Genomic DNA, 57,671 nt, shown 5'->3' on the forward strand with positions numbered 1-57,671 from the left:
TAAAAATATCTATTTTCTTAAAAATAAATTAGCAACAGTTTATACAAAGCCTGAACCTACATTGAGGAAAGTGTTTAACCAACGTGTGAGATGGGCAAGTAAGACAGGAAATTACGAATCTATTTATAGTAAACAACTAGGGCTTTTTGTTTTTTTGATGAATTTGTCTTTGATATTACTTCTTTTTGGTTATTTTTTTCTAGATTTCAGCGTAAAACTCATGATTATGGTATTCTCAATTAAATTTTTAATTGATTATATTTTATTTAGAATATCCGCGCAATATTTTGAGAAACCATTAAAATATCTAACCCTTTCTGTTTTTCTTTATGCTTTTTTTAGTTCTTTTGTTGCTATTTATTCATTATTTGGGCAATACCATTGGAAAGGAAGAAAGTTTATGAAATAAAATTATTTTAATTTAATTGGAATAAAAAATTCAGTTTTTACTTTCATCCCTCTTTTAATAGCTGGTTCAATTACAGGAAAATGAACTAATTTGGAACGCAAAATACTATCGGTATATTCAGGATCTATTGCACTAGAAGGGAGTATTGTTGAAAAATCTACTGTTGAATTGGGATGGATTACAACTTTTATCTTTAAAGAATCTAATCTAGGTAGTAATCTTTTAACTGTATCAGTTGCTATTTTTTCATAAATATTCTTGGTTAATACTTGAAAAAAACATTCTTTTTTCAATTCTTTATCGGTTATGGATTCACATTCTGTTGTAGAAGGGTATTCATCTACTGTGTTCCAATTTATTTTGCTCAATTCTTTCTTTAAAAGATCTTCTTTGTTGAGTTCTTTTTTTTCAAAATATTGACAACTTATTATAGATAATGAGGTAATCAGTAATAATAGATTATTTTTTATATGGTTCATTGTGTCAATTTTTTTTAGTTTTACATTTACAGGCAAAAATAACAAAATATTTGATGGATTCAGTATTGCTAATTATTGGTTTTCTTTGTGTTTTAATAGGAGTTATAGGTAGTGTTTTGCCTGCTTTACCAGGTCCTGGTTTGAGTTGGATTGGGTTGCTTTTTTTGTATTTTACAAAGACTGTGCCTACTAATTATTGGGTTTTAGGGAGTACTTTTCTAATTACTCTTTTTATCATAATTCTTGATTATCTGATTCCTTCATTAGGAACAAAACGTTTAGGAGGATCTAAATATGGTGTGTGGGGAGCTAATATTGGATTAATTGTAGGTCTTTTTATTCCTCCTTTTGGCTTTGTAATTGGTCCTTTTATTGGAGCTTGTTTAGGTGAGTTATATTTTGATTCTCAAAATTTTTCAAGAGCATTTAAAGCGGCATTAGGAGCTTTTATTGGTTTTATTGCCTCTACTCTGATCAAATTAACCGTTTGTATAGCTTATTTAGGTTGGTATATGTATGTTTTTTGGACTTATAGAAATCAATGGGTATAAAAAGTCTAATAATAATTCTTTGTTTTTATGTTGAATTTTAGTTTAAATGATTCGTTAATTTATTGTAAAGATAGTTTGTTATTTCAAAAAACTCATTATCTAATAGACTGAGAAAATATAATATATATTCAATTATTTTCCATTAAAAGCAGTCATTGTGTTGCCTAAACCAGCTAAAGCAAAAGACTCAATTGCTGCGGAAGATTGTTCTAAACGTTCAGTTAATTTTTCTTTTTCTATTTCATCCCATTCGCCTAATACATAATCTACTTGTTTGCCTTTTTTAAAATCATCACTTATACCAAATCGAAATCTAGGATACTCAGTTGAATTAAGTAATAATTGTATGTTTTTTAATCCATTATGACCTCCGTCACTTCCTTTAGGTTTTATGCGTAAAGTTCCAAAAGGTAAGTTTAAGTCATCGGTAATGACAAGAATATTTTCTTTTTCAATTTTCTCCTTATCCATCCAGTATTGAACGGCCTTGCCACTTAAATTCATATATGTGTTAGGTTTTAGCAGAAATAAAATTCTTCCTTTTAGTTTTATTTCAGCTACTGTTCCTAGTTTAGCGATAGTAAATTCTACATTATGCTTTTTAGCTAAGAAATCAACTACTTTAAAACCTATATTGTGGCGTGTATTAATATATTCAGCACCTATATTGCCTAAACCTACTATTAAAAACTTTTTCATTTGATAATACTAAATATATACAAAAGAGTATTGAGAATAAAAAAGTGCCCACAATGGTGAGCACTTTTGAAAATATTTTGAGGAAATTATTTTTTCTTTCCTTTTGCTCCTTTTTCTGCTTTTGCAGCTTCTTGAGCAGCTTTCATTGCAGCACGTGAAATTCTTACTTGACATACTACAGTGTTATCTGGATGTAAGAATTTGTAAGTAGCTGTGTGTAATTTAGTAATATATAATTTATTACCCATTTCTAATTCAGAAATATCTGTTTCGATAAAATCTGGTAAGTTAGCTGGTAAAGCTTTAACTTTTAGTTTACGTTGGTTAAGACGTAATACACCACCAGCCATAACTCCTTTAGAATTACCAACAACTTTTACAGGGATTTCCATAGTAACTTCTTTGTTTTCAAATAATTGGTAGAAGTCAATATGTAAAATTTTGTCTGTTACTGGGTGAACCTGTATGTCTTGTAATACAGCGTTGAAAGTTTTACCATTCTCTAATTCAATCACAACAGTGTGTGCATTAGGAGTGTAAACCAAGTTTTTGAACGCTTTTTCTTCAGCAGCGAAGTGTACTGGTTGATCTCCTCCGTATAATACGCAAGGAATCATTCCAGCATTACGTAAGGCTTTAGTAGATACTTTACCCACGCTTTCTCTTTCAGATCCTTTAATTGTAATTGATTTCATTTAAAAATATATAAAAATTAATAATATAATTTACATAATAAATTTGCTACTTATAGAATTGTTAGAATGTACCATACGCATTACATCTGCAAATAATTCGGTACAGCTTACAACTTTTATTTTAGCTGATGTTCTTTTTAGTGGTATTGAATCGGTAACAATCAACTCCGTTAGACTTGAATTTTCTATTCTCTCAGTTGCATCTCCAGATAAAATAGCATGAGTACAAATTGCACGTACACTTAAAGCACCTTTTTCTAGCATAAGATCAGCGGCTTTAGCTAATGTGCCCCCTGTGTCTATCATATCATCAACAAGAATAACATTTCGTCCTTTTACTTCTCCAATTAATTCCATTGATTCAATGACATTTGCTGCTTTCCTTTGTTTATAGCATATTACCACATCCGAACTTAGGAATTTAGAATAAGCATAAGCCCTTTTTGACCCCCCCATGTCAGGAGATGCTATTGTTAAGTTTTTCAATCCTAATGATTGGACATAAGGTAGAAAAATGGTAGAAGCAAATAAATGATCTACTGGTTTTTCAAAGAAACCTTGAATTTGATCAGCATGTAAATCCATTGTCATGATTCGAGTAGCTCCTGCGCTTTCAAGTAATTTTGCTACTAATTTTGCGCCTATAGGAACTCTTGGTTTGTCTTTTCTATCTTGTCGAGCCCAACCAAAGTAAGGAATTACGGCTGTTATGTGTCTTGCTGAAGCTCTTTTCGCAGCGTCAATCATAAGTAGGAGTTCCATTAAATTGTCAGAACTCGGAAATGTTGAACACACAATGAACACTCGTAATCCTCTTATTGATTCCTCAAAAGAAGGTTGAAATTCACCATCACTATAATGTGAGAACGTTACTTTTCCTAGCTTCACACCGTATTTATCGGCAATTTTTTCGGCTAGGTATACACTTTTCGAACAAGCAAATATTTTTGCTTCTGGCTCTAAATGTGGCATTAGGTTGTTTTTTTATATCAATCAAACCAATTTCTGAGTTTTATAAAATCTAAAAATTAATTTAGTTGATTGTAGTTAGTTATGTGTTGTATTGCATTCAATGCGCTGCAAATTTAAAAATTAAAATCAACTTGAAAACATATTTTTTGATATTTTTTTATGATTATTCATTTTTTTGTTTACATTTGCACTCACAATTCAGCAATGCCCGGATGGCGGAATTGGTAGACGCGCACGACTCAAACTCGTGTTCTTCGGAGTGTGGGTTCGATTCCCACTCCGGGTACTTTTAAAATCCTTAGCAATCTATGAAATAGAAAGTTAAGGATTTTCTGTTTCTTAACTTGTACGATTTTTGTATTGTAAAAGGATGAAGTCCAAAACCTGTGGATTTGATAAATTAGGCATATAAATTTGCAAGTCTAAAAAGAAAGAATTCTATATTTCTTACGCCTCTAAACAAAACACATTAATACATATTTTGTTTAGTAAACCATACAACTAACATATAACTTCCTGTGACATGAATTATCGTCTAAATTTATATTTTCTTTTATTCCTGTAAATGATTTACTATTATGTTTTATAGAACCATTCACTTTTAATTTTTCCCAGTTTTGCAGCTCAAAATATTTTATCATTTTATTTACTATTAGCCCCCCCTTCCGTTATATAAAAACAATGCAGACAAGTAACCATTTGCTCACTCTCATTACTTTTTTTATTAATCTTCCATCTTATAACAATTTTAATATCAAGTGCTCTAATATCTGCAACACTGGCAATGTTTTGTTTATCTTTTATTAATTCGTTCAAAACTAACACCTCCGTATGAATTCCTGGTCTCTGAGCATTTGTAAGTTTGCTTAAACTAATTTTCTCGCTATATAGCTTTTCATACAATTTACCATCACTATAATTCGAGCAATCTTTCCTTATAAAATCCATATATTCTATATGTTTTGTAAAAAAGGATGCAAAGTTTTTGTGAAATTATTATATTTATGTTATATTTTTCCAGGGACTTATTGTAATATCATTTCTTATTGTATTTTGTTATTATATTTCCATTGGGCAGATTACAAGATGAAACTTTCATAGCATCAAGAGAACCATCATTTTCATTTGTTACAATATTTAAAGAATCTTGATTATGAATTCCCTCATAATCAATAGATTCAACGATATTGTACTAAAAAAGTATGTAAAGAAAAAAATGTGATCTTAGTATTACAGAAAAAATACACAAATAAACTTTACACACAACCAAATTTCAGAATTATTATTGGAAATAGCAAATAGTCATAACGGTTCCAATATTTTATTACAAATGACTTTAGAAGTCTTTATGAAGTCAGAAAGAAGTCTTCATAAAGAAGAAAAACCAGATGATTTAGTCAATGGCTATCCATTTAGAAAAGCAAAGGGTAATGATAAAAAACTTGTTTTAAAAGTACCTAGAACAAGAAGTAGTACATTTTATCCAGCTCTATTAAGTATCTTAAGAGGTAGGGTTGACCACAGAACAGATTAGCGATATTTATGAAGAACTTTATGCTAAAGATTATAGTAAACAACAAATAAGCTATTTAATGAAAGATAGCCCAGAAGAAAAGAGTCTTCGTTGAACCTAATACCATTTAAACTTTGAAATTTACCCATAATACTATTTTTTAACCTTAAGATTGTCCAAAAAGTTCACAATCTTTTCGACCAAAGCGAGAAATCACATAATATTTATTATGAGACTCCTTCTTACGTAGGAGTTACAAACTGGATGTTGATTTAGTTACTATCCTATAAAAGCAATAAAATTAATGTTGGTTCTCAATGCGCTTCGCGCTCTAACTAGCGATGATTTCAATTATATACTTAACCCTTTGTTCTAGTTGTTTTAAAAATAAAAAAACAGATCGAGAATTTTACTTTTTAATCCAGTATATTTTAAGTTTAAATGGTATTAGTAATCATAAAGCAACAGAATTAAAGATTATGATAATTGATAATGCAGCATTTCGTTCCACAAAAGATGTAATAATTCCTGAGAACATATTTCTGTTACCAATTCCTTCATATTCTCCAGAACCCAAGCCTACTGAAAGAATCTGACAATGAATGAAAGATAAAATTTCAATGAAAATTTATGATACTCTAGCCGACTTAAAGACAAAATTGGAAGAATCTATTAAGTGGATAACAGACTGTGATTTTTATATAAGTTTACGGTGTTTTTAAATTTCGGATTTTACAAAAACACAATTGTCATTAAATTTTCACTAAATAACCAGAAAAAACTATTAATTTTACGCAATAAAAATACTAAAAAATAAAAACCATATCCTATAAAACAATGTATATAAGATGTTGCTTTATGAGTCTATTTTAGATGTTGAAAAATAAATTAATCTTACCGCTTTGCCACTTCTATGTGCCTATTAAATTAGGTTTTTAGTGTTCTGATAAAATATCAACAAGATAGTGTGTAATAATTTAAATATTTTCAGATACGAAATATAGCAATATACATTGTGTGGGTTAAAAAAGAATAAATTAGTGTATAATAACAAAAAAATATAATATGACGTAAAAAATAAAATTTAAATAATTACTTCACAATTTATTTTTCTAAGTGAATTGTTTTACTAAAAAATGGGTCATAATTTTGAGATTATAGTCTTACGATCTTTAAAAGATAGAACGTTTCGATTACATTAATTTTTTAGTTTATTACGGGTATTGTAGGTTGTATTTAACCTTATCAAGAAGGTAAAAGTCTTATTGAAATCAATATAGCTTTTGGTTATATCTTTTTAGTCTTAATAATAATAAGTTTATTTTAGAACATTAAAGAGATAATATTTTAAGTAATATAATATGTGAAAAACATATTTTTAAAACCTTATTCTAAAATTTAAAATTTAATATATGGTCGAAAAAATACCAAAAACATTTAGACATAAATTTAGAAGCTTAATTTTTCTAATTTGTCTTACCACATTATTCTTTTTACCTGTTCAAAAGTCATATTCGCAATGTGGAACTGGTTTTCAGCAAGGAGGCTTTTTGATGAATGTAAGCAATAAGATTTATTCTGTTAATATTAGAACAGGTAAGTCTACTTTTATAACTACTAGTCCTTTTGTAAGTGGAGTAGGATTGGCAGGTCTGAATTCTTTTGCTACTGATGCGGCAAATAGAGTAATGTATTATACCGATACTAATAATAATGTATCTAATGCTGCTTTGTATGCTTACAATATAGCTACTAATACGCATGTTGTAGTATCTCCAAATGTCACAGCCCAAGGGATAACATTAGGAACAGCAGGTGTAGGTTCTGGAGGAGCCGCTTTTGATGGAGGGTTTTTATATTTGGCGATAGAACAATCCCTTACAGGGACGACTAATCCTGATACAGTAATTTATAGATGTACGATGTCAGCTGATGGTTTGACATTAGTTAATGCTATACCTGTAATCCAGATTGACGAAGCGGATTCTATGGGAGATTTTGCTGTTATAGGAAATCTAATAGTTAGAACTTCTGGTGGTCAAATTTTTGAGTATACAATACCAGCAACTTACAACTTTGGTACCAATACAGCAGCTTCTACTACAGTATCAGGAAGTAATACTTATATATCTCAAATAGCGCAGGATCATCTGAATAATTTATGGCTAGTTGGAGATAGAGTTAGACAATATGATCCAGCTACTCATACTATCTCAGGAACAGAAGTAAATACTACATCTGATGGGATTTCTGATATAGAATCTCCATTTGATGCAGGTGGATGTGTTGCTGCAGATGCTGTTATAGGAGGTAGGGTTTACAGAGATAATAATAATAATGGTATTTTTGATGGTGTAGACTTAGGAATAGCTGGAGTAACAATTGATATTTATGATGATATAAATAAGAATGGAGTTGTTGATGGAACAGATCTTTTACTAACAACTGTTACTACTGGAGTAGGAGGTTTTTATACTGTAAACAATTTATTACCAGGTGATTATAATATAAGGATAGCTGATACAGGAAATATTATCGGAGGAAGTGCTATTTCAACTACAGGGGGTAGTACACAATCAGAAGAATTATCCATATCAGAATCAAATTTAACACATGATTTTGGATATTTTACCCCTAATTCAAATTTAGGGATAACAAAAACAGTAAGTAATGCTACACCAAATGTAGGTAGTAATGTAACTTTTACACTAACAGTGACTAATGCAGGACCAAGTACTGCAACGGGAGTTACCGTAAATGATTTACTTCCATCGGGATATACTTTTGTTGGTAGTTTACCTTCTGTAGGAACGTATAATTCAGGTACGGGAGTTTGGACTATTGGTACATTAGCAAATGGAGCTATAGAAACATTAAATATTGTAGCAACGGTTAAAGCTACGGGGAGTTATGCAAATACAGCTACTGTGACAGGAACTGAAGTAGACCCTTCATTAGGTGATAACACCTCAACGAGTATACCTATTCCTAAAAATGTAATAGATGCAGTAAATGATCCATTGGTTACAGTTGTAAGTCTAAATACACCGGTTGTTGTTCCAGTAAACGTAACAGCTAATGATAAGATAAATGGAGTAGCAGTAACCCCAGTTAATACCAATGTAACTCCTGTTACAAATGGTTCATTAAGTGTAGATGCAAATGGAAACATAACAGTAGCGGCAAACACTCCATCAGGAGTTTATAATGTTACATATCAATTATGTGAAGCAGATTTAGTTACGGGCTTAAATATAACTCCAGCAAACTGCGATACTGCAACTGCCATAGTAGAAGTTAAAAACGACTTAATAGCTAAGAATGATAATTTAGGTACGATTGCTACCTCAGCCACAGCAACTACAGTAGCAGGAAGCGTTTTAGCCAATAATGGAAACGGAGCCGATACATTAAATGGCGTTGCAGTAACCACAGCCAACACAGATGTAACCCCTGTTACAACAGGTCCTATCCGTATTGATGCAGATGGTAATGTAACGATCCAGCCAGGTACAGCAAGTGGTACATACACAATTCCTTATACAATTTGTGAAACAGGAGCAACCCCAGTAAACTGTAAAACAGCCAATATAACTGTAGAAGTTAAAAACGAATTAATAGCTAAGGATGATAATTTAGGAACCGTAGCCACTTCTGCCACAGCAACTACAGTAGCAGGAAGCGTTTTAGCCAATAATGGAAACGGAGCCGATACGTTAAATGGCGTTGCAGTAACCACAGCCAACACAGATGTAACCCCTGTTACAACAGGTCCTATCCGTATTGATGCAGATGGTAATGTAACGATCCAGCCAGGTACAGCAAGTGGTACATACACAATTCCTTATACAATTTGTGAAACAGGAGCAACTCCAGTAAACTGTAAAACAGCCAATATAACTGTAGAAGTTAAAAACGAATTAATAGCTAAGGATGATAATTTAGGAACCGTAGCCACTTCTGCCACAGCAACTACAGTAGCAGGAAGCGTTTTAGCCAATAATGGAAACGGAGCCGATACATTAAATGGCGTTGCAGTAACCACAGCCAACACAGATGTAACCCCTGTTACAACAGGTCCTATCCGTATTGATGCAGATGGTAATGTAACGATCCAGCCAGGTACAGCAAGTGGTACATACACAATTCCTTATACAATTTGTGAAACAGGAGCAACCCCAGTAAACTGTAAAACAGCCAATATAACTGTAGAAGTTAAAAACGAATTAATAGCTAAGGATGATAATTTAGGAACCGTAGCCACTTCTGCCACAGCAACTACAGTAGCAGGAAGCGTTTTAGCCAATAATGGAAACGGAGCCGATACGTTAAATGGCGTTGCAGTAACCACAGCCAACACAGATGTAACCCCTGTTACAACAGGTCCTATCCGTATTGATGCAGATGGTAATGTAACGATCCAGCCAGGTACAGCAAGTGGTACATACACAATTCCTTATACAATTTGTGAAACAGGAGCAACCCCAGTAAACTGTAAAACAGCCAATATAACTGTAGAAGTTAAAAACGAATTAATAGCTAAGGATGATAATTTAGGAACCGTAGCCACTTCTGCCACAGCAACTACAGTAGCAGGAAGCGTTTTAGCCAATAATGGAAACGGAGCCGATACGTTAAATGGCGTTGCAGTAACCACAGCCAACACAGATGTAACCCCTGTTACAACAGGTCCTATCCGTATTGATGCAGATGGTAATGTAACGATCCAGCCAGGTACAGCAAGTGGTACATACACAATTCCTTATACAATTTGTGAAACAGGAGCAACCCCAGTAAACTGTAAAACAGCCAATATAACTGTAGAAGTTAAAAACGAATTAATAGCTAAGGATGATAATTTAGGAACCGTAGCCACTTCTGCCACAGCAACTACAGTAGCAGGAAGCGTTTTAGCCAATAATGGAAACGGAGCCGATACATTAAATGGCGTTGTAGTAACCACAGCCAACACAGATGTAACCCCTGTTACAACAGGTCCTATCCGTATTGATGCAGATGGTAATGTAACGATCCAGCCAGGTACAGCAAGTGGTACATACACAATTCCTTATACAATTTGTGAAACAGGAGCAACTCCAGTAAACTGTAAAACAGCCAATATAACTGTAGAAGTTAAAAATACTATTGACGCTATAGACGATGCCAAAGTAACCGTTACCTCAGGAAGTAATACACCCAATGTAACGTTAAACGATAAGTTAAACGGATCAAACGTTACCATAGGTACAGCAGCAGGTCAAGTAAGCCTAACAGGAGTAAACGTTCCAGCAGGCTTAACATTAAATGCCGATGGTACCATTACAATAGGCGCTACCACACCAAGTGGCACATACCAAGTAGAGTATCAAATCTGTGAAAACGGAGCAACTCCAGTAAACTGTGATAAAGCAATTGCTATAGTAGAAGTTAAAAATACTATTGACGCTATAGACGATGCCAAAGTAACCGTTACCTCAGGAAGTAATACACCCAATGTAACGTTAAACGATAAGTTAAACGGATCAAACGTTACCATAGGTACAGCAGCAGGTCAAGTAAGCCTAACAGGAGTAAACGTTCCAGCAGGCTTAACATTAAATGCCGATGGTACCATTACAATAGGCGCTACCACACCAAGTGGCACATACCAAGTAGAGTATCAAATCTGTGAAAACGGAGCTAACCCAGTAAACTGCGATAAAGCAATTGCTATAGTAGAAGTTAAAAATACTATTGACGCTATAGACGATGCCAAAGTAACCGTTACCTCAGGAAGTAATACACCCAATGTAACGTTAAACGATAAGTTAAACGGATCAAACGTTGACATAGGTACAGCAGCAGGTCAAGTAAGCCTAACAGGAGTAAACGTTCCAGCAGGCTTAACATTAAATGCCGATGGTACCATTAAAATAGGCGCTACCACACCAAGTGGCACATACCAAGTAGAGTATCAAATCTGTGAAAACGGAGCTAACCCAGTAAACTGCGATAAAGCAATTGCTATAGTAGAAGTTAAAAATACTATTGACGCTATAGACGATGCCAAAGTAACCGTTACCTCAGGAAGTAATACACCCAATGTAACGTTAAACGATAAGTTAAACGGATCAAACGTTGACATAGGTACAGCAGCAGGTCAAGTAAGCCTAACAGGAGTAAACGTTCCAGCAGGCTTAACATTAAATGCCGATGGTACCATTAAAATAGGCGCTACCACACCAAGTGGCACATACCAAGTAGAGTATCAAATCTGTGAAAACGGAGCTAACCCAGCAAACTGCGATAAAGCAATTGCTATAGTAGAAGTTAAAAATACTATTGACGCTATAGACGATGCCAAAGTAACCGTTACCTCAGGAAGTAATACACCCAATATAACGCTAAACGATAAGTTAAACGGATCAAACGTTACCATAGGTACAGCAGCAGGTCAAGTAAGCCTAACAGGAGTAAACGTTCCAGCAGGCTTAACATTAAATGCCGATGGTACCATTACAATAGGCGCTACCACACCAAGTGGCACATACCAAGTAGAGTATCAAATCTGTGAAAACGGAGCTAACCCAGCAAACTGCGATAAAGCAATTGCTATAGTAGAAGTTAAAAATACTATTGACGCTATAGACGATGCAAAAGTAACCGTTACCTCAGGAAGTAATACACCCAATGTAACGTTAAACGATAAGTTAAACGGATCAAACGTTACCATAGGTACAGCAGCAGGTCAAGTAAGCCTAACAGGAGTAAACGTTCCAGCAGGCTTAACATTAAATGCCGATGGTACCATTACAATAGGCGCTACCACACCAAGTGGCACATACCAAGTAGAGTATGAAATCTGTGAAAACGGAGCTAATCCAATAAACTGTGATAAAGCAATTGCTATAGTAGAAGTTAAAAATACTATTGACGCTATAGACGATGCCAAAGTAACCGTTACCTCAGGAAGTAATACACCCAATATAACGCTAAACGATAAGTTAAACGGATCAAACGTTACCATAGGTACAGCAGCAGGTCAAGTAAGCCTAACAGGAGTAAACGTTCCAGCAGGCTTAACATTAAATGCCGATGGTACCATTACAATAGGCGCTACCACACCAAGTGGCACATACCAAGTAGAGTATGAAATCTGTGAAAACGGAGCAACTCCAGTAAACTGTGATAAAGCAATTGCTGTAGTAGAAGTTAAAAATACTATTGACGCTATAGACGATGCCAAAGTAACCGTTACCTCAGGAGGTAATACACCCAATATAACGCTAAACGATAAGTTAAACGGATCAAACGTTACCATAGGTACAGCAGCAGGTCAAGTAAGCCTAACAGGAGTAAACGTTCCAGCAGGCTTAACATTAAATGCCGATGGTACCATTACAATAGGCGCTACCACACCAAGTGGCACATACCAAGTAGATTATCAAATCTGTGAAAACGGAGCAACTCCAGTAAACTGTGACATCGCAATTGCTATAGTAGAAGTTAAAAATATTATTGACGCTATAGACGATGCCAAAGTAACCGTTACCTCAGGAGGTAATACACCCAATATAACGCTAAACGATAAGTTAAACGGATCAAACGTTGACATAGGTCCAATATTAGGTCAAGTAAGCCTAACAGGAGTAAACGTTCCAGCAGGCTTAACATTAAATACCGATGGTACCATTACAATAGGCGCTACCACACCAAGTGGCACATACCAAGTAGAGTATGAAATCTGTGAAAACGGAGCTAATCCAATAAACTGTGACATCGCAATTGCTATAGTAGAAGTTAAAAATATTATTGACGCTATAGACGATGCCAAAGTAACCGTTACCTCAGGAAGTAATACACCCAATGTAACGTTAAACGATAAGTTAAACGGATCAAACGTTACCATAGGTACAGCAGCAGGTCAAGTAAGCCTAACAGGAGTAAACGTTCCAGCAGGCTTAACATTAAATGCCGATGGTACCATTACAATAGGCGCTACCACACCAAGTGGTATATACCAAGTAGAGTATCAAATATGTGAGAACGGAGCTAACCCAGCAAACTGTGACATCGCAAATGCTATAGTAGAAGTTAAAAACCCGATAGTATTGGGAGGACCAGATAAAGAATTAATAGTGTCAGGAACTACAGGAACAATTTCAATTTATAATAATGACACATTTAATGGAAAACCATTATCATCTACCATAGGAACAGGAGTAGGTCAAGTAACAGTCACAATAACAGGATTACCACAAGGAATAACACTTAATTCTAATGGAACAATTACAGTAGATAATACGGTTGACAATAATACATATACCTTTACTTATACTGTTTGTGAAAATGGTGCTTTAATTCCAAATTGTGTTACACAAACAGTTGTTATAGATGTTTCAGCTAAAGTTGACGCAAATAATGATGAATTTGTAACAACTAATGGAGGATCAGGTTTAGTAGCAGGAAATGTTTTAATTAATGACAGCATAAACAACTTAAGTCAAGGTTCTGCAACAATTAATAATGTAGTGCTAAGTCAAATTACTTTAGCACAGCCAGTAATTACCGTGCCATCAAAATCTCCAGTGCCATATTTAGATGCTGCTACAGGAAGAGTAATTGTACCAGCAGGTACACCAGCTGGAACCTATACTTTTGATTACAAAGCATGTTTACTAATTAAACCAGGTATTTGTGATACCGCTACAGTAACTGTAAGAGTAGAACCATCAAACAAAGAGGAATTTGTTATTTACAACCACATGACTCCTAATGGAGATGGGAATAACGATGTATTCTTTATAGACGGAATAGATAAATTTCCTAATAACTCAGTAGAAGTTTACAACCGATGGGGAGTATTAGTATATGAGGCAAAAGGATATAATAATAATGATCGATCATTCCGAGGCATATCATCAGGACGAGTTACGATCAAACAATTAGAAGAATTGCCAGAAGGAACATACTATTATATGTTTAAGTACGAAGATACTAAAGGTATGCCCCAAGAAAAAGCAGGTTATTTATATATCAATAGATAAAGAATTAATATACCTCCGTCTTTAGGGCGGAGGATATTTAAAAAAGAATATGATATGAAAAACAAAATTATATATTTACTACTTTTAATGAGTGGAATTAGTTTTGCTCAACAAGAAGCACAGTATACACAATATATGTATAACACTGCCAATGTAAATCCCGGTTACACAGGTACCCGCGGTTGTTTTAGTGCTTTAGTAATGCACCGCTCCCAATGGGTAGGATTAGAAGGAGCCCCAAAGACAAATACAGTTGCAATGAGTACCCCCTTAGGTCTTAACAATAGGATGGGATTAGGAGTAAGCGTTATAAACGATAAAATAGGTCCTTCAGATGAAAATGCAATATCAGTAGACCTAAGTTATAATATTAACACTACAGAAAACTCTAAATTGTCTTTTGGAATAAAAGGAACAGCTAATTTTTTTAGTGTTGATTTTAATAAGACAAAGATTCATAATGTATCAGATGGTTTGATAAGACAAAATGTAGACAATCGTTTTTTCCCAAATATAGGAGCAGGAGCATTTTGGTATTCAGATAAGACCTATGTAGGACTATCCATCCCTTTTATATTAGAACAAAAATACTATGATAACGATGTTCAATACGTAGCCAGTGAACGTATGCACCCTCATTTAATAGCAGGACACGTATTTCGCCTAAGTAGTGAAGTACAATTTAAACCCACAACGATGATTAAATATGTAAATGGAGCCCCATTACAAGTCGATTTATCAGGGAATTTTTGGTTTAATGAAAAATTTTCATTGGGAGCCGCCTATCGTTGGAGTGCAGCATGGAGCGCTATGGCAGGATTTCAAATTAACGATTCTTGGTTAGTAGGATATGCCTACGATCGAGATGTTACCAGATTAGGAAATTTTAACTCTGGTTCACACGAAATATTTTTACGTTATGAATTGTTTAAACGTGTAGAAAAAGTGGTAGCCCCACGTTTCTTCTAAAACTATTATTATGAAAAGAATAATTTTATTTACTGTATTAGGATTGTCTTTGAATGGAATATATGCACAAGAGAAAAAAATCATAAAAGCAAGTAATCACTATAATGGTTTAGCATACGTCGATGCAATTGGCACCTATTTAAAAGTAGCTCAAAAAGGATATAAATCAAAAGAGTTATTTCAACGCTTAGGAGATTCCTATTACTACAATGCTAAATTTACAGAAGCCCATAAATGGTATACTGAATTATTTGCTTTAGGTGAAACAGTAGAACCTGAATATTACTATCGTTATGCACAAACCCTCAAATCGGTAGAAAATTACAAAAAAGCCGATGAATATATGGATAAATTTTATCAATTAACATCCAAAGATACAAGAGCCAGTATTTATAATAATCAAAAAGATTATAAAAATATTATCGCAAAAAATTCTGGACGTTTTGAAATAAAACCAGTAAGCATTAATGGCAGTTCTTCCGATTATGGTACAGCATTCTATGGAAACAAAGTACTTTTTGCATCCACTAGAGATACCATTGGAGTTTTCAAAACAAAAGCAAAATGGACAGGAAAATCATTTACCAACCTGTATGCTGCTGATAAAAATGAAACAGGAGACGATCTTATTAATACAGCTCGTTTTGCAAAAGAAATCAATTCCAAATATCACGAAGACTCTCCCGTTTTCACCAAAGATCTAAAAACAGTTTACTTTACCCGTAATAATTTCAATGAAGGAAAAGTAGGAAAAGACGATAAAAAAGTCATCAATTTAAAGATCTATCGAGCTAATTTAAATACAAAAGGAGAATGGATTAATATAACAGAACTACCATTTAATAGTGATCAATACAGTGTAGCACATCCCGCCTTATCCCCTGACGAAAAAACCTTATATTTTGCCTCTAATATGCCCGGAACATACGGGCAATCCGACTTATTCAAGGTAGCTATTTTAGGAGAAAACAGTTATGGAACCCCTATTAACCTAGGAAATACAATCAATACAGAAGCCAGAGAAACCTTTCCTTTTATAAGCGATAAAGGAGTATTATATTATGCAACCGATGGACAACAAGGACTAGGAGGATTAGATATTTACGCAACACAATTAGATGATAAAGGAATGGTTACTAATTTAGTAACCAATGTTGGATCCCCAATAAATGGTCCCATGGACGATTTTGCTTTTATCATAGACGAAAAAGGAAAAGGCTTCTTTTCCTCAAACCGTTCAGAAGGCAAAGGTTTAGATGACATCTATAGTTTTATAGAAAAATCCCCATTAAATTTAGAAATCCAACACCAACTAACAGGCATTGTTACAAACTCCGAAACAGGAGAAGCAATTCCAGAAGCAACCGTAACATTATATGATGAAAAATTTAAAGAAATAGAAAAAGTTCTAGCAGACAACAAAGGATTTTATGATTTTAAGAAAATTCCTGCGGGTAAAAAATATTATGTACGAGCAGAAAAAGAAGATTATGAAACCAAAGAAAAACCAGTAGAAATTCCAAATAAAACAGGAAAAACAAATTTACCTATAGATACTGCCAAAAAAGTAAAAGAAATAAAAGAAGGATCCGATTTAGCCAAAATATTTGAAATTAAAATTATTTATTTTGATCTAGATAAATCATTTATTCGTCCTGATGCAGCAGTAGAATTAGCTAAAATTTTAGAAGTGATGAAACAATACCCCACCATGAAAGTAGACGTTCGATCACATACTGACTGTCGTCAAACCGCAGCTTATAATGCAAAACTTTCAGATCGTAGAGCAAAAGAAACAGTGGCTTGGCTCATCAAAAAAGGTATTGCAAAAGATCGTTTAACAGGTCGTGGTTATGGAGAATCACAATTAATGAATAATTGCGGTTGTGAACCAACTAATCAATCTTCTTGTACAGAAGAACAACATCAAGAAAATAGAAGAAGTGAATTTATCATTGTAAAAATGTAATAAAAAAAGGTGTCTTAAAAAAATATTTTCAATCAAGAGGAGTCTAAAACAAAAAATTAGAAGAATCACCTAGATTATCTCCTACCTGAAGTGATAAATTATATTTTTAGGACACCACTTTTTTTCTTTGACGTTCTATTATTTTAAAAATTTATTATAAGATTAATAATCAAAATACCAATTAAATATATCGGAGCGTAGACCTAAAGAAAACCAAGTTGTGTTTTCATTAAAAGCTTGATTCGTATTTAGTGTTGGTTTAAACGAGCGGTACACTAAATTAGCAAACAACTTTAAATTGGTATTTGGATTTAATAAATACCCAGCATTTAGATCCGCAATTATTATTTTAGTTTTATTACCTTGTCCTATAACTACTCCATTATCTGCCGAGCGATCTAAATCATAATCCTTATATATATTGGAGCCATAATTTTTTTTATCTGTTACTAAATCAAGATCAAAACCTCGTAAACCGAAATTAAATTTAGCTTCAGCAAATAATCGCCCTTTTGTATAACGAGCAATGGCTACTATTTCGTTTAGATTTGATCCCCAATTATGTCCCATACTTTGATTATTATGTCCATAATTCGTAATTACTTCACTATGAGAATACACATAAGGGCGTACAATATTTAGTTCTGCTTGTAAATATAAATTTTTAACGCCAAAAGCATTATAATATTTTCCTCCCAATTGATAGGCTATTTTATTACGCCAACTGTTTTTTCCTCCAAAAATATCGCTCACGGCAAATTCATCAATGAATAATTGTCCATAAGTATTAAAACGGTTAGTCCATTTATATTTGGCTGTTAAGCCTATTGCTGCATTACCACTTTTAGAGGAAGAGGTAAATTCTACTGAACGATAAAAAATAATTGGATTGACAAAATTTAAATCAAAACCTCTATTATTTGTATTAGACCAAACAACTGATTCAAAAAATCCAATATTCAAACGTTTAGAAGCATTCCAACTTAAATAATGGTTAGCCATATATTTAGTGGCATAAGTTTTTTCTGCTGTTACTTCTGGACGCACATCTTTTAACCACATATAAGTATTGGTATACTTAATTTTCCAAAAACTAGTATTTATTTTAACAAATGGATACGGACTAGCGGCATCGCCTTCTAACAAGGAGCGATATCCATCTCCAATAAAATTACGACTGTATCCTAATTGAATATTCAAATGATCGGAAGAGGTGTAGGATATAATAGCATCAGCAGATGGAAAGTCAAACTGATTTCCTCTAAAATCTTTAGCTATTCCTATACCTGGAATTATGGCTGGATTACCGCCTGATGGTTTTTGGGAAATAGCTAAGCGATTATAATAGTCTGCAAAGAAGCCTTGACTTTCGAAAATAGAAGAAGTAAAAGTTAAATTTTCTCCTAAAGCTCCTTGTATTTGTATAGCTCTTGTGTTATTATAGGTGTAACCAGCTTTCTCTGGTGATGTTTTGCCTATGCGCAAATCCCATATAGGATTTAAGGTAAACCAATAGCCTTTTCCTTGAATAGCTACTAAATTTTCATTAAAAATTTTACGTCCCCACCAGTTTTTTTTATTGATTAGGATACTTTGATTCTTTTTTTCAAAATCATAATAACGATCAACTTCTTTATAGGTTAGCGGCTTGGATGCTGTATGACTATTCGTTCCCACTTGATTCATATAGTTATCAAAATTAGCGTAATAACTATGTGAAAATGGGATATTTAAATTACTTTTAAACTGTGGATTATTAAACTTTTGATATTCTTTTTCTACATTATCAAGTTCTGTTAAATTTTCTTTAGCTACATCAGAAATAATATTTTTGTTTTCTGCTTTTTCAAATGGTTTCCCTTTTAAAAAAGGGTAAACCATTGTAAATGTGTATCTAGCATAAGTTGGGATTCCATTATAGGTGGCTGGAGTTATAACAGGCAAAGAATTAAAAACTCTTTTGGTTTCTGCAATTAATTCGGGATATAAAGCATCAACATAAATTATTTTAAAATGTCCTTCTTCATCTACTTCAAAGAGTGTAATTACTTTTCCTGAAGAATTATTAGATGTTAATTGTAAAGGCATTTTAAAATTATTGTATATAAAATCTTCTAATTGAAAATGAAAACATTTTTCTAATTCTGATTCAGATTTTTGAATACATTGAGGAAAAACGGGAAACTTTTCGTGTTTAGTTTCTTGAGCTAAACTAGAAGTTATTACTAACAAAAGAGTAAATAAAATTCTCATTCGTAAATATGATTAATAAACACCTGTGGTAGATAATCCTTCAACTATTGTTTTAGCGGCGGAAGTACCTATTCTTTTAACACCTAATTTAATCATGTTATTTGCCTCTTCTATATTACGAACTCCTCCAGCGGCTTTTACAGGAAGTGGAGATGAATTTTCTAACATCAGTTTTATGGTGTGAATTGTTGCTCCATTTGGTTTTCCATCAGTTGTTGGATAAAAGCCAGTTGAAGATTTTACAAAAACTTTAGAATATTCTGATTCATTAAAATTTGCAACAATGGTATTACGAATTAGACTAGAAATTTGAATAATATGATCATCTGTTAAAGCAGCTACTTCAATAATAAATTTCACAACTTTATTATTTGAAAGTCCTAATTGGGTACACTGGATAATTTCTTCTTTTATTAATTCTATTTCTCCTTTTTTAAAGGCTTCATAATTTATTACATAATCTAACTCGTCTACTCCGTTTTGAATTGCTTGTATGGCTTCTTTAATTTTTGATTCTACTGAATCTGTTCCAAAAGGAAAATCAATAACGGTACCAACAAGAACTTCTGAATTTTGTTGATCAATCATTTTTCTAGCTATACTTACATATTCAGGACGAATCATTGCTAATTTAAAGCGTTCTTTTATAGCTTCTTCAATAGTTTCAATTACTTTTTTTGTGTTTTCTTCATTAGTAAGTCCTGCTTGTTCTGCCTTTTTTAAATAGGTAGAATCTAGATATTCTCTAACGTTCATATTTTTTATTTTTTTGATAAAAATAAAAAATCTTAATTAAGCACGAACTGCTTTTAATCATTTTATTTTTTAAAAAAACGATAAGAAAGAATAGCCGAGCTTATGGCACCCAAACTATTTGCAATGATATCTTGAATTTCAGCCGAACGATTAATTGTTAAAAAAGCTTGACCTATTTCAACCAAAATGCTAATTAATATGGCAATAATTGTTAAAACAATTACCTTTTTTAAATTCAAGTCTTCGCTTACTATTATATATCTAATCCATAAAAAAACAAAGACAAAGTAGAATACAAAATGCACTACTTTGTCTTCATTTGGAAAAGTATATTTAGGATTTAGTGTTGGTGCCTTAAAGCTTAAAAAAAGAATTAAGAAAGTCCAACATAAAGCCAACCAAATAGATTTTTTTTTAGGCTCCAATAAGATTTTTATAATCTTCACTTGATAATAATCCTTCTATTTCAGATGTATCTGAAATTTTTACTTTAATCATCCAAGCAGCTCCATAAGGATCCGAGTTTACTAATTCAGGATTAGACTCTAATTCTTCATTGAATTCGATAATTTCACCAGATAATGGTAAAAATAAATCTGAAACTGTTTTTACTGCTTCTACTGTTCCAAAAACTTCGTCTTTAGTTAGTGTTTGATCTAAAGTGTCAACCTCTACATATACAATATCACCAAGCTCTTTTTGAGCAAAATCTGTGATTCCTACTGTGGCAATATCACCATCAACACTCACCCATTCGTGATCTTTAGTGTACTTTAAATTAGTTGGTATGTTCATTGTTTTTTATTATTTATGATACAAAAGTATAATTATTAAAATAATATCAAAATCATATTTCTAAAAATTAATTCCCAAGTGTATAACGCAAAGTAAAACCTGCCCTAATGTTTGTAATAGGAAATGAAGTAGAAATAACTGCTCTATTAAAGTTATAATCAAAATAGAACAATGTGGTTAAGTTAGATGAAAATTTATAATCTCCAGAAAACTTTGCTGTTACAATATTTTGTCCTCCTCCTAATTGATTATTGTTATAATCTATATTTCTGACTATTGTTTTATTATTTCTAAAAGAAATATCTCCTCGCAGATTAATATCACTCTTAACAACGCCTGTATTGTTATCTGCTAATCGTGAACGAATTGTTACATCTTTAATACGGTATCCTATACCTAATATATATTCTTGTCCTTTTAACTCTGTAAGTAAATTATTATCAAAGCTTAGAGAGAGTGTACGATCTTTTTTCATTTCTGCTATAAACTTCAGTGAGTTTTTCATTTGAATATCTAATCGTAATAAAGGACTAAATTGTTCTGTTAAGTTTACATTTCCAATAAGAGTTGAACTATAATAATTACCTGATACATCAACTCCGTTTGGATTTTTATCGTACTCAAAATTCGAACGATAGGAATTTAAGGTGTAGGCTGATTTATAAGCATGTTGTATACTAAAACTTCTAAAACGTTCTTTAAAAAATTTATAACGCATCAGTCCTGTATATTTTACATTCCAATTGGGCAAAGGTAGTAATCTATTAAATTTTAAAGGGACATTTGATGAACTTCTAAAATCTGAGGTATATGCTGCTAAGAAAGCAGGCAATAATACTTGTTGACTATTTTTGCTATATCCTTTAGGAAAGCCATCTGAATCTACTTGGGATGGATCATATAAAGGATCATAAGAGGCACGCTCTTGGGCTAAACGTTGAGCAATTTCTTTTCTACCATTTCTGAATGCCTCAAAAGCATTAGAGCCATTTTCATCACTTGTTGCAAAAGCTGTCCCTATCATTAGTGTACTTATCGAAAAATTACCTGTTTGATAAGGAGATAACGAATTATAGTTTCCGTCAGTTACTGTAAATTGTTCACTATAATTATTAGATATGGTACGATCTGCTACTAAATCTATGGTTAGATCAGTAAATGGTTCTAGTTTTGCATTGGCTTGTAACTGTTTAGTATTTGCTTTCGTAAAATTTTGATTAAACTTATCATAATTTGTCAGCCAGCCATTCTTAGCGGCTTCAAAACGAACCTCATCTTGCATCCCAAAAACAAAACCTAGCGAAGGTCTTGATGAACCTAAAAACCCTATAGATGGCAAATATCCAGGCAATAGGGTACCATTAGTTTCTGAATAATTTACCTGTATATTTTTCAGTGCGGTAGCAACACCTATTAGACCATCTAGAAATACATTTTGTTTTTCTACTTTTTCTTTTGGTTTTGCAACAATTTTTTCTCCAGGTTTAGGAGCCATTACGGGAGCAACAGGTTTAACCGCTTTTTTACTTCTTTCTGAGAATTTAACTAATCCAATGTACTTATAAAAATTAGTCATTGAAAAACTAGTATTCAATTTGTGTGTATTAGCATTTTGTATTGTATTACCTAAATCGTAAACTAAATTTGGGTTAGCTAATTTGTCTGGATAAAAATTCCTCATAGCATCAGAACCTCTATTCCAAGAATAATTTCCTGTATAGGTATAGTCTGATTTTATAAAAGAGAGAACGGGGATTTTTTCTATAGGCAAAGTATAGTTAGCCGTAATTTGTTGATTGTGTTGATTGGGTTCTCCTACATTCCAAAAATCGTCCCAAACGGTATATTCTGTTTTTTGAGAATCGTCATTTTTATTAAGTAAATTAGTTCTCACAATATTACCTGTAGTGGCTGTATAGTTAACTTTAAATGAACGTGTTAAATTGAAATTAAAACCATAATTATAGTTAAATAGATAATTTCTTCGATATAATGGTTCAACTCCAGCTACTATACTTTGATCTACTTGACGGAATTGTTGTCTATTGAATTGACGAAGAATGGATGAACTAAAATTAATATTAGATGGTAATAAGTTAAAATTCAAATCACTCAACAGTTTCCAATAGGTACTTTTTTTCATAAAAGAAGTTTTTTTGAAAGGTTCAATAGTTTTAGCTTTAAATGCGTAGGCGTAATCAGCTGTTGTACGTACTTGTTGGTCTAAAACATTTTGAACTTCAAAATCACGATGTTTCATTTCATTGTATGAGTAAGAAAGTGTGAGATTTTCAACATCGTAAATATGTGGTTTTTGTTCTGGTGATCGTTCTTTTTTAACTCCGATAAAGTTAATACTTCTTCTTTTGGTAAAATTTTCAGATCTTTTTCTTATAGCATCTTTTTCTTCCTCAGTTTGAGCTACTGCTAATACATCTTTTAATTTTAAATCTTGATAAAGAGGATCGTATTCTGGTGTAATTGTTTGTTCTCCTATGGCATAATTAAAAGGTAAATTAACACCCCATTTTTTAGGTAATAATTTTCCTAGGCTAACATTTGTTACTAAGTCGTACTGCCACATATCTTCACGGCTTCTTTCATTGGGTTTTTGTTCAATAGAGCCAAAACCAATGGTTCCCATGCGTCCAGTAGCGGAAAGTGTTAAAAAATCGGCCATATTTGTATCTAAGCTTGCAACTGCAGCCATACCTCCCGATTCATCCATTTCAGCTAAACGTAATTCATTAAACCAAACCTCCCCTCTGACTTTTGAAGTTGTTATTCCTCCTTTAGGATTTTTAAGTCCTACCATTAGAGTGCGTACATAACCAATGTTTGGATTTCCTTTTACTCTAATTTTCATACCAGCAGTTGCACCACTATCATATACTGTAGCTTCTCTAACATAAGATTTATCATCAGCATCTATAAACTGAGGATCTGCTTTAAAACTTTCTAACTTTAATTTTCCTAATGAAGAAAGCCCTAGGTTAATTTCATTTTCAAGAGGCCAAACGTTTTCTGATATTGCTTGTCCAAAAGGAGTTACTTTTAATGGAACTTCAATTTCATAAAAATTATTAGTAAAATCATTTCCAAAACGTATAAAAGCGCTTAATTCTTTATCTTTTAAATCATCTGATTTGAGTAACGATTCTGAATGTAAAAACATTTTCAAACGTTTATATTGTCGCATGTCTACACTCACATTTTTAAATACAGCTTTTGCTTCACCATCTACTAAACCTTTTGTATCATCATTTGCAGAACCTACTCTTAAAACCAATGATTGCTCATTTTGATTCACTACCGTATTATTGTTATTAACTTGCTCTCTTCTTACATTAGGAGGCAAAACATAAGGGATTGGACTTCTTTGCGCATTTTCTTCTATATTGACACTTTGAACTTCAAAATTAGTATTAGGATCTGTAGCATTGGTTAACTGTCCTACATAGCGTCTCCATTCTCCTCTAACAAGGTCTAATGCTCCAAAACGTAAAGTGATTTGATTATTGAATCCATTAACTAACATACGCATAAAACGGATTGAACGAGTATCTGAAATACCTCCCATAGCTATCCCTTCTGTAATTGGTATTTTATATTGTATCCAACGTACACTTGTTTTTTGTCCTCCACCCAGATCACGATCGTTATCTACGCGTTCGCTCACTACATATCTATCTCCAGGTTTTACATTTGGCTTTACATCTATTTCAAATTTATAATACCCTTCTACTGTATTCATTGTATTATCTCTATTGATATCCTCCACATCTGGAATGGTAGAATTACCTCTATTACTATCTGTAACATCAACGGGTGAATTCATTTCTGTTCCATTATATTTTTTATATCTATTAACAATTCCTCCTGAGGTATTTAAATAATATTGATAGTTATCTGCTGCGGGATCATCTTGATTAGCAAAATCTGGGAATTTTATTCGTTCTTCTGCATCACTTAAACCGTTAAGACCAACATCTTGTAGAATCCTATTATTATTATTTGAATCAAAAGTATATATAAGAGACTGGTTAGCAGGTGTTTTACCCCATTGTGAGGACAATGTTTTTTGCTCAGAGCCTAATCCTGGCAATCCATTTTCATACATTTTTTTACCATCTTTTAAAACATCTTCAGATACTTCTCCTAGATGGATTGTAATTTTCCCTGTATTACTAGGAGATACTCCATTTATATCTTTGTAATAAGGATCTAACAACCAAAATTGTATATATTCAACATTAGCTTGTTCGAAATTAGTAGTAGTAATAGGTCGCATAATGCCTGCAAAAGATTTTGCAGGATCAGGCATTTCATTATTTAGTGCTGCTGGGTTAAAGTTATAAGGTCCTCTTTCTTTAGGATAATATGTTAAATCTAATGTATTTACAACTCTAGAATCTCCCACTGCAATACTGGTTTGGGGGTATAGCTCATCAATATAAACTCGTCTTGTATTGTATGCTAAAACATCGTTATCACTAATTCCTAAAGGTCTTTGGTTGGTATAAAATATAGGATCAATAGTGTACCAAGATAATTTAGCTCTATTAAATCCATAACTCAAATTACTAGGATTTAATTTATCTTGAAATTCATCTGGAACACTGGCTAAACTCCATGACTGAGGTGAGCGCATATCAATCGTTGATTGAGATCCTTCAAAATCATCTACATAAACTGTAGACTCTCCATTAAAACGGTCTATTTTAGAAGCTCCTGGCATTAGATATGCAAATTCTCCTCTAAAAGAAAGATTAGAAGGCGCATCTGTATCAATATTAGGTAATTTATTAACTAGCCTTGTAAAAAAGGGCACTTCTGTTGAAAAGTTACCATTTAGACCAAACATTGTATTATTAACAGATTCTTGTCCGTAATTCGTTTTTTGTGTAAAAGGACGTTCAGACATATTTATTAAAGTTCCGTTAATTTGAAATTTATCGGAAATTTTATGTTCAATATTAAAACCCATATACCGTCTAGTTTGCTGACCAAACATAGAATTATTTTCAACCGAAACTTGAATAGGCGTACCCGATGCTTGTAATGAGGGGTCTAAGATTTGCACACGCCCTGCTTGATAATTAACAGTATAATCTACTCCTTCTTGTAAGACTCTTCCTCCTGCTCTCACTACAACGGATCCTCTTGATACGTTCACAGCACCTAATGAAATTCCATCGCCTCCTGTAGACTTAAACTTACCCTTTAATTGAAATTTGTTTTTCTCACTATTTTGTAAAGCTGCTGCTTGTGTCTTTTTATATAAACTTGTGTAGACGTATTTTTTTTGGTTTAAGTTGTAAGAATTTTCATCGTTGTATTTTTCAGTACTATTTGAGCTAAGTTTTTCAAATAAAGATTTTCCGAAAGGTTCTATTTTTGTAAATATAATACGGGCATTTTGGGTATCTATTGTTAAACCTGGTAAAAAATCAAAAAATCCATCGCCTCCATTAGGATCATTATAAAAATCTAATTTATCTAGATCAAATACTTTTAACAGGGGTAAATTAGACACATCTCCTCTTAAAGGTAAAGGGGCTCCTAATGTTATGTAATTTATAGGTGAAGGATCTGTATATAGTATATTGAATTTAAAGTCTGTTTTTTCTAGTTGATAAGCACCCGGAATTTGATAAATATTTTTCATCATTAAATTCCAAATAGGTTTATCTACATTATTTAAGTTGGGTTTTAACAATTTTAAAATCAAAGCTTTCGTAACAGGTATATCATTTGTATTTATTGTGGAAGAGGTAACGCCATCATTACCAAATTCTCCAACTTGATATACTTTATCTCCTTCTGTATACTGATAGGCAACGGCCAACACTTCATCATTTGTTAAGCGTTGATTTAATGAAATATATCCAAGTTGTGGATGGTATGTATATTCACTTGAGTTTAATTTGCGTGCATTTTCTAATTTAGAATAATCTACTCCTTCTCTGGTATTTACCCCATTAAAACCTGTTGATACGTTTGAAACGTCTCGTATAGATTCATTTAAAAAGCTTCCTGTAGTTCCTATTGTTTTTGGATTGAATGCATTATTTGCATTATCTACTGGTGTATCGGCTGAAACTTTAAAAAAATTAGCAGGAATTGGATTTAAACCTACTATTTCATTTTCTAAGAGTTTAGTACTTTCAGCTTCTCCTAAGTCAGAAAGAGCTACTATATTTCGAAGATTGTTCCCTTCTGTTCCAGTATTAATTCTATTTTGCCTATTAGTAACCCAAACTTCTAAACGGGTAATTTGTATTCTTGAATTAATTACTGGATAGGTTTCTAGTGCTCGATCGTAATTATTTCTAAAAAATTGTGATAAAAAAAAGTGTCGATCAGCATCATAGTCTAGAGCAAACATATCAAAATCTTGGATTAACCCTCCTCCTTGGGCGGTTACCGTTCGTGTTTGTGATTTTTGTTCGGAAAACACTCCTGTAAAAGTAGTTCTTCCAAACTTTAATTCTGTCTTAAATCCAAATAGGTTTTGAGCACCTCTAATTAAGCTATTGCTTAATGGCATACTAACATTTCCTACCTCTATTTTTTGAAGAATATCGTCTTCTGTAGGGGTATATTCTAATTTTATTAAATTTTGAAAAGCAAAGGTTGATTCTGTATCATAATTGACATTTACACGAAGACGAGTCCCTACTTGCCCCATTAAACTCATGCTAATACGCTGATCAAAATCAAAATTAAAATTACTTCTATTTCTAGGAGAAAAGGCTGGATTATCTTGTTTAGAATAACGCATCCCTAAGTCAATCTCTACACTTCCTGTTGGTTTTATGTCTATTGTATTACTTCCAAAAATAGATTCAAAAAGTCCTGAGCGAATATAATATCGAGGCAACAGGTCTTTTTTCTTTTCTTCAGAATTTTTCTTTTGTCCTGCTATTGCATCTCCTTTTTCTTTGAAGTACTTGCGTATGGCTTCTTTTTTTATTAGTTTTTGATATTCATCAGGAGTTAATACAATTGGATAATCTATTGTAAATCCTTCAAAAGATTTAGTATAAATATACTGATCCGTTACAGGATCGTATGTATAAGCTTCTAAAATAGTTTGAGGATCTGGCAATTCCATTTTTCCTTTTTGATATCCTTTTAAAGTATCTTTTACTTCCTGAGAATAGGCGGTATTTAAAACAAAGAAAAACAGTATATAAAAACTGTTTTTAAATAATAGATTGAATAGGGATAAAAAATTATTTTTCAATGTTTATAAATTTTTTAAAGCTTGTTTTATAATATTTTCTACAGTAGCTTCCGGTGTAATAGCAATTATTTTCTCTACTACTTTTTCAGCAGATTTTCTAACAAAACCAAGCACTTCTAAAGCAGATAACGCTTCATCTTTATTTGTATTGTTTGGAATTAATGAAACTTCATCTATTTCATAGATTTTTAACACTTTATCTTTAAGTTCGATTATTGCCCTTTGAGCAGTTTTAACACCTATTCCTTTAATAGATTGGATAGTAGCTACATTTTCAGAGGCCAAAGCATTAATAATTTGTTTGGGTTCTAATGAAGAAAGCATAGTACGTGCCGTATTAGCTCCGATACCAGATACAGAAATGAGTAATTTAAAAATTTCTCTTTCTGATTTTTCCATAAATCCATACAGAGAATGACTATCTTCTTTTACTTGTAAATAAGTATATAATTTAACGAAATCATTTGATGGTAACAACCCGAATGTATGTAAAGATATATGAACTAAGTACCCTACCCCGTTGCAATCAATTACAACGTCGGTAGGGTTTTTTTCTACTAATTTTCCTTGTATGTGTGCAATCATGCTCTTTTTATTATTCTTTCAAATATACTAATTTTATTGAGTGAAAGCATTTCTATTAAGTGTATCAATAAATCTAAAAGGTTATTTTTGAGTTCTATGTCTTTTTTCTTTTTCTTGAGCATCTATAACAGCTATCGTTGCCATATTTACCATTTCTTCAACACTAGCTCCTAATTGAAAAATATGTACAGGTTTGTCTAAGCCTAACATGATAGGCCCAATTGACTCTACTTTGTATAATTCTTTCAACATTTTATAGGTAATATTAGCTGATTCTAGATTGGGAAAAACAAGAGTATTTACTTTTTGTCCTGCTAATTTAGAAAAAGGGAATTTACTTTTTAACATTTCAGGATTTAATGCAAAGTCTGTTTGAATTTCTCCATCTACAATTAAATCAGGGTGATGAGTATGTAAATAAGCTACTGCTTCTCGTACTTTTGAAGCACTTTCGTCTTTTGAAGATCCAAAATTAGAGAATGACACCATAGCCATTACAGGTTCCATTCCGAATAATTTGATTGTTCGAGCTGTCATGAGTGCAATTTTAGCTAAGTCTTCAGCGGTTGGGTTGGGATTAATAGCAGTGTCCGCTAAAAACATGGGGCCTCTAGCTGTCATCATTAAATTCGTAGTAGCAATTCTACTTACCCCTACTCCTTTTCCTATTAGCTCCATTATGGGTTTTACTACAGAAGGGTAACTTCTTGAATATCCTGTAACTAGCGCATCTGCTTCTCCTTCGTTAATCATCATAGCAGCAAAATAGTTACGTTCACGCATCCATTTTTGAGCATCTAAAAGTGTAATTCCTCTTCTTCGACGGGTTTCCCAATATTTTTGAGCAAATCTGTTTTTACGCTCTTCTTCTTCTTTGGTTTTAGGATCAATAATTTCAACTTCTGCATCAAAACCTAATTCTTCTTTTAACTCTAGGATAATTTCTTTGTTTCCTAATAAAATAGGCATCCCTATTCCTTCTTCAAATACAATTTGTGCAGCCTTTAATACATCTAGATGGTCTGCTTCTGCAAAAACTACTTTTTTAGGGTTTGTTTTAGCACGGTTAGCCAACATACGTACCATTTTATTATCAGATCCTAGTCTATCTAATAATTCATTACGGTATTTGTCCCAATCCGTTATGGGTTGTTGAGCTACCCCACTTTCTATTGCTGCTTTTGCTACAGCTGGAGCTACTTCTGCTATTAATCGAGGATCAAATGGTTTTGGAATAATATAGTCGCGACCAAAAACTAATTTCGTTTCTCCGTAAGCAACATTTACTTGTTCAGGAACAGGTTGTTTAGCTAAGCATGCCAATGCTTTTACGGCAGCCATTTTCATAGTTTCATTTATTTTGGTCGCTCTAACGTCAAGTGCTCCTCTAAAAATATAGGGAAATCCTAGAACGTTATTTACTTGATTGGGATAATCCGAGCGTCCTGTTGCCATAATGATATCTTCGCGTGTACTGACAGCCAAATTATAATCTATTTCAGGTACTGGATTAGCCATAGCAAAAACGATTGGATTTTTAGCCATGGTTAATAACATTTCGGGTTTTAACACATTTCCTGCTGATAGTCCTAAAAACATATCTGCACCTACAATGATTTCTCCTAATGTTTGAGTAGGAATATCTTTAGCGTATTTTCTTTGAAGATCAGAAATATCTTTTCTGCTTGATACTAACAAACCATTTACATCAAACATAAAGATATTTTCAACCTTTACTCCTAACGCTACATATAAGTTAGCACAAGCTAATGCTGCTGACCCAGCACCTGACACTACTAATTTAATTTTATCAATGTCTTTTTCTGCTAGTTCTAAGGCGTTTAATAATGCTGCTGATGAGATGATGGCGGTTCCGTGTTGATCATCGTGCATTACTGGAATATTGAGTTCTTCTACTAAACGTCTTTCTATTTCAAATGATTCAGGGGCTTTTATATCTTCTAGATTAATCCCTCCAAATGTCGGGGCTATGGCTTTTACTGTATCTACAAATTTATCAATATCAGTAGCATCTACTTCAATATCAAAAACATCTATATCAGAAAAGATTTTAAACAACAAGGCTTTTCCTTCCATAACTGGTTTAGACGCTTCTGGTCCTATATCTCCAAGTCCTAAAACGGCAGTACCATTGGAAATTACAGCTACTAAATTGCCTTTTGCTGTATATTTATATACTTTATCTATATCTTTAGAAATTTCAATACAAGGTTCCGCTACACCTGGGGAGTACGCTAAAGACAAATCGCGTTGGGTAGCATATTTTTTAGTAGGAACAACTTTAATTTTACCAGGCTGTGGTTTTGCATGATACAATAGAGCTTCTCTTCTTTTTTTATCGTCTGACATATTCTTTTGTCTTTTAATGAACTGGCAAAGATAAGTGTTGAAGCAAAAGAATGAAATTTTTTAAGGAAATTAATCTTCTAAAAATAGAATATTCCTTTTTAACCCTTCTAATTTAGTTCGTTTAACAGCTGAATTTTTAAAGATTTTTTTAAACACATCTTCTGTAATTTCTTTCCAATCTTCTTTTGTAAATTTTATTAGATCAGGATGAGGGCTAAAAGAATCTATCGTATTAGGTTTTGCAAAACGATTCCATGGACACACGTCCTGACACACATCACAACCAAACATCCAATCGTTAAATTTACCTTTCATTTCTTGTGGTATTTGATCTTTTAATTCAATTGTAAAATAGGAGATACATTTGCTACCATCTACTACATAAGGTTGTATTATAGCTTGTGTAGGACAGGCATCTATACAAGCTGTACATTTCCCACAATGATCTGTTGTAGGCAAGTCGTATTCTAAATCTAAATCCAGAATAATCTCGGCAATAAAATAAAAAGAGCCTACTTGTTTTGTAATTAAGTTACTATTTTTCCCTATCCATCCTAAACCACTTTTAGCAGCCCATGCTTTGTCTAAAACAGGAGCTGAATCTACAAAGACGCGTCCATCTACCTCTCCTATTTCTGTTTGAATAAAGTGAAGTAAATCTTTTAATTTATCTTTTATTATAAAATGATAATCTTGACCATAAGCATACTTAGAGATTTTATATGAATCTTGATTTTGAGTTTGAGATGGATAATAATTAAGTATTAAAGAAATGACACTTTTTGCTCCTTCTACTAATAATCTAGGATCTAATCGTTTATCAAAATGATTATTCATATATCCCATCTGACCATTCATTTCTTTTTTTAACCAATTTTCTAAACGAGGTGCTTCTGTTTCTAGAAAATCAGCTTTAGAAATACCACAGGAAAGAAATCCGAGTCGTAAAGACTCGGATTTTATCAATTGGGTATATTTTTCTTTATTGTTAATCAAATTAATATTTTTAAAGGAATTATTTAAAACAACTCTCCTTGAGATCCTGTACGAGTACGACCAAGATGTTTGTAAGCCTTTTCCGTTACTTCACGCCCTCTAGGTGTTCTAACTATAAATCCCTCTTGAATTAAAAATGGTTCATATACTTCTTCTATTGTTTCACCACTATCTGACACAGCAGTTGCCAGTGTGCTTATTCCTACTGGTCCACCTTTAAACTTATCAATAATAGTAGTTAAAATTTTATTATCCATTTCATCTAAACCATGTGCATCTACATTTAAAGCTTGCAGAGCATATTTAGCTATTTCTATATCTATGGTACCATTTCCTTTAATTTGAGCAAAATCGCGAACCCTTCTTAATAAAGCATTTGCAATACGAGGTGTTCCTCTACTACGTCCAGCTACTTCAATAGCTGCTTCCATAGAAATAGGAGTTCCCAGAATGGAAGCACTACGTTGGACTATAGTAGTTAATAATTCTGTATTATAATATTGTAATCTTGATTGAATACCAAAACGGGCTCGCATAGGAGACGTTAGCAATCCTGAACGAGTGGTAGCTCCCACTAAGGTAAAAGGATTTAATCCTATTTGTACAGATCGTGCATTAGGACCACTTTCGATCATAATATCTATTTTATAATCTTCCATAGCAGAATATAAATATTCTTCTACCACGGGACTTAACCGATGTATTTCATCTATAAATAGAATATCACGTTCTTCTAAATTAGTCAACAAGCCTGCCAGATCGCCTGGTTTATCTAAAACAGGTCCAGAGGTAATCTTAATTCCAACACCTAGTTCACTAGCTAGTATATTCGCCAAAGTTGTTTTTCCTAAACCAGGTGGCCCATGAAAAAGAGTATGATCTAGCGCATCTCCTCTTAGATTGGCTGCTTTAACAAATATTTTTAAATTTTCTAATACCTGATCCTGCCCAGTAAAATCATCAAAACTTAACGGACGTAAGGCACGTTCAACATCCATCTCTTGTGATGTAAAACGTTCTTTATTAGGATTCAAATTTTCATTCATCTTGCAAAGATAAAAGTTTGTTTCATGAATTACGCACTAGCTTCTCAATAAATAAAAAAACATATATTAGCAAATCAAACCAAAAACTATGGAAAAACAAACACAAGAATTTAAAAAAGAATTAGGCTTACTAGACGGAACACTACTAGTAGTAGGTTCTATGATTGGTTCGGGCATATTTATTGTTAGTGCTGATATTACTCGTAATATTGGCAGTGCTGGATGGTTAATAACTATATGGGTTATTTCAGCTCTTATAACTATGACAGCTGCGGTAAGTTATGGTGAACTTAGTGCCATGTTTCCACAAGCAGGAGGACAATATATTTATTTAAAAGAGGCTTACAACAAGTTGATTGCTTTTTTATATGGATGGAGTTTTTTTGCGGTTATACAAACAGGAACTATAGCAGCTGTAGGTGTTGCCTTTTCTAAATTCACAGCTTATCTTGTACCAGCATTTAGCGAAAATAATTTTATTATTAAACACCCTAATTTCACGCTAAGCGCTGCACAAATTGTTTCTATCATTACCATTATAATTCTTACTTATATCAATAGCAAAGGGGTTAAAAATGGAAAAATAATTCAAAAAATATTTACTATTACAAAAATTGCATCGTTATTTGGGCTCATCATATTTGGATTCATATTGGCTTCTAAAAGTGATATTTGGAATAATAATTGGAATACTAGTTGGACAGCTCAATCGTTTAATAAAGAAACTAACACCTGGACAATTGTGAGCGGATATACTTTACTATCTGCTATTGCGGCTTCTATGGTAGGTTCTTTATTTTCAAGTGATGCTTGGAATGGTGTAACTTTTATTTCTGGTGAGATAAAAAATCCTGAACGAAATGTAGGATTAAGCCTTTTCTTAGGAACTTTAATTGTAAGTATAATTTACATATTGGCAAATGTAATGTATTTAGCTGTTGTACCATTAAACGCTATTGCTTTTGCTCCTTCAGATCGAGTGGCTGTGGTTGCATCAGAGCATATTTTTGGCACAACAGGGACTTTTATTATTGCAATTATGATCATGATTTCTACTTTTGGTTGTAATAACGGATTAATCATGGCAGGATCAAGAGTGTATTATACTATGGCAAAAGATGGTTTATTTTTTAAAAAGGCAGCTGAATTAAATAGCGCAGCTGTTCCTGGCTGGGGACTGTGGATTCAATGTATTTGGGCATCTCTCTTATGTTTAACAGGTAAATACGGTGATTTATTAGATTTTGTAATGATTATAGTTATTATTTTTTATATTTTAACGATTCTAGGAATTTTTATCTTAAGAAAGAAAAAGCCTGAATTAAAAAGACCTTATAAAGCTTTTGGTTACCCTATTTTACCTGCACTTTATATTATTGTTTCTTTGGCTATTTGTACCATGCTTTTAATAGATAAAACAAGTACTTGTGGATGGGGAGTATTAATTATGTTAGTAGGAATTCCTATTTATTATATAACAAAAGGAGAAGGGAAATAATATTATTAGCTATAAAACAAAGATCTCTACAAGAAATTAAACTATTGGTATACAACAACAAAAAACCTCGATAAATCGAGGTTTTTTGTTGTATATATATTTTATATTATTTTAATTTCTTTTTAACTTCTACGGTAGTAAATCCTTCAATTACATCGTATTCTTGAATATCGTTATAACCTTTGATTTGCATACCACAATCGTATCCTTTAGAAACTTCTTTTACATCATCTTTAAAACGTTTTAAGGCTAATAATTCGCCTGTATAAATTACAACGCCTTCACGAATTAAACGGATTTTATTAGATCTAATGATTTTACCATCCGTAACCATACATCCTGCAATGGTACCTACTTTTGAAATTTTAAACAATTCACGTATTTCGGCGGTACCTGTAATTTCTTCTTTAAACTCAGGAGATAACATACCTTCCATTGCATCACGTAAATCATCAATTGCAGCGTAGATAATAGAGTAATGACGAATATCAATTTCTTCTTTTTCTGCTAATGATTTGGCATTTCCTTGAGGACGCACATTAAATCCTATAATAATTGCATCAGAAGCAGAAGCTAACATTACATCTGATTCGGTAATAGCACCCACTCCTTTATGAATGATATTGATTTGAATTTCTTCTGTTGATAATTTAGAGAATGAATCTGATAAGGCTTCTACTGAACCGTCTACATCTCCTTTTAAGATAATATTAAGTTCTTTAAATTGACCTAATGCAATACGACGTCCAATTTCATCTAATGTAATATGACGTTGTGTACGTACAGATTGTTCACGTAATAACTGAGTACGCTTAGCTGCAATTTGTTTTGCTTCTCTTTCGTCTTCAAATACATTAAACTTATCTCCTGCTGTAGGAGCTCCATCTAGTCCTAAGATAGATACGGGCGTAGAAGGTCCTGCTTCTTTTACACTATGTCCACGCTCATCTTGCATTGCACGAATTTTACCATGATGTTTACCTGCTAATACGTAATCACCAATTTTCAAGGTTCCAGCTTGTACTAAAATTGTAGATACATAACCACGTCCTTTATCTAAGAAGGCTTCTACCACAGTACCTACTGCTGGTTTATCTGGATTTGCTTTTAATTCTAAGATTTCAGCTTCGAGCAATACTTTTTCGAGTAATTCTTTTACACCGATACCCATTTTAGCAGAAATGTCATGTGACTGATATTTACCTCCCCATTCTTCTACGAGGAAGTTCATTGCAGCTAATTTTTCTTTAATTTTATCCGGATTAGCTGTTGGTTTATCTATTTTGTTGATTGCAAAAATAATTGGTACACCTGCTGCTTGTGCGTGACTAATTGCTTCTTTAGTTTGTGGCATAATATCATCATCAGCTGCTACTACAATAATGGCAATATCCGTTACTTGAGCACCACGAGCACGCATCGCTGTAAACGCTTCGTGACCAGGTGTATCTAGGAATGTAATTTCTTGACCATTTTCTAATTCAACTCCGTAAGCTCCTATATGTTGAGTAATACCTCCTGACTCACCCGCTATTACATTAGTTTTGCGAATATGATCTAGTAAAGATGTCTTACCATGGTCTACGTGTCCCATTACGGTAACAATTGGTGCGCGTTGCTTAAGATCTTCTGGTTTATCTTCAACGATTTCAATGGTTTCTTCAATATCTGCAGTTGTAAATTGTATTTCATAACCAAATTCGTCTGCTACAATTGTAAGAGTTTCAGCATCTAAACGCTGATTCATCGTTACCATGATACCTAAAGACATACAGGTTCCAATAACCTTAGTAATAGGGACGTCCATCATCGTCGCAATTTCACCTACTGTTACGAATTCTGTAACTTTAAGTATTTTGCTTCCTTCTTCTTGTGCTGCTAATTCAGCCTCGTTACGTTCTCTATGAGAGTCGCGTTTATCACGACGATATTTAGCTGCTTTTGATTTATTTCCTTTTCCTTGTAATCTTTCAAGGGTTTCTTTGATTTGATTTTTTACCTCTTCTTCTGTAGGTTCAACCTTTACAACAGGAGTTTTTTTATTGAATTTATTTCCTCCTTTATTTCCATGGTGGTTATTACCTCCCTGGTTCCCTCTATTTCCTTGACCATTATTATTATTATTATTTCCGTCTTGTTTATTAGACTGATTATTAGGCTTAGAAGGAATTCTATTACGTTTTTTCTTGTTAGCATCTCCACCTCCTTGATGGTTGTTGTTTCCACCTTGGTTAGGTTTTGATTCTTCTTTTTTCTTTTTAGGTTTTTCAAACTGAGATAAATCAATTTTTTGACCTGTAAAAGTGGCTCCTGATAGTTTTTGGTATTGAGTTTCGTATCGTTCTTCCACTACTTGACCCGCTTCAACTGAAGGACTTGTTGCAGGTTTGTTAGCTTTAGTTTCTACTTTTGGTTCAACTACGGATTTTACCTCTTTTACTTGTGGTTTTTCTACTATTTTTTCCACCACTTTTTCAACCTTTTTTTCAACTGGAGGAAGCACTACAGGTTTAACCTTAATCTCTACTGGTTTTTCTTTTTTAGGTTCAATCTTTTCTTCCACCTTTTCTTCTATTATAGGCTTTGAGATCTCTTCTTTGACAGGTTCTATCTCTACTTTTGGAGCTTCTGCTTCAGGTTTTAAAACAGGCTTAGGATTTAGATCTATTTTCCCTACTTTTTTAGGGCCTGATAAAGCCGCTGCTTTTGCTTTGATAACTTCCTGACGCGCACGTTCTTCTTCAATGCGTTTTTGTTCTAATTCGTGTTCACGTTCTAAACGTAATGCTTCTTTTTCTTTACGTTTTTCTTCGCCTACTTCCTTAGAAGCATCTTTGTTACCTTTATCTCCAGCAAATTGATTAGACAGAATACCATATATCTCCTCTGTGATTTTGGTATTTGGATTAGATTCTATTGTAAAACCTTTATCCTTTAAAAAATCAACAGCTCGCTCAAGAGATATATTAAATTCTCTTAATACTTTGTTTATTCTTATTGTTCCTTCAGACATAAATTTTATTTATGGTTTTTTTTATTTTTTTGTGGATTAAAAAGGGATTAATCTTCAAATTCTTCTTTTAAAATCTTGATTACCTCAAGAACAGTTTCTTCTTCTAAATCGGTACGACGTACTAAATCTTCTAGATCTTGACTTAAAATACTACGAGCAGTATCTAAACCTACTTTTGCAAATTCATCTATGATCCATCCATCAATTTCATCTGCAAATTCCGTCAATTCAACATCATCTTCGTTTTCTTGTACACTACCTTCTCGAATTACATCTAATTCATAACCTGTTAACATACCTGCCAATTTAATATTATGGCCTCCTCTACCAATTGCTTTCGAAACTTCTTCTAACTTTAGGTACACCTCAGCTGTTTTCTTTTCTTCATCTATTTTGATTGAAGAAATTTTGGCTGGACTTAATGCTCTAGTAATAAATAATTGTGTATTATTAGTATAATTAATTACATCAATGTTTTCATTTCCTAATTCACGTACTATTCCGTGAATACGAGAACCCTTCATTCCTACACAAGCTCCCACTGGATCAATTCTATCATCATAAGAGTCTACAGCTACTTTTGCTTTTTCTCCTGGTATGCGAACCACTTTCTTAATGGTAATTAAACCATCAAATACTTCTGGGATTTCTTGTTCAAATAATTTTTCTAGGAATTTCTCGGAGGTTCTAGACATGATGATTTGCGGTTTGTTTCCTTTTAATTCAACATTTTCTATGACTCCACGAACATTATCTCCTTTTCTAAAGAAGTCTGATTGTATTTGTTTTTCTTTTGGTAATACAATTTCATTTCCTTCATCATCAACTAATATTACTGCTTTGGGACGTACGTGATGTACCTCTGCAGTATAAATATCTCCAATTAAATCTTTGAAATGTTTATACAAATTAGTACTATCATGTTCATGAATTTTAGAAATTAAATTCTGACGTAAAGCCAAAATGGCTCTTCTTCCTAGGTCTATTAATTTCACTTCTTCAGACACTTCTTCGCCAATTTCAAAGTCTGGTTCTATCTTACGAGCCTCTGTCAGCGTAATTTCCTCATTTTCGAAATCTAAATCTTCATCTGCTACAATAACACGACGTCTCCAAATTTCCATATCTCCCTTATCAGGATTGATAATAATATCAAAATTTTCATCGGATCCGTATTTTTTCTTCAATGCACTTCTAAACACATCTTCTAAAATAGCCATTAATGTAACACGATCGATAGATTTATTATCTTTAAATTCTGAAAACGATTCGATTAATGCTAAATTCTCCATACAACTCTTTGATTTTTTTAAAATATGATTGTAACTACTGCCTCCACAATATTGCCATATTGTATTTTTACATTGTGGATAACGGTTTCTTTTCCTTTTCCTACTTTTTTAGGTTCACGTGCAGTCCACTCTAATGTAACTCCTTGATCATCTGCTTCCGACAAAAGGGCTTCGTATGTTTTTTCTGCTGTTTTCAGCTTAACTGTACGTCCTACATTTTTCTTAAACTGACGAATCATTTTCAAGGGAGCAGACACACCTGCAGAAGCAACTTCTAATGCGTAATCTTGCTCTTCTCTATCAAGATTGTTCTCAATAGCTCTACTTATATTTACACAATCTTGTAATTGGACTCCATTATCGCCATCTAAAGTTACGATAATTTTATTACTATCAGTTATAGTTAAATCAATTAAAAAAAGATCTGGAAAATCTTCCAAAGTTTGATTTAACAACTGTATTACTTTTTCTTTAAATGTCATTGGTATAAAAAGAGGCACGCGATGCGTGCCTCATTATTTAATGTTTAACTTCTAAATAACGGCACAAATATACATTTTTTTTTTTATTTTACTAACTGATTGATTTTTATTAAAAACTTTCTTACCTTTATATATGAGATTAGAAAAACAAACCATTAAACAATAACCTCATTATGAAACGAATTTTAGTCCCAACCGATTTCTCTCAACATGCAGAATACGCACTTAAAGTTGCTGCTCAATTTGCAAAAAAACACAATGCTGAAATCTATTTATTACATTTATTAGAATTACCTGGTCAAGGCAATGACACCGTTACACATGGTCATGATATTCCTGAAATTATCTTTTTTAAAAATGCCATAACGAACAGAATGGATGATTTGTTAGAAGAAGAATATTTAGACGGAATAGAAATTTCTAAAATAATCCAAATAGATCATCCATTTGAAGGAATCATGAAAACGATGCAAAACAATTCATTCGACCTTATTATAATGGGATCTCATGGTGCCAGCGGGATTAAAGAAATGTTTGTAGGCTCAAACACTGAAAAAGTAGCTCGAAACTCAAATGTTCCTGTTCTAGTCATCAAAGAAGAAAATACCGATTTCAAAGTGGATCATTTTGTATTTGCTTCAGATTTTTCAGACGAAATCAAAAAACCATTCGAAAGCGTAGCTCTTTTTGCGAACGAACTAGAAGCCACACTACATCTTGTTAACATAAATACACCTAACAATTTTCGTTCTACCCAAAATGCACAAAATTTAATGAACGATTTTGCCAGTCAATTTAATATTAACAAATACGAAACTCACATATATAATGATGTCAATGTAGAAACAGGTATATTAAACATAGCCAATGATCTAAACGCAGAATTAATTGGAATGTGTACACACGGGAGAAAAGGATTAGCGCATTTTTTCAATGGAAGCATAAGCGAAAGCCTAGTAAATCACGCTAAAAAACCTGTAATTACTTTTAAAATATAAGATTCTAAAAAAAGAGGGATCTAAAAACAGTAGCTCAACATTTCGTCTGTCACAGAAATGACATGATTGCAAACTTTAGGATACCCTCTTTTTTACAACGTTAATATCTCCGTAATATACAACAGCAAACCAAATAAAGTTTCGAATTTCAAAAATCAGTAATTCCCACAAACAAAACACAAATACAAAATTTATTTTCGTTTAAATACAACACATAATCTACACCAATCAAAAAAGACAACTATATCCCCCATATATCATCTAAAAACACACCCCTCAACCTAAACACATAGTATCCTAAATATTAATACTATTTATCTATTCTTAACCCTACATAAAACAACACTTACACCTGTATTCTCAACTTTTATTTCTATAAAAATCAATCACATAACAAACTCCCTAAAACAACATCATTACAATCTCATACAACAAAGTAAAATCATTACCAAAAAATTTGTAAGTTTGAAACTCTTTAATCTTATTTTATGCAAGAATTTTGGTTATACTTTGAAATCGGCCTAAAACACGTATTGAACATAAATGCCTATGACCATATATTATTCCTAATTGGAATGACAATTCCTTATTCATTTAATGACTGGAAAAAATGGTTAACACTAGTAAGTTTATTTACTTTAGGTCATTCTATTTCTCTCATTCTTTCTGTATTTGGAATAATTTACATAAAAGAAAATCTAGTCGAATTTTTAATCCCAATTACGATTTTAATTGTAGCACTTTTTAATCTTTTTACTGCTGGAAAAAGTTCAAAGAAAGAAAGCATAACCTTAATCGCAATTGTAACATTACTGTTCGGAATAATACATGGCTTAGGATTCTCGAACTACTTCAAAACATTATTACCAGGAAGCAAATCTGACAAAGTATTACCTCTCGCAGAATTTGCACTTGGCATTGAGAGCGCACAAATAATAGTTGTTTTCGTTGTTCTAATAATTTCATTTATAATTCAATCTGTTTTTCGTTTTTCAAAAAGAGATTGGACCTTGGTTATGTCTTCTTTTATAATAGGAGTTGTAACTCCACTAATCATACAAAGCCCTATATGGCATAGATAAAATGAAAGAAAAAATCAACAAATATGATACTGCTTACCTCCGTTTGGCAAGAGAATGGAGCAAGCTTTCTTACTGCAAAAGGAAACAAGTAGGAGCAATTATAGTCAGAGATAGGATGATTATATCAGACGGGTACAATGGTACTCCTTCTGGATTTGACAATTGCTGTGAAGACGAAAACAATCTAACACACTGGTATGTTTTACACGCAGAAGCAAATGCCATATTAAAAGTCGCTAATTCAACACAATCATGCAATCAAGCTACTCTTTACATAACACTTTCACCATGCAGAGAATGTTCTAAACTAATTCATCAAGCAGGTATAAAAAGAGTAGTCTATCATGAAAAATACAAAGATGACTCTGGCTTAATTTTTTTAGAAAAAGCAGGAGTTGTAGTACAACAAATTGAAAACTTAGATTCAGAATAAAATAAAAAATACGATTGAATTATTTTATTTTTTGACGCACAGTATCATGACTATGTGTTTCTATACCTTTATTCCATAAAACTAATATTTCTGTTGCCACTGCCGCCCCACTTCCAGCTGCTATTGCTAACTGACTTCTGTGTCCTGAAAGAGTTCCGCAAACATACACTCCTTCTTTTACTTTGTAATCAATATTTTTTAATTGAATACGATTTTTCTCAGGCAACGACTTTTGGTGTGGTTCAACGTATTCATTCAGCCCTTCAATATTAAACATATTTGAAGCCCCAACTCCCACTACCACTACTTGAGTTACAAATACATTTTTATTAGTAGTTATCTCAAAACCGTTTTCAATGGGCAATACTTTTAACACTTTTTCGTCTGCAATCTGCACAATATGCTTGTACGTATTTTGCAACTGATCTAATGATTCAATCAACAAATCAGCCCCTAACTTACCAAAGGACACACCATAAGCATTATAAAAAATAGCGTCTTGCAATGATGATGTTTTTTGATGAGTAAAAATCCCTATTCTTTTATCCTTAACAAAATCTTTATTTTTCGCAGAACCCAAGACCATGGCACAAGACACACCTGAAGCACCTCCTCCAACAATTAGCACATCAAACATTACAAATGATTCTTTAATTTATTTTCAATTGATTTTGAAAGATTGAAAATCAATAAAATAACTATGGCACACAAAACAGACAATATGCCTATCAAAGCTACCAAACTATCTCCGCTAAACAAATCTTCAAGATTAAGCATTGTAACATTAACACTAATCAACACAACTCCCAATACTAAAACTATATACGTAAAAATCTTCATCACCTTTCTTTTTAAAAAACAAAACTACAGTTTTTCACTCTAAACAAACAATCCTTTAACATTAGCAGCAAATAATTTAACAGCTATTGCTAATAATACAACACCAAAAACTTTTCGCACCACCCCTAAACCTGTTGGCCCTAATAGTTTTTCAATTTTACCTGATAGCTTCAGAACTGTATATACTATAATTATATTAAACAAAATAGCTACCACTATATTAATTGACTGATATTCAGAACGCAAAGACAATAAAGTAGTCATGGTTCCAGCTCCCGCAATCAAAGGAAATGCTAAAGGAACAATACTAGCGGTTTTAGGCTCCTCATCTTTATAAATACTAATACCTAATATCATTTCAAGTGCTAAAAAAAACAAAACAATAGCCCCTGCAACGGCAAAAGACTTAACATCTACTCCAATAAATTTCAACATTCCTTCTCCCACAAAAAGAAACATAATCATAATCAATCCTGAAACGAAACTGGCTCGCTCAGCATGAATATGCCCTATCTTATTTCGTAAATCTACAATTATAGGTATAGAGCCCACAATATCAATAACAGCAAACAAGACCATTCCCACAGTCAACACTTCTCTCCAATCAAAATTCATAACGTATCGTTTTGTAAAATATTTTGGAAATATACTAATTTCAAACAATTAACAAAACTACAAACCTAATTATTGTTTCTTATTTGTAATTTTGCAGCACAAAAAATAAAATCCCATGTTTCAAATTGGCAAAACGATTGTCTCAGAAGACATTTTAGAAAAAGAATTCGTATGCAATTTAACTTCTTGTAAAGGAGCTTGCTGTATTGATGGAGATGCCGGTGCTCCTTTACTAGAAGAAGAATTACCAGTTTTAGAAACCATTTATCCAAAAATAAAACACCTCCTAAGACCAGAAGGCATTGAAGCTATCAATAACCAAGGCACATGGGTTAAAGATAAAGACCAAGAACTTGGAACACCTCTAATAGATAACAAAGATTGTGCTTATGTCATTTTTAAAGAAGGAAATGCTTTATGCGGTATAGAAGAAGCTTATAACCAAGGATTAGTTGATTGGAAAAAACCTATCTCTTGTCATCTTTACCCTATTAGAATAAAAGAATTCACAAGTTTTCAGGCAGTAAATTATGATCGTTGGGATATTTGCTCAGACGCTTGTTCTTTAGGAAAAGAACTTAAGGTTCCTATTTATAAATTTGTAAAAGACGCTTTGGTAAGAAGATTCGGATCTGAATGGTATGAAGAGCTAGAAACGGTAGCAAGAGAATATTATAAATAGTAAAAAACAGAAAACATCAAGTTTACAAGATTAACACTACCTACAAACACTACAAAATAAGCTTTTTTACGTTTATTTTGTAGTTAAATCCGCATATTACTATTGTTAAATTACCAACTAATATACGACTGAATATTCATTCAAAAAACACTCTTATTTTCAAAGCCTAAAACCCCTTATTTTACAAGGATTAGCGAATATACAAAATCACAAAAAACTGATTTACAATTACTTAACTTTTTAGTAAAGAATAACTTACATTTACATCATTTGTTAAAAACTCACTTGAAATGTGAATAACTATTCTTTCTTTTTTGAGTCTAAATTTAAATCTTTGCACTCCCCAATTACATGTAATTATTCGAATCATTTTAAAACTATAATTCCAGATATAGATATGGCTACTATTGAACCCATTTTACAAGAAAATAAAGACCGTTTTGTGATCTTCCCAATTAAACATCACGACATTTGGGAGTGGTACAAAAAAATGGAAGCAAGCTTCTGGACAGCAGAAGAAATAGATTTGCATCAAGATTTAACTGATTGGAATACCAAACTAAATGAAGATGAAAAATACTTCATTAAACACATTCTAGCTTTTTTTGCTGCATCTGATGGGATTGTAAACGAAAATCTTGCTGAAAATTTTGTAAACGAAGTTCAATATCCTGAAGCTAAATTCTTTTATGGATTTCAGATCATGATGGAGAATATTCATAGTGAAACTTACTCATTATTAATAGACACTTATGTAAAAGATGATGTAGAAAAAGATCAGTTGTTTCATGCTATTGAAGTTTTTCCTGCTATCAAGAAAAAAGCACAATGGGCTTTACGATGGATTGAATCTGATTCATTCGCTGAAAGATTAATAGCGTTTGCAGCAGTAGAAGGTATCTTTTTTTCTGGAGCATTTTGCTCTATTTATTGGTTAAAAAAACGCGGATTAATGCCTGGATTAACCTTTTCTAATGAATTAATCTCTCGAGACGAAGGTGTACACTGTGATTTTGCTGTACATTTACATAATCACCACTTAATCAATAAAGTATCCAAAGAAAGAATTACCGAAATCATAGTAGATGCCTTAAATATAGAACGCGAATTTATAACAGAGTCACTTCCTGTTTCGTTAATAGGAATGAATGCTGTCTTAATGACTCAATACCTAGAATTTGTAGCAGATAGACTCCTAGTTGAGCTCAGCTGCGCTAAAGTTTTTAATGCTACTAATCCTTTTGATTTTATGGACATGATTTCTTTGCAAGGAAAAACCAATTTTTTCGAAAAAAGAGTTGCAGAATATCAAAAAGCAGGCGTAATGAACAATGAGGAAGAATCAAATAAATTTTCATTAGACGCAGATTTCTAAAATACATCTGATAAATCTAAAATCTATCAGATCTAAAAAACATCCATAGTAAAAGTCGGGAGACTGATGTTTTAAAAAATTTTATTATTAACAAGAAAACAAAGAAGGGATTTTTTGTTTTCAAAAAGAAAAAAAACTATGTACGTAGTAAAAAGAGATGGGCATAAAGAACCCGTAATGTTTGACAAAATTACAGATAGAATTAAAAAACTATGTTATGGTCTAAACGACATGGTAGATGCAGTAAAAGTTGCCATGCGAGTAATTGAAGGTCTATATGATGGCGTAACCACTTCTGAATTAGACAATTTAGCTGCCGAAACAGCAGCAGCTATGACTGTTACACATCCTGATTATGCACAACTAGCTGCTAGAATTGCCATTTCTAACTTACACAAAAACACCAAAAAATCGTTTTCAGAAACGATGAATGACATGTTTCACTATGTAAGTCCACGTACTAGAAAAGAAGCTCCTCTTATTTCAGATGAAGTACATAAAGTAATTATGGAAAACGCTGCTTTTCTTGATTCACATGTAATCTACAATCGTGATTTCAACTACGATTATTTCGGATTTAAAACATTAGAACGCTCCTACCTCCTTAAAATAAATGGCAAAATAGCCGAACGCCCACAACACATGTTAATGCGTGTAGCAATTGGAATTCATCTAAACGACTTAGAATCCGTAATAGAAACATACGAATTGATGTCTAAAAAGTTTTTCACACACGCTACTCCAACACTTTTCAACGCAGGAACTCCAAAACCTCAAATGTCTTCTTGTTTTCTTTTAGCTATGCAAGATGATAGTATTGATGGTATTTATGACACACTAAAACAAACTGCTAAAATCTCACAATCTGCTGGAGGTATTGGTCTATCAATCCACAATGTACGAGCTACAGGATCCTACATTAGAGGAACTAACGGCACCTCTAACGGAATTGTGCCCATGTTAAGAGTTTTTAACGACACTGCTCGTTATGTAGACCAAGGAGGAGGAAAACGCAAAGGAAGTTTTGCTATATATATCGAAACTTGGCATGCCGATATTATGGATTTCTTAGATTTAAAGAAAAATCATGGAAAAGAAGAAATGCGCGCTCGTGATCTATTTTACGCCATGTGGACTTCTGATTTATTCATGAAACGCGTAGAAGATGATGATAAATGGACATTGATGTGCCCTAACGAATGTCCTGGTTTATATGATGTATATGGAGAAGAATTTGAAACTTTATATACTCAGTACGAAAATGAAGGTCGTGGCCGTAAAATAATCAAAGCTCGTGAACTGTGGGAAAAGATTCTAGAATCACAAATTGAAACTGGAACCCCATATATGTTATACAAAGATGCTGCCAATCGCAAATCCAATCAAAAGAATTTAGGAACTATTCGTTCTTCAAATCTATGTACAGAAATTATGGAATACACTTCTGCGGATGAAATAGCAGTATGCAACTTGGCATCTTTATCATTACCTATGTTTATAGAAGAAGGTAAATTCAATCATGAATTACTATATAAAGTAACAAAACGAGTTACTCGCAATCTAAACAAAGTAATTGACAGAAATTATTATCCTGTAAAAGAAGCTGAAAACTCTAACATGCGTCATCGCCCAATAGGATTAGGAGTACAAGGTCTAGCTGATGCTTTTATTTTATTACGTATGCCCTTTACAAGCGATGAAGCTAAAAAATTGAACCAAGAAATATTTGAAACAATGTATTTTGCTGCCGTAGAAACCTCTATGGAAATGGCAAAAGAAGAAGGATCTTACTCGACTTTCAAAGGCTCACCAATATCTGAAGGACAATTTCAATATAATCTTTGGGGAATAAAAGACGAAGAATTATCAGGTCGTTGGGATTGGGCTACATTAAGAAAAGAAGTAGTAAAACACGGCGTTCGAAATTCTTTATTAATGGCACCAATGCCTACTGCCTCTACCTCTCAGATCCTTGGAAACAACGAAGCCTTTGAACCCTATACTTCAAATATTTATACGCGTCGTGTTCTTTCTGGTGAATTTATTGTAGTAAATAAACATTTATTAGAAGATCTTGTAAAATGCGGACTATGGAATGAGGAACTAAAACAAGAAATAATGCGCCATAACGGTTCTGTTCAAAACATTGATCGCATTCCTCAAGATTTAAAAGATTTATACAAAACGGTTTGGGAAATGTCTATGAAAGATATTATTGATATGTCTCGTCAACGCGGGTATTTTATTGACCAATCTCAATCATTAAATTTATTTATGGAAGGGGCAACCTTTGCCAAATTAACCTCTATGCACTTTTACGCATGGAAATCAGGTTTAAAAACAGGTATGTACTACTTAAGAACTAAAGCAGCAGTAGATGCTATTAAGTTCACTTTAAACAATGAAAAAAAAGCAGAATCCTCAGAATCTCCAAAAGAAACTGAATTAGTAATACCAGAAGTCGAAATGACAACAGAAGAGTTCAGAGCAATGATTGAACGCTCTCGTAATGCAGAACCAGAAGACTGCGAGATGTGCGGATCTTAACCAGTAATTTCAACCTAAACAACACACATTCTTAACAGCCATCAAATGATGGCTGTTATATTTTAAAAAGAAGAAATTACAGCTAGAAAAGATATCAAATAATATCCTTATATTTATTTTAAATACTCAACAAAACAATTAAAATAAATGAAACTAATCCGTACAACATCTGACAATCTTGATTTCAAATACTTAACACATTTATTTGATGAATATTTAACAGATATTGATGGTGATCAGAAAGATTTTTTTGCTCATTACAACAATAAATATTTAGCACATGTTTTAGTAATTTACAAAAATGGACAAGCAGTAGGTTGTGGTGGTTTTAAAGAATACAATCAAGAAACAGCAGAAATAAAAAGAATGTTTGTTCATCCAGATCAACGTAAAAAAGGAATAGCCACACTTCTTTTAAATGAAATTGAAAAATGGGCAAATGAATACGGTTATCAAAAGTTCATTTTAGAAACCTCTCCTAAGCTTAAAAATGCCATTTCATTGTATAAAAAATTAGGGTATTATACAATACCAAATTTTGGACAATACATAGGTATAAAAAACAGTATTTGCATGAAAAAATCTTAGGTGTATTCAACAAAATTAAAAAACAAATAACACTATACTAAAAAAAGTAATTTTACTATATTCGACCACTCTAAAATCTAAATTCCAATGATGAACTGGGAACAACTTTTATCTTTAAAACGACAAGGTGATACTAGCAAACGATTACGCAAAGAACAAGATGAAACAAGACTAGGTTTTGAAGTTGATTATGATCGCGTAATATTTTCGGCAGCCTTTAGAAGTTTACAAGATAAAACTCAAGTTATTCCATTATCCAAAACTGATTTTGTACACACACGATTAACTCATAGTCTTGAAGTTTCGGTTGTAGGACGTTCCTTGGGTCGTTTAGTCGGTAAAAAAATACTTGAAAAATACCCTTATCTACAGGAAATACATGGGTATCAAGCTAATGATTTTGGAGCTATTGTAGCAGCAGCAGCTTTAGCCCATGATATAGGAAATCCTCCTTTTGGACATTCAGGGGAAAAAGCCATCGGCGAATATTTTTCTATTGGTAATGGACAAAAATTCAAAAATCAACTAACCTCAAAAGAATGGCAAGATCTAATAGATTTTGAAGGAAATGCAAATGGTTTCTCTGTCTTAACGAGTTCCCGTCCAGGAGTAGAAGGCGGGTTAAGACTAACTTACGCTACTTTAGGTTCCTTTATGAAATATCCTAAAGAAAGCCTTCCAAAAAGACCAACTTCCAATATATCGGATAAAAAGTACGGCTTCTTTCAACAAGATAAAATCTTTTTTAAAGAAATAGCAGAAGAATTAGGATTAATTCCTAACAAATTAGAAAGTGATATAAAATATGAACGTCATCCTCTGGCATATCTTGTTGAAGCTGCCGATGATATTTGTTATACCATCATAGATTTTGAAGACGGGATCAACCTAGGTCTAGTCTCTGAAGACTATGCTCTAGAATATTTAATTAAACTAGTAAAAGATTCCATAGACACTTCAAAATACAACGCATTAACCACAAAAGAAGACCGAATCAGCTATTTGAGAGCACTAGCAATAGGCAGTCTAATAAATGATGCTGTTACTGTTTTTATTGAAAATGAAGAATTAATTCTTCAAGGCAAATTTCCTTATGCTCTGACAGAAAAATCAAAATACAAAGCACAAATGAATGACATCATTAATCTTAGCATAAAAAATATTTACCAAAGTAAAGAAGTCATTGAAAAAGAAATAAACGGTTATCAAATCATCAATAATTTATTAGACAAGTTCATCACGGCATATAACAATAAATTTGAAGGCAACGAAACTAATTTTGATAAGCTTCTATTAAAAATTCTACCCGAAAAACACAATATAGAAAAAGAAAGCCTCTATGAACGTCTATTACATATTTGTCATTTCATTTCTATGCTCACTGATGGAAATGCTCTACTATACAATAAAATGATTTCTACAAAAAACTAAATAACTTAGTTACAAAAAAAATACTTCATGCTTAATCAAATACATTAAATTATGATAAAAAAAATTTCCTTTTTATTATCCTTATTTACAATAATTACATTTAGTCAAAACAACATTGATCTAATAAAAAACCACTTAAAAGGAAACACCTCTAAAATCAAAATGAATCAACATGATATTGATAATTTAATCATATCAGATGAGTTTATAACAACCAATAATAATACGGTTTGTCACGTAAAACAAACACAAAATGGTATACCTATTTATAATATTGACTCTAATTTTATAATTGATAACACAGGAAAAGTTTCAGGCAAATTAAAAACTATTCCAGAATTTCCAGACAACGAAAAAAAAAGGGTTCAAAAAATAGATGTAAACACTGCCTTAACAAAAGCTTTAGTATCAACTAATGATATTATATCAGAACATATATTTAGTAAACTTGAAAACAACAAATTTAGGTTAGAAAATAAAATCAAAAAAGAAAAGGATATAAACGGAGAATTAGTCTATTTTTTAACCGACAAAAATGAGTTAAAACTCACTTACTTCTTTGAATATTACTCTGATAGTGGTGAAAAAGATTTATGGAATATTTTTATAGATGCCGAAACAGGCAACATTATTGAAAAAAGAAATAAAACTTTAAAATGTACCTTTCAGAAAGAACATGATTATACAACAAACAATCAATCCTTTTTATTTAAAAAAGAAAACTTATCAAAATCAGGCTTATTATCACCTAATACCACAAACTACAAAGTTACACCTTGGAACTACGAAAGCCCTAATCATTATAGAGAAGCTTTTCCTACTAATATAGAAGGTAGAACAATTGTTACAAATCCTGAATCAACTACCGCATTAGCCCCACTTAGTCTTGCTGCTTCTCCCAACGGATGGCACAATAATAATTCTATTATTCGCAATACAACAGACTCTACTACATTTAACTATACAAAAGGTAATAATGTATTTGCTTATTCCGACACAAAGAACTTAGATCCTCCTATCACCTCTATTAGAAGTTACACCTATTCATCTTCGGGTTCGTATCCAAATTTAACTTTTGAGTATCCTTATTCTGGATTATCAACTTCTCCTATAAATGAAATAGATGCCGCTAATACAAATCTTTTTTACATGAACAATATCATGCATGATTTATGGTATCAATATGGTTTTGATGAAACAAACAAAAACTTTCAAGATAAAAATTACAATCGTGGAGGACTACAAGGAGATTATGTTTTAGCACAATCACAAGATGCTTCTCAAAGCAGTTCTCCTAATTACAACAATGCTAACTTTTCTACACCCTCTGATGGACAAAACCCTAAAATGCAAATGTATTTATGGCAACATCCCGTTCCTATCAAAGTACAAATAACCACCGGATCATTATTAGGTAAAATATACAGTGCTATGGATAATGATTTTACATCAGGACATATTGAATTACCTATAAATCCCAATGATATGTCTGGTGAACTTGTCTTATTTAGCGATACTGCAAATCCTGATGGAACAAATCCTGATATAAATGATGGATGCTCAGCCACAACCAATACCATAACTGATAAAATTGCTGTGGTCAGACGAGGCAATTGTAGTTTTTCTTCAAAAGCAATTGCAGCCCAAAATGCTGGAGCAAAAGCATTAATAGTAGTAAACAACTCTCTGGATTCCCTAGATCTTGGGGGAGGTGATACAGCCGTTAAAATTCCTGTTATAGGTTTATCAAAGGCAGATGGAGATGAATTAATTCGAGTATTAACAACAGAAAGCAATATTCACACAATTCTTGAAAACAAAAACTACATCTATGCTGACGGCGATTTTGATAACGGAATTATTGCACATGAATACGGTCATGGAATTTCTTCAAGACTTTCAGGCAATTGTTTAAATAGCTCAGAACAAATGGGAGAAGGCTGGTCTGACTGGTTTTGGCTAATGATGCAAATAAAGGAAGGAGATAAAGGTAGCGACAAAAAAAGCCTCGGAACTTTTACTCGTAATCAACCAATTAACGGCAAAAGCATCAGAAAATACCCTTATACAACAGATATGAATATTAATCCTTATACATACGCAGATCTAAATAAAATGTGGTATTTAGACCCAATTGATAAAACAGAAAAAATTAACTCTCATGCTATTGGAACTGTTTGGGCTTCAATTTTATGGGATCTAACATGGGCTTATATTAATAAATATGGTTTTGATAATAATATTTACAACGGTACAGGCGGAAACAATAAAATAATGAAAATCGTATTAGATGCCATCAAAATAGATGGCTGTTCACCTAGTTTTATAACAGGCAGAGATGCTATTTTAACTGCAGATAAAGCAGCCACTGGTGGTCAAAATTACGAATTGATATGGAGAGTTTTTGCTAGAAGAGGTGTAGGCAATAGTGCTTCTTCAGGAGTAAGCAACACAGGGGTTGCAGGTATAAAAGATAATCCAACTTCTTTACACACAGACTTACCTCCTGACATTCTACTAAATAACGAAGATTTCATCTCAAATGACCTAATTAATATTTATCCAAATCCATCAAAAGGATTAATAAACATTTCTTTCGATAGAACTATTAATAATTCAATATTAAAAGTTAGTGATATTAACGGACGAATTGTTTATTATGAAGAAATGAATAAAATAAATCAGTTAGAAACAATAGATTTAAACTCTTTACAAAAAGGATTTTATATTCTAACCTTAAAAAATCAAAATATAAACTTTAGCAAAAAAATACTTTTAGAATAAATTGAATCTAAAACCATAAAAAATGTATTTAAAATCATAAGATCCCTCTTCTTTTATTAAACTAAAAGAACTGTCTAAAAGGTTAAAACAAAAGATTTTGTCTTTAATCTTAGACAGTTTCTTTTTATTTGTTGAAGTTTTACCTATTTTTAAACTTCTTCTTTATCTAGCATAAATAGTTTCAACAACACTGTTAATCCTACCACATCAATTCCACACATTTTTTGCAATTCATTAATAGTCCCTTGCTCTATAAATTCATCGGGAACTCCTAATCTTTTTATCGGAATTAAATAATCGTGATCTGTAAAAAAGGAACTTATTAAAGTACCAAAACCTCCTTTAATACATCCTTCTTCAATAGTAATAATTTGTTTGTAATTTTGACCTATTTCATGTAGAACAACCTCATCTAGAGGTTTAACAAAAGGAAAATGATAATGAGAAAATTGTTCTGATTTTAAATCATCTAAAGCCTTCATCATATTATTACCAATAGTTCCTGTAGATAAAATAGCTATATTTTTACCTTTACGTAATCGTTTTGCTTTTCCTATTTTTATCTTTTCAAAAGGAAATATTTCTTTTTTAATAAACCCTCTACCTCTAGGATAACGAATACTTACAGGAGTATTAAGACCTACTTGAAAAGTATACATCATATTACGAAGTTCAATTTCGTTTAGCGGTGCTGCAACAATTAATTCTGGAATACAACTCAAATAAGCAATATCATATAAACCATGATGAGTAGCTCCATCTTCTCCAACAAAACCAGCTCTATCAAGACAAAAAATAACAGGCAATTTTTGTAATGCTACATCATGAATAACTTGATCGTAGGCTCTTTGTAAAAAAGTAGAATATATATTACAAAAAACAATCATTCCTTGTGTAGCCATACCCGCAGAAAAGGTTACAGCATGTTGCTCTGCAATTCCCACATCAAAAGCACGTTCTGGAAAAGTTTCCATCATAAATTTCATAGAACTACCTGATGGCATTGCGGGTGTTACACCTACAATTTTATGATTATCTCGTGCTAATTCTACTAAAGTTTCACCGAAAACATCTTGAAATTTTGATGGTAAGTTTTCTTCTTCTTTTGGGTATATTTTGCCCGTTTCTGGATCAAATTTACCAGGAGCATGATATTTAACTTGATTTTCTTCTGCTAGTTTCAACCCTTTTCCTTTAGTTGTAATTATATGAAGAAATTTAGGCCCTTTAACTTCTTTTAATCTTTTAAATTCAGAAATTAACAAATCTATATTATGGCCATCAATAGGTCCTGAATAATCAAAATTTAAAGCTTTAAAAATATTATTTTCAGTATGTAGTTTTCCGTTTTTAAATGATGTAAAATAGTCTTTTAAAGCACCTACACTTGGATCAATTCCTATGGCATTATCATTAAGTATAACTAAAATATTAGCATCTGTATCACCCGCATGATTAAGCGCTTCAAAAGCCATTCCTGAAGCTATAGAAGCATCTCCTATAACGGCTATATGGTGTTTATCTAAATTACCCATAAGCTTTGAAGCTATTGCCATACCTAAAACAGCAGAAATAGATGTAGAGGAATGACCTACTCCAAAAGCATCGAATTCACTTTCAGAACGTTTGGGAAATCCTGAAATACCTCCTAAATCTCGATTTGTATGAAACACCTCTCTTCTACCTGTTAAAATCTTATGTCCATAGGCTTGGTGTCCTACATCCCAAACCAACAAATCTTTAGGGGTATTAAAAACATAATGCAAAGCAATTGTCAACTCAATTACGCCTAAACTTGCCCCTAAATGACCTTCTTTTTGAGAAATGATTGTTATAATAAAATCACGCAATTCTTTTGCTAATAAAGGTAATTGCAGAATTTCTATTTTTCTTAAATCGCTTGGAGAATTTATCGAGTCTAAAATTGTACTTTCCATAATAAGCAAAATTAATCAAAACTATTTATTATTCTAGATTTTATAAAGTATCATCTCTTATATCTTAAGTACTTTTTCTTAGTAATTCTAACCTAATTTATTTTTAAGACAATCATAAAAAATCATTAAAACCATGCAATTAACACAAAATAATCATAAATTTTATGATAATGATTAAAAGGAAGCAACATTAAATCTCTGGTATCTTTTATACCTAAAATCAATTATTAATTTCATACAGAACAGATAAAAGATTCTTGTTTTTAAGGGCATTATTAGATTTTAATTTTTATTATAAATAGATAAAGTAGTTATAGGTATGAGTATTTCAAACATAACAACCAGAATTAAGGGTTATTACGGACAGAGATCATTACAAAATTGTAAATTTGCTCTTATGGAAAACATTTTTACAGACGAATATTTTATGAAAAAAGCCTTACAAGAAGCCGAAATGGCTTTTCAAGAAGGCGAAATTCCTGTAGGAGCTATAATTGTAATAGATAATCGAGTAATAGCTCGAAGCCACAATTTGACAGAAATGCTCAATGATGTAACTGCACATGCTGAAATGCAAGCCATAACTGCTTCTGCCAATTTTTTAGGCGGAAAATACTTAAAAGGATGCACTCTGTACGTTACTCTAGAACCTTGTCAAATGTGTGCAGGAGCATTATATTGGAGTCAGATTTCAAAAATTGTATATGGTGCATCTGATGAACAAAGAGGTTACAGAGTTATGGGAACTAAATTACACCCTAAAACTGAAGTGGTTACAGGAATCATGAAAGATGAGTGTACACGTTTAATCAGAGATTTTTTTAAAAAAAAGAGGTAATTCTAAAAAACGATAAAATATTTAACCATTCATAAAAGGAATAAAAAACCGCCCCATAAAAGGAGCGGTGTAACATTCCGGTAATCTAAAATAATATATATTATTCGATAACAACTACGTTAGTAGCTACTTTACCTTTACGTCCGTCTTCTTCGTTGTACGAAACTTTTTGTCCTTCTTTAAGTTCTTTACCACCTGTTGCAGTAATGTGAACGAAGATGTCTGATCCAGTTTCGTCGTTTGTAATGAATCCAAAACCTTTAGACTCTACAAAAAATTTCACTTTGCCTGTTAGCATTCTAAAAAAATAAAAAATTAATAATTATCAAAGATAGACTTTTTGTCGAGATATCAAAGTCTTATATTCAAAAGTTTATGGATTATTTTTTGACACTGAACAATATGGCGTTCATCATGATTAATTATAAAACGAAAGCTATCTCCTAATTGTATACTCAAACAACGAGCAATACTTATCTTTATTTTTTCCTTCTCAAGATCTATACTTTCCGCTTTCTTTAATAGATCTAGCAATTGTTTTTGTTGATTTAAAAATCTGTCAATTGTTGTTTTGTCCAAAGGTATTTTTAGAGGATTTTTATCCTTAAATGTTTTCATTTTACTTGTTTTAGCACCCAACAGCATGCTCTTTGCAAAATAATCTCCTAACCAACCTGATGTATAATAAATTTTAGGTCTAAATTTACTTTTAGAAATGACTTTTTCTATTTCTGGCAAATAATAATCACCATAAAGATTCAAATGTTCTATACATTCTAAAATATTCCAAGAAGTAGATGAACTTCGGTATTGTAAAAAATCTAAGTTCTCTTCTTTTAGGGTAGTTACATAATCAATATGAGTTTGCACTTGTTTCTTTAATTCACTTAGCAAAATTTGTGTAGTTGTTTTCATAGCAATGATAATTACTACAAATTTCCTTTTTATTATTTTAAATTTTCTTGATACATATCAAGACTTTTCAATCTTGATAATGTTTCGGGTGACATACGAAGATAATTTGCGATAAGTTTATGAGGAATTTCCTGAAACACTAGTGGATTACGTAGTTGAATACGCTCTAATCGTTCTTTAGCAGAAACCGTAAGTAAATCCATTTCTCGTTCTAACTGTTGTAAAATTAAGTCTTCTAACACCTCATTCCAAACCTTTAAAGTTTCTATATTAGCATACATTAATGCCTTGAATTTATTTTTATTTACTTTTAGAACTATAGTTTTTTTTATAGCTTGAATCGAAAAAACAGTTGGTTTATCAGAAAAAAAACTATCTAAACAAGTAATAAAATCACCCTTATAACCAAAACGAATAATCTGTTCTTCTGTATTGAAGACGGAAATTTTCAGGCTTCCGTCTTTCACAAAATAAATATTAGTATCAATACTCCCATTTACAACCAAATATTCGTTTCTTTTCAACAGTAAAGTTTTTTCAAACAACTGGTGCTGATTTAAAAGTGTAAACAAGAGGTTTTTCATATCTTAATACAAATAAGATTTCATTTCTTTCCAAGTACTTTTAGGTTGCTCAATAATTATCTCGTCTCCTTTTTCTTTTTTGTATCGAATAAATTTAAGATTGGCTATACCTTCTTGAGGATAAGCTTTCTTTTGTTTATTAAAAATTACTTCACGCATTCCTGTTGAACTTATATTAAGTACCTTCCATCCATTTACAATTTTGGCTTTTGCTATTACAGGCGTTTCAACCAAAGAGAAATCTCCTTTTATTTTTAAGTTTGAATCTAAGATTAAAGCATCACAACCGCCATTTCCACAGGAGTTATTAAAGAATACAAAATAATCCTTTTTCTTATCATTATTCAAATCAATTTCACGCAAAATAAATTTTCTTTTTCCTCTTTGCTCTTTTTCATATTCGGA

General features: G+C 32.4%; 43 protein-coding genes and 1 tRNA gene (2 of these 44 only partly in view). 20 read left to right on the forward strand and 24 right to left on the reverse strand.

Annotated features, from left to right (window positions below; all coding sequences use genetic code 11):
- Positions 1-409, forward strand: partial view of a glycosyltransferase gene (locus AWN65_RS12380; RefSeq protein WP_060383449.1) — the 3' portion only. 701 nt of this gene lie to the left of the window's left edge; only the last 409 of its 1,110 coding nucleotides appear in the window; its start codon lies beyond the left edge, outside the window; it ends in the stop codon at positions 407-409.
- 2 nt (positions 410-411) lie between these two features.
- Here the strand turns inward: AWN65_RS12380 and AWN65_RS12385 are convergent, their stop codons facing one another.
- Entirely contained in the window at positions 412-888 is a 477-nt protein-coding gene (locus AWN65_RS12385; protein ID WP_060383897.1) for a hypothetical protein, read from the reverse strand.
- A 53-nt stretch (positions 889-941) separates the two neighbouring features.
- Here AWN65_RS12385 and AWN65_RS12390 point away from each other — a divergent pair, with 53 nt between their 5' ends.
- Positions 942-1,439: a DUF456 domain-containing protein gene (locus AWN65_RS12390; protein ID WP_060383898.1), complete on the forward strand. Its 498-nt coding sequence runs from the start codon at positions 942-944 to the stop codon at positions 1,437-1,439.
- Positions 1,440-1,571: 132 nt separating this feature from the next.
- On the opposite strand, the gene pth is transcribed toward AWN65_RS12390, so the two are convergent.
- The 3 genes from pth to AWN65_RS12405 form a co-directional block, all read right to left on the reverse strand.
- Positions 1,572-2,138 carry an aminoacyl-tRNA hydrolase gene (gene pth, locus AWN65_RS12395; RefSeq protein ID WP_060383450.1) on the reverse strand — a complete coding sequence of 189 codons (567 nt, stop codon included), beginning with the start codon at positions 2,136-2,138 and terminating at the stop codon, positions 1,572-1,574.
- 86 nt (positions 2,139-2,224) lie between these two features.
- Positions 2,225-2,833, reverse strand: a complete 609-nt coding sequence (locus tag AWN65_RS12400; protein ID WP_060383451.1) for a 50S ribosomal protein L25/general stress protein Ctc — start codon at positions 2,831-2,833, stop codon at positions 2,225-2,227.
- 30 nt (positions 2,834-2,863) lie between these two features.
- Positions 2,864-3,805, reverse strand: coding sequence for a ribose-phosphate pyrophosphokinase (locus AWN65_RS12405; protein ID WP_060383452.1), 942 nt, complete (start codon positions 3,803-3,805; stop codon positions 2,864-2,866).
- Positions 3,806-4,011: 206 nt separating this feature from the next.
- Here AWN65_RS12405 and AWN65_RS12410 point away from each other — a divergent pair.
- Positions 4,012-4,091 (forward strand) — tRNA-Leu (locus AWN65_RS12410).
- Positions 4,092-4,447: 356 nt separating this feature from the next.
- On the opposite strand, the gene AWN65_RS12415 is transcribed toward AWN65_RS12410, so the two are convergent.
- Positions 4,448-4,753, reverse strand: coding sequence for a hypothetical protein (locus AWN65_RS12415; protein ID WP_060383453.1), 306 nt, complete (start codon positions 4,751-4,753; stop codon positions 4,448-4,450).
- Positions 4,754-5,090: 337 nt separating this feature from the next.
- On the opposite strand from AWN65_RS12415, the gene AWN65_RS12420 reads away from it, so the two are divergent.
- From AWN65_RS12420 to AWN65_RS12440, 6 genes are all read left to right on the forward strand, one after another.
- A complete protein-coding gene (locus AWN65_RS12420; protein WP_060383454.1) occupies positions 5,091-5,339 on the forward strand; it encodes a hypothetical protein in 249 nt (82 codons plus the stop codon).
- Positions 5,320-5,433, forward strand: a complete 114-nt coding sequence (locus tag AWN65_RS15450; RefSeq protein WP_123862004.1) for a hypothetical protein — start codon at positions 5,320-5,322, stop codon at positions 5,431-5,433. The genes AWN65_RS12420 and AWN65_RS15450 overlap by 20 nt, the downstream gene beginning before the upstream one ends.
- A gap of 226 nt (positions 5,434-5,659) precedes the next feature.
- Positions 5,660-5,914, forward strand: coding sequence for a hypothetical protein (locus tag AWN65_RS12425; RefSeq protein WP_060383455.1), 255 nt, complete (start codon positions 5,660-5,662; stop codon positions 5,912-5,914).
- A gap of 816 nt (positions 5,915-6,730) precedes the next feature.
- Complete coding sequence (locus AWN65_RS12430; RefSeq protein WP_060383456.1) at positions 6,731-14,344, forward strand: T9SS type B sorting domain-containing protein; 7,614 nt, start codon at positions 6,731-6,733, stop codon at positions 14,342-14,344.
- A gap of 54 nt (positions 14,345-14,398) precedes the next feature.
- On the forward strand, positions 14,399-15,313 hold the full coding sequence (locus tag AWN65_RS12435) for a PorP/SprF family type IX secretion system membrane protein (RefSeq protein ID WP_060382883.1): 915 nt from the start codon (positions 14,399-14,401) through the stop codon (positions 15,311-15,313).
- 10 nt (positions 15,314-15,323) lie between these two features.
- On the forward strand, positions 15,324-17,282 hold the full coding sequence (locus AWN65_RS12440) for an OmpA family protein (protein ID WP_060383457.1): 1,959 nt from the start codon (positions 15,324-15,326) through the stop codon (positions 17,280-17,282).
- A gap of 162 nt (positions 17,283-17,444) precedes the next feature.
- Here the strand turns inward: AWN65_RS12440 and AWN65_RS12445 are convergent, their stop codons facing one another.
- From AWN65_RS12445 to ruvB, 9 genes are all read right to left on the reverse strand, one after another.
- The gene (locus AWN65_RS12445; RefSeq protein ID WP_060383458.1) at positions 17,445-19,535 is read right to left on the reverse strand and encodes a hypothetical protein; all 2,091 of its coding nucleotides are present in this window, start codon (positions 19,533-19,535) and stop codon (positions 17,445-17,447) included.
- Positions 19,536-19,547: 12 nt separating this feature from the next.
- Complete coding sequence (gene deoC, locus AWN65_RS12450) at positions 19,548-20,291, reverse strand: deoxyribose-phosphate aldolase (protein WP_060383459.1); 744 nt, start codon at positions 20,289-20,291, stop codon at positions 19,548-19,550.
- A 62-nt stretch (positions 20,292-20,353) separates the two neighbouring features.
- Complete coding sequence (locus AWN65_RS12455; protein ID WP_158447616.1) at positions 20,354-20,689, reverse strand: VanZ family protein; 336 nt, start codon at positions 20,687-20,689, stop codon at positions 20,354-20,356.
- Positions 20,690-20,705: 16 nt separating this feature from the next.
- Positions 20,706-21,086, reverse strand: a complete 381-nt coding sequence (gene gcvH, locus AWN65_RS12460; protein ID WP_060383461.1) for a glycine cleavage system protein GcvH — start codon at positions 21,084-21,086, stop codon at positions 20,706-20,708.
- Between the two features lie 67 nt (positions 21,087-21,153).
- On the reverse strand, positions 21,154-28,335 hold the full coding sequence (gene sov / locus AWN65_RS12465; RefSeq protein ID WP_060383462.1) for a T9SS outer membrane translocon Sov/SprA: 7,182 nt from the start codon (positions 28,333-28,335) through the stop codon (positions 21,154-21,156).
- A 3-nt stretch (positions 28,336-28,338) separates the two neighbouring features.
- Positions 28,339-28,920, reverse strand: a complete 582-nt coding sequence (ruvA, locus tag AWN65_RS12470; protein ID WP_060383463.1) for a Holliday junction branch migration protein RuvA — start codon at positions 28,918-28,920, stop codon at positions 28,339-28,341.
- 81 nt (positions 28,921-29,001) lie between these two features.
- Positions 29,002-31,290: an NADP-dependent malic enzyme gene (locus AWN65_RS12475; RefSeq protein ID WP_060383464.1), complete on the reverse strand. Its 2,289-nt coding sequence runs from the start codon at positions 31,288-31,290 to the stop codon at positions 29,002-29,004.
- A gap of 69 nt (positions 31,291-31,359) precedes the next feature.
- A complete protein-coding gene (gene queG, locus AWN65_RS12480; RefSeq protein ID WP_060383465.1) occupies positions 31,360-32,286 on the reverse strand; it encodes a tRNA epoxyqueuosine(34) reductase QueG in 927 nt (308 codons plus the stop codon).
- Positions 32,287-32,309: 23 nt separating this feature from the next.
- Positions 32,310-33,332, reverse strand: a complete 1,023-nt coding sequence (ruvB, locus tag AWN65_RS12485) for a Holliday junction branch migration DNA helicase RuvB (protein WP_060383466.1) — start codon at positions 33,330-33,332, stop codon at positions 32,310-32,312.
- A gap of 88 nt (positions 33,333-33,420) precedes the next feature.
- Here ruvB and AWN65_RS12490 point away from each other — a divergent pair, with 88 nt between their 5' ends.
- On the forward strand, positions 33,421-34,830 hold the full coding sequence (locus AWN65_RS12490) for an APC family permease (RefSeq protein ID WP_060383467.1): 1,410 nt from the start codon (positions 33,421-33,423) through the stop codon (positions 34,828-34,830).
- 106 nt (positions 34,831-34,936) lie between these two features.
- Here the strand turns inward: AWN65_RS12490 and infB are convergent, their stop codons facing one another.
- From infB to rimP, 3 genes are read right to left on the reverse strand one after another with little or no spacing between them, the layout of a single operon-like run.
- Positions 34,937-37,843 carry a translation initiation factor IF-2 gene (gene infB / locus AWN65_RS12495; RefSeq protein WP_060383468.1) on the reverse strand — a complete coding sequence of 969 codons (2,907 nt, stop codon included), beginning with the start codon at positions 37,841-37,843 and terminating at the stop codon, positions 34,937-34,939.
- Positions 37,844-37,890: 47 nt separating this feature from the next.
- Complete coding sequence (gene nusA, locus AWN65_RS12500) at positions 37,891-39,135, reverse strand: transcription termination factor NusA (RefSeq protein WP_060383469.1); 1,245 nt, start codon at positions 39,133-39,135, stop codon at positions 37,891-37,893.
- Positions 39,136-39,152: 17 nt separating this feature from the next.
- Positions 39,153-39,617, reverse strand: a complete 465-nt coding sequence (gene rimP, locus AWN65_RS12505; protein WP_060383470.1) for a ribosome assembly cofactor RimP — start codon at positions 39,615-39,617, stop codon at positions 39,153-39,155.
- Positions 39,618-39,790: 173 nt separating this feature from the next.
- Between rimP and AWN65_RS12510 the strand changes: the two genes are divergently transcribed.
- The 3 genes from AWN65_RS12510 (at position 39,791) to AWN65_RS12520 (ending at position 42,130) form a co-directional block, all read left to right on the forward strand.
- Positions 39,791-40,615, forward strand: coding sequence for a universal stress protein (locus AWN65_RS12510; RefSeq protein WP_060383471.1), 825 nt, complete (start codon positions 39,791-39,793; stop codon positions 40,613-40,615).
- 488 nt (positions 40,616-41,103) lie between these two features.
- On the forward strand, positions 41,104-41,697 hold the full coding sequence (locus AWN65_RS12515; protein WP_060383472.1) for a HupE/UreJ family protein: 594 nt from the start codon (positions 41,104-41,106) through the stop codon (positions 41,695-41,697).
- Between the two features lies 1 nt (position 41,698).
- Complete coding sequence (locus AWN65_RS12520; RefSeq protein WP_060383473.1) at positions 41,699-42,130, forward strand: deoxycytidylate deaminase; 432 nt, start codon at positions 41,699-41,701, stop codon at positions 42,128-42,130.
- 19 nt (positions 42,131-42,149) lie between these two features.
- On the opposite strand, the gene AWN65_RS12525 is transcribed toward AWN65_RS12520, so the two are convergent.
- Entirely contained in the window at positions 42,150-42,767 is a 618-nt protein-coding gene (locus AWN65_RS12525) for an FAD-dependent oxidoreductase (RefSeq protein WP_060383474.1), read from the reverse strand.
- Positions 42,768-43,009: 242 nt separating this feature from the next.
- On the reverse strand, positions 43,010-43,585 hold the full coding sequence (locus tag AWN65_RS12535; protein ID WP_060383476.1) for a MarC family protein: 576 nt from the start codon (positions 43,583-43,585) through the stop codon (positions 43,010-43,012).
- Positions 43,586-43,700: 115 nt separating this feature from the next.
- Here AWN65_RS12535 and AWN65_RS12540 point away from each other — a divergent pair, with 115 nt between their 5' ends.
- The 6 genes from AWN65_RS12540 (at position 43,701) to AWN65_RS12565 (ending at position 52,992) form a co-directional block, all read left to right on the forward strand.
- Positions 43,701-44,267 (forward strand): DUF3109 family protein, encoded by a 567-nt coding sequence (locus AWN65_RS12540; protein WP_060383477.1) that lies wholly within the window; start codon positions 43,701-43,703, stop codon positions 44,265-44,267.
- Between the two features lie 397 nt (positions 44,268-44,664).
- Positions 44,665-45,642 (forward strand): ribonucleotide-diphosphate reductase subunit beta, encoded by a 978-nt coding sequence (locus AWN65_RS12545; RefSeq protein ID WP_060383478.1) that lies wholly within the window; start codon positions 44,665-44,667, stop codon positions 45,640-45,642.
- Between the two features lie 138 nt (positions 45,643-45,780).
- Positions 45,781-48,189 carry a ribonucleoside-diphosphate reductase subunit alpha gene (locus tag AWN65_RS12550; protein ID WP_060383479.1) on the forward strand — a complete coding sequence of 803 codons (2,409 nt, stop codon included), beginning with the start codon at positions 45,781-45,783 and terminating at the stop codon, positions 48,187-48,189.
- A gap of 147 nt (positions 48,190-48,336) precedes the next feature.
- Positions 48,337-48,777, forward strand: a complete 441-nt coding sequence (locus AWN65_RS12555) for a GNAT family N-acetyltransferase (protein ID WP_060383480.1) — start codon at positions 48,337-48,339, stop codon at positions 48,775-48,777.
- A 90-nt stretch (positions 48,778-48,867) separates the two neighbouring features.
- A complete protein-coding gene (locus AWN65_RS12560) occupies positions 48,868-50,208 on the forward strand; it encodes a deoxyguanosinetriphosphate triphosphohydrolase (RefSeq protein WP_060383481.1) in 1,341 nt (446 codons plus the stop codon).
- Positions 50,209-50,259: 51 nt separating this feature from the next.
- Complete coding sequence (locus tag AWN65_RS12565; RefSeq protein ID WP_060383482.1) at positions 50,260-52,992, forward strand: M36 family metallopeptidase; 2,733 nt, start codon at positions 50,260-50,262, stop codon at positions 52,990-52,992.
- Between the two features lie 149 nt (positions 52,993-53,141).
- On the opposite strand, the gene AWN65_RS12570 is transcribed toward AWN65_RS12565, so the two are convergent.
- A complete protein-coding gene (locus tag AWN65_RS12570) occupies positions 53,142-54,929 on the reverse strand; it encodes a 1-deoxy-D-xylulose-5-phosphate synthase (protein ID WP_060383483.1) in 1,788 nt (595 codons plus the stop codon).
- Positions 54,930-55,326: 397 nt separating this feature from the next.
- Here AWN65_RS12570 and AWN65_RS12575 point away from each other — a divergent pair, with 397 nt between their 5' ends.
- Positions 55,327-55,767, forward strand: a complete 441-nt coding sequence (locus AWN65_RS12575; RefSeq protein ID WP_060383899.1) for a nucleoside deaminase — start codon at positions 55,327-55,329, stop codon at positions 55,765-55,767.
- A 100-nt stretch (positions 55,768-55,867) separates the two neighbouring features.
- Here AWN65_RS12575 and AWN65_RS12580 read toward each other — a convergent pair whose 3' ends face one another.
- The 4 genes from AWN65_RS12580 to AWN65_RS12595 form a co-directional block, all read right to left on the reverse strand.
- Positions 55,868-56,065, reverse strand: coding sequence for a cold-shock protein (locus tag AWN65_RS12580; RefSeq protein WP_014166123.1), 198 nt, complete (start codon positions 56,063-56,065; stop codon positions 55,868-55,870).
- 53 nt (positions 56,066-56,118) lie between these two features.
- Positions 56,119-56,682 carry a DinB family protein gene (locus tag AWN65_RS12585; protein WP_060383484.1) on the reverse strand — a complete coding sequence of 188 codons (564 nt, stop codon included), beginning with the start codon at positions 56,680-56,682 and terminating at the stop codon, positions 56,119-56,121.
- A gap of 32 nt (positions 56,683-56,714) precedes the next feature.
- Positions 56,715-57,206, reverse strand: coding sequence for a Crp/Fnr family transcriptional regulator (locus AWN65_RS12590; protein WP_317043966.1), 492 nt, complete (start codon positions 57,204-57,206; stop codon positions 56,715-56,717).
- 63 nt (positions 57,207-57,269) lie between these two features.
- Positions 57,270-57,671, reverse strand: partial view of a hypothetical protein gene (locus AWN65_RS12595; RefSeq protein ID WP_060383486.1) — the 3' portion only. It continues 141 nt past the right edge of the window; only the last 402 of its 543 coding nucleotides appear in the window; its start codon lies beyond the right edge, outside the window — the gene reads right to left on this strand; it ends in the stop codon at positions 57,270-57,272.

Origin of the sequence: Flavobacterium covae (assembly GCF_001534645.1) — a bacterium.
Taxonomy (GTDB): domain Bacteria; phylum Bacteroidota; class Bacteroidia; order Flavobacteriales; family Flavobacteriaceae; genus Flavobacterium; species Flavobacterium covae.

Excerpts from the sequence above, each read along its gene's own strand:
- AWN65_RS12440 (WP_060383457.1), top strand. The coding sequence starts at position 15,324 with ATGAAAAGAATAATTTTATTTACTGTATTAGGATTGTCTTTGAATGGA.
- AWN65_RS12510 (WP_060383471.1), top strand. The coding sequence starts at position 39,791 with ATGAAACGAATTTTAGTCCCAACCGATTTCTCTCAACATGCAGAATAC.
- AWN65_RS12385 (WP_060383897.1), bottom strand. The coding sequence starts at position 888 with ATGAACCATATAAAAAATAATCTATTATTACTGATTACCTCATTATCT.
- pth (WP_060383450.1), bottom strand. The coding sequence starts at position 2,138 with ATGAAAAAGTTTTTAATAGTAGGTTTAGGCAATATAGGTGCTGAATAT.
- AWN65_RS12490 (WP_060383467.1), top strand. The coding sequence starts at position 33,421 with ATGGAAAAACAAACACAAGAATTTAAAAAAGAATTAGGCTTACTAGAC.
- rimP (WP_060383470.1), bottom strand. The coding sequence starts at position 39,617 with ATGACATTTAAAGAAAAAGTAATACAGTTGTTAAATCAAACTTTGGAA.
- gcvH (WP_060383461.1), bottom strand. The coding sequence starts at position 21,086 with ATGAACATACCAACTAATTTAAAGTACACTAAAGATCACGAATGGGTG.
- ruvA (WP_060383463.1), bottom strand. The coding sequence starts at position 28,920 with ATGATTGCACACATACAAGGAAAATTAGTAGAAAAAAACCCTACCGAC.
- AWN65_RS12570 (WP_060383483.1), bottom strand. The coding sequence starts at position 54,929 with ATGGAAAGTACAATTTTAGACTCGATAAATTCTCCAAGCGATTTAAGA.
- deoC (WP_060383459.1), bottom strand. The coding sequence starts at position 20,291 with ATGAACGTTAGAGAATATCTAGATTCTACCTATTTAAAAAAGGCAGAA.
- AWN65_RS12430 (WP_060383456.1), top strand. The coding sequence starts at position 6,731 with ATGGTCGAAAAAATACCAAAAACATTTAGACATAAATTTAGAAGCTTA.
- AWN65_RS12560 (WP_060383481.1), top strand. The coding sequence starts at position 48,868 with ATGAACTGGGAACAACTTTTATCTTTAAAACGACAAGGTGATACTAGC.
- AWN65_RS12545 (WP_060383478.1), top strand. The coding sequence starts at position 44,665 with ATGGCTACTATTGAACCCATTTTACAAGAAAATAAAGACCGTTTTGTG.
- ruvB (WP_060383466.1), bottom strand. The coding sequence starts at position 33,332 with ATGAATGAAAATTTGAATCCTAATAAAGAACGTTTTACATCACAAGAG.
- AWN65_RS12390 (WP_060383898.1), top strand. The coding sequence starts at position 942 with ATGGATTCAGTATTGCTAATTATTGGTTTTCTTTGTGTTTTAATAGGA.
- AWN65_RS12565 (WP_060383482.1), top strand. The coding sequence starts at position 50,260 with ATGATAAAAAAAATTTCCTTTTTATTATCCTTATTTACAATAATTACA.
- AWN65_RS12415 (WP_060383453.1), bottom strand. The coding sequence starts at position 4,753 with ATGGATTTTATAAGGAAAGATTGCTCGAATTATAGTGATGGTAAATTG.
- nusA (WP_060383469.1), bottom strand. The coding sequence starts at position 39,135 with ATGGAGAATTTAGCATTAATCGAATCGTTTTCAGAATTTAAAGATAAT.
- AWN65_RS12555 (WP_060383480.1), top strand. The coding sequence starts at position 48,337 with ATGAAACTAATCCGTACAACATCTGACAATCTTGATTTCAAATACTTA.
- AWN65_RS12535 (WP_060383476.1), bottom strand. The coding sequence starts at position 43,585 with ATGAATTTTGATTGGAGAGAAGTGTTGACTGTGGGAATGGTCTTGTTT.
- AWN65_RS12425 (WP_060383455.1), top strand. The coding sequence starts at position 5,660 with ATGATTTCAATTATATACTTAACCCTTTGTTCTAGTTGTTTTAAAAAT.
- AWN65_RS12405 (WP_060383452.1), bottom strand. The coding sequence starts at position 3,805 with ATGCCACATTTAGAGCCAGAAGCAAAAATATTTGCTTGTTCGAAAAGT.
- AWN65_RS12525 (WP_060383474.1), bottom strand. The coding sequence starts at position 42,767 with ATGTTTGATGTGCTAATTGTTGGAGGAGGTGCTTCAGGTGTGTCTTGT.
- infB (WP_060383468.1), bottom strand. The coding sequence starts at position 37,843 with ATGTCTGAAGGAACAATAAGAATAAACAAAGTATTAAGAGAATTTAAT.
- AWN65_RS12520 (WP_060383473.1), top strand. The coding sequence starts at position 41,699 with ATGAAAGAAAAAATCAACAAATATGATACTGCTTACCTCCGTTTGGCA.
- AWN65_RS12445 (WP_060383458.1), bottom strand. The coding sequence starts at position 19,535 with ATGAGAATTTTATTTACTCTTTTGTTAGTAATAACTTCTAGTTTAGCT.
- AWN65_RS12400 (WP_060383451.1), bottom strand. The coding sequence starts at position 2,833 with ATGAAATCAATTACAATTAAAGGATCTGAAAGAGAAAGCGTGGGTAAA.
- AWN65_RS12475 (WP_060383464.1), bottom strand. The coding sequence starts at position 31,290 with ATGTCAGACGATAAAAAAAGAAGAGAAGCTCTATTGTATCATGCAAAA.
- AWN65_RS12550 (WP_060383479.1), top strand. The coding sequence starts at position 45,781 with ATGTACGTAGTAAAAAGAGATGGGCATAAAGAACCCGTAATGTTTGAC.
- AWN65_RS12580 (WP_014166123.1), bottom strand. The coding sequence starts at position 56,065 with ATGCTAACAGGCAAAGTGAAATTTTTTGTAGAGTCTAAAGGTTTTGGA.
- AWN65_RS12540 (WP_060383477.1), top strand. The coding sequence starts at position 43,701 with ATGTTTCAAATTGGCAAAACGATTGTCTCAGAAGACATTTTAGAAAAA.
- AWN65_RS12515 (WP_060383472.1), top strand. The coding sequence starts at position 41,104 with ATGCAAGAATTTTGGTTATACTTTGAAATCGGCCTAAAACACGTATTG.
- AWN65_RS12435 (WP_060382883.1), top strand. The coding sequence starts at position 14,399 with ATGAAAAACAAAATTATATATTTACTACTTTTAATGAGTGGAATTAGT.
- AWN65_RS12575 (WP_060383899.1), top strand. The coding sequence starts at position 55,327 with ATGGAAAACATTTTTACAGACGAATATTTTATGAAAAAAGCCTTACAA.
- AWN65_RS12585 (WP_060383484.1), bottom strand. The coding sequence starts at position 56,682 with ATGAAAACAACTACACAAATTTTGCTAAGTGAATTAAAGAAACAAGTG.